The organism is Acinetobacter sp. YH12099 (assembly GCF_013419195.1).
Lineage (GTDB): Bacteria > Pseudomonadota > Gammaproteobacteria > Pseudomonadales > Moraxellaceae > Acinetobacter > Acinetobacter towneri.
Map to the genome: position 1 here is coordinate 57,672 of NZ_VPAP01000001.1, position 57,671 is coordinate 115,342.

The following is a 57,671-nucleotide window of genomic DNA, read 5'->3' on the forward strand; positions in this document are numbered from 1 at the left end:
TTCATCCATATTACGGGCAGAATTAATAAGACCTGTGTTTAACGCAAATAAACCACCCGGCACAGCAAAAGCATTAATTTGTGGATCATTGATAATGAGTAGCCCAATGGGTTGCCCCAATTGAGTTTGGCTGAGTAGATGCGAAAACGTATTGATTAATTGATCTTCCAGCCACGGGTTTTGCGTGACAGGCATTTTACGCTGCACTTCCCGATAGACTTTTTCACCAATACTGCGTTCTTTTTGCTGATCAATTAATCCCACACCACTGCCTATTTCAGGCACATTAAATTGTGGTGTGGTGGTTAAATTGGCACTTTGGGTTGTCGCAATACTGGCAAAACTCAAACCGCAGATCAGTAATAGATGTTTCAATGGATGATCTCAAATACATATTTTGCATAATGATTCACTATAACATTGAAAAATGAACGCATTTGCAATGATGTGTTATCAATTTTTACCAAATCATCTTTAACTTTAAGACGTATAACAAGCAGGATTAACAACATATTGCGGGCGACGTCCTTCCAGCGCATCAACTAAATTTTTATAGGCTAAGTTTGCCATTTGTCGACGAGTTGCTGCAGTTGCTGAACCAATGTGCGGCAAAGTCACGACATTATCTAACTCAAATAATGGTGATTCTTGCAGTGGTTCTTTGTCATAGACATCCAAAGCTGCGGCAAAAATTTTGCCTGCTTGTAAGGTCTGAATAAGTGCCTGCTCATCAATGACCGAACCACGCGAAATATTGACCAAAATTGCATGAGACGGCATTAAATCAAGTTCACGCTGACCAATTAAGGCTTTAGAGTCTGCATTTAAATCGACTGCCAGCACCACAAAATCAGACTGTTGCAGCAATTCATCCAGACTTAAATATTCTGCATTAAATGCCTTCGCCACTTCCATTTTTTCACGACGATTGTGGTACACCACATTCATATTAAAACCATGAAATGCACGCCGTGCGATAGCCGCACCAATATGCCCCAAACCTACAATACCAATGGTTTTACCATAAATATCCTGTCCAAACTGCGCTGCACCCACGGTACGTTTCCATTGCCCTTGTTTAGTCCACCGATCTAAATATGGCACTTGTCGTGCTGCACTCATCAATAAAGTAAAGGCTAAATCTGCTGTGGTTTCAGTCAAGACATGCGGTGTATGGCAAAGACTAATCTTTTGTTGGGTTAAATAATCTACATCATAGTTGTCGTAACCGACACTTACACTCGAAATCACTTTGAGTTTAGTCGCAGTATGTAAGTTACTTTGATTAAGCAAGCGCCCTGCACCAATCATGCCATCGGCATCTTGCACATGCTCAAGCAACTGTTGATTCACGTCACCCAACTTCGGGCTGACCTGCACCACCTGATAATCTTGCTCTAGCTTACTTAAAATTTCTGCATCAATTTGACTAAACACTACCACTTTTTTACGCATGATTATCCCTGTTTCGTGTCTACAATTGCTTGTATATGTAGAGTTTTAAATATCTGAATTGACTTAGGCTTTAGGCTGTAACGATGTGATTTGTATCGCATCCCACAGACTTTTTTTCAACAGCGGTTGATCTAACATCTCTTGCAAGCTGGCTAAATGCAAACATTGTTCAGATTTAAAATGTGGTAATTGACCTAAAATCAGCATGTTTTTATCTGTGCTCAAGACATCAACAAAACCTTGCACATAATTTTCTACCCCGATGCCGTCTTGTAATACTTCTAAAGCAAAAGGCCATTGCAATACGTGATATTCGGCCTGTAGCGCATGTTGAATATTACGCCACAATTGTTGCTGTTCCTGACTCAAGGTAGTGCTTTCTACCAAAATGACACAATGTGGCAACTGCAAAGCTTCAATACTAAATGCTTCAATTTGCAGCATGACACGCGCTTCAGGAACAACTTCTGGCGCGGCCGCTTCAACTGTCGTATGTTGCGGAGATGGTTCTTGCTTAGGCTTTTCGTGAATAATCGGCTGTTGTTGTTTTAATTGTTGAGGTACTGCAGCAGGAACAATAATTTCGCTGTGTATTTCAGGTGCAGCTTGGTCGCGCCAAACCGATGATTGTGGCAAAGTTTGAGACACAGCCGTTCTGGAAACCCAAATATCGATTCCCAAACTGGCTAAAATGTCACGCTGATGCCCCATCATGTTTATCATCACCTATCTAATTTTTCGCTGCACGTATTTATCACAGAACAACATGCAAGATAGCACCTATTCTACCTAGAAAGGCTGCACAATGCTGTGCTTTCTTTCACCCAATCTGACCTATTCGTATTTTTTCAAAATCTGCTTTAAACACACCTAGTCAATCAGTGTCACACAATCATCAAACTGTTTTGTTTTTGCATTTGCTCGACAATTTCTTCGGTTTTAAAACCTAAACGCCAATAGAGCAACTCCAAAACATCCAATTCATCTTGGGTGATAATACGGTCATTCCACAAACAAATTTCAGCAATGCCTAACACCATCAGTCGATCACGCAGCAGCAAACCTGCCATATCATTTAAAATTTCTGATAAATCAATCGGTTCATCTGAAATTTCTTCATAATCAATCAATTCATCTGCAGTTAAAACACGTTCTAAAATACGTTCACGTACATCTAACTGATTAACACTATTAATTTGCTGCACATGCAATAAAGCATCGATTAAACGTACAATTTGCGGTTTAACTTCGTGTAACGCTGCAGGTGTATGTAAAGGCAGCAAGTTCAATTCAAACTTAATACGTTCAAGCAGCAAGGCATCCAACAAACCAATCTCGCCATCTTCCTGAATGATTTTTGCCAATTTGGTTAGAAACTGCCGTGCGATACTCAGCGGCATACCACCAATATTTTTACACGCTTCATGGAAAATCGAGATATGTACTCGCCCATCCAAATGTAATAAAGCATCTACAATTGCACGACTCACTTCTGCTTCAGCAGGAATAAATTCACGATATTGGCGAATCATCAAAATAGCGACAATCACCTCACGCGAACCCGTTGCCGTTTGTAAGGCACGCTGAATTAGCTCTGGACGCGGCATGTTATTGCGAATTTCAGGCTTGAGTGGCTTAATTGCATCATTAATTGCAAAGCTAATCGGCGACAAGCGCAGCAAAGGCAAAGGTTGCGGCGAGCTCCACGGCGCATAATATTCAGCATTCATTTCTTCTAACGAGCGAAATAGGCTAAACAAAGGCTGATTGCGTAAACGCTTCAAATTTTCGAGTTGTAAGTCTTGCACCAAGGTTGGATCAAGCTCAAAAATACGGGCTTCAATACTTGGATGAATATTCATCCAGCTTTGTGGACTGAGCGAGTTAGCAAAGCACATGTGGGAAATCGATTCTGAATATTCACTATGAATTTGCGAACCCGCATGGTGTACATAAATGCGCAGCAAGGTTTGAATATTGGCATTGTTTTGAATCCGGCGTTTGGTTTTTAAATCATTTTTAAAAGTACGCCCACTCAAACTAATGTATTTGATTAGACGAGAAATAAGTACACCTAAACTGCCAATTAGCCAAATACCGCCACCTACGGCCACAAAAAATGTAGCAAGCTTATGTGGCGGTGCATCACGGTGCTGACCAAAACCCAGTTTGGCAATACTGCTGCCCCATTTACTGAATGTGGTTAAACTGCTGTAAAGAATTTTCAGCTTAGTGTTATCAATGGTTTCACCACTTAAAATATGGTTAAACTCATGACTCAATAAGCCATAAAGCTCCTGCTCATCTAAATTTTGTAATGCGCCCCAAGTCAAAACAATTACAATATCTTTATCACTAAAGCCTGCAGTTAAAGCATTTACACCAATCTCATCTGGCAAAACATAAACTGTTGGAATTTGAATTTGAAAAGTATCTGCCAGTTGTTCAGTAATTTTTAATGCCGTGCTTTCTTCAGGTGTACTTTCAAATTGTGTTAAACGACGTGCGCCAAGTTGTTTCGCAAGCGAATGTCCGCCTGAGCGAAAGACATAAAATTCCAAAATAATGGAAAGCGCCATAATTAAGAGCAGCAACGTAATCCAATACGGGCTCAGACTGTGCCAATAGATGGATTGTGTGGAGTCCACATAATAGACCAAAAGCCCTAATACGGTATTTAAGATAAACAACGTCAAAGCCACTGCAACCAGACACAAGATTGCAGACCAAATCATATTTTTATTTTTAATCAAGTAACTACTCACAGCCTTCAATGTAAACATCCTGAATTACATTGTATTTGACCCACCCATCATAAATGAAAAAAGCGGGAATTTCCCGCTTTTCTCTGTGAGGTAATCAGAAAAATGATTAGCTCTCTTTTACACCTGTGAGGTCAACTGATGCAGCATCAATATTGACATCAATGTAGCCATCTTTGCCTTTTTTGGCTAAGTCGTTACGCTTTTGTTCAAGATCGTTTAAATACGCCTCATCAATCCCACCAGCCACATAAACACCATCAAATACCGAGCAATCAAACTCAGTTAAATTTGGGACTTTGTGCGTACGCACCGCTTGTTTTAAATCATCCAAATCTTGGAAGATTAAGCGGTCTGCGCCAATAATTTCACGAATTTGCTCAACATCACGATTTGAAGCAATCAACTCGTCTTTAGCTGGCATATCGATACCGTACACGTTTGGATATTTCACCATAGGTGCTGCAGAAGCAAAGAACACTTTTTTTGCACCTGCATCACGTGCCATTTGAATGATTTCGTTACAGGTCGTGCCGCGTACAATCGAGTCATCCACCAATAGGACATTTTTGCCTTTAAACTCAAGCTCTACAGGGTTAAGTTTTTGACGGACAGATTTTTTACGCAATTGCTGACCCGGCATAATAAAGGTACGTCCGATATAACGGTTTTTCATAAAACCTTCACGGAATTTAATACCTAAGGTATTTGCCAGTTCCAAAGCAGAAGTACGCGATGTATCTGGAATTGGAATAACTACGTCAATGTCGTGCTGTTCGCCCCATTCACGGGTAATTTTATGTGCCAATTTTTCACCCATTTTAAGGCGGGCTTTATACACTGAAATACCATCAATGGTTGCATCTGGACGTGCAAAGTACACATATTCAAAAATACATGGACGATATTCAGGTTTAGCGGCACATTGCTGGGTAAATAATTCACCTGCGTCATTAATAAAGATCGCTTCACCCGGCGCAATATCACGTTCAACTTTAAAGCCAAGTGCAGTAATTGCCACAGATTCTGATGCAATAATATATTCCATGCCCTGTTCAGTTTCACGTGAACCGTAAATCAATGGACGGATACCATTTGGATCACGGAAGCCAACCAATCCTTGACCTGTAATCATAGCAACAACGCCATAAGCACCCTTACAACGCTCATGCACACGGCTGATCACATGAAAAATATCTTCTGAAGTTGGGTTTAATTTGCCACGTTTTTGCAATTCATGTGCAAATACGTTCAATAACACTTCTGAGTCAGAATCGGTGTTCATGTGACGTAAATCTGTTTTAAACAGATCTTCGTGAATTTCTTCGGCATTGGTCAAATTACCATTGTGTGCCAAAGTAATCCCGTACGGCGAGTTCACATAAAATGGCTGCGCTTCGGCACTGCTTGATGAACCTGCAGTTGGATAACGCACGTGCCCAATACCATAATTACCTTGCAACGCACGCATGTGACGTGTATGGAATACATCACGCACCATACCGTTATCTTTACGCAAGAACAAACGCCCATTGTGGCAAGTTACGATCCCAGCTGCATCCTGTCCACGATGTTGTAACATCGTTAATGCATCAAACAACATTTGGTTAACAGGTGATTTACCAGCTATACCAACAACTCCACACATAGCAACCTCGCAGACCAGCTAGGGATTAATAAAAAGGATTATTCGTTGAGCCATCTGCGCCAGAGCGATTTTCTTTTGCGTCAGATGCGATGTCGGAAGATGGCGCGGCATCTTTCGACTTGATGTGCTGTAAAGCCTCATTGGCAGCGTCTTTGGACAGTTCTGTTGCCCACGGTGCATACGGCAATAAAGTTTGTACAAATTTAGACTGTTTCCAATAAGGCGAGCTTTCGACCCAAGGACCAATGCCTTGAATGGTAATAAGGACAATGAGTAAGCCTTTCAAGGTACCAAATGCACCGCCTGCCAAACGATTTAATGGGCCAAGCTTCAAGCTCTTTAAAACACCATTTAGAACAGCGGTTACAATCCAGGTCAGTACCACAATTACCAAGACAATAAATGCAAAGGCTGCAATTTTTTGTACCACAGGATCGCTACTGAGTGCTGTCATCGAAGGTGCTAGGACAACTGCATATTTTGCCGCAACAATTAGGGCAAAAATCCATCCTACCAAGTTCGCAAAGGCTTTAATAAATCCTTGTCGCAAACCGTTCAACCCTCCAATAAGCAAGAGAATCAGAATAACGATATCAATGGTATTCATAAGTTATAAGGCGTTCACACAATCTTGAACCAACTCAGGACCTGCATAGATTAAACCACTATACACCTGAACCAAGCTTGCACCTGCATTTTTTTTGGCAACCGCTTGTTCGCCCGACAAAATGCCACCGACACCAATTAAAGGAATTTCACCTTTCAGTGCTGCTGAAAATGCTGCCAAACATGCAGTACTTTTTTCAAACACAGGCGCGCCCGATAAACCACCAGCTTCATCGCCATGCGGCAAGTTTTCTACGCCTTCACGCGACAAAGTGGTATTGGTCACAATCAGGCCATCAATTTTGAATTGCAATAATTGCTTGGCAATAAACTGAATATCTTCAGGGTCTAAATCTGGAGCAACTTTTAAGACCAACGGCACATAATGTTGATGTTCTTCTGCCAACTCCAACTGACGCTGTTTGAGGGTTTGCAATAATTCAGTCAGCGCATCACCACTTTGCAAACTGCGCAAATTTTTGGTATTGGGTGATGAAATATTTACAGTAATATAAGAGGCATAGTTATAGACTTTTTCTAGACAAATCAGATAATCATCTACCGCATTTTCAACAGGCGTATCGGCATTTTTACCAATATTAATCCCTAAAATACCTTTAAATTTTGCCGCTTTGACGTTTTCAATCAGCTGATCGACCCCATCATTATTAAAACCCATACGGTTAATAATGGCTTTGGCCTGTGGAATACGGAATAAACGTGGATGCGGATTGCCCGCTTGAGGACGTGGCGTAATGGTGCCAATTTCAATAAACCCAAAGCCTAAACCAGCCAAGGCATCAATATATGCACCATTTTTGTCTAGACCTGCTGCCAAACCTACTGGATTAGGGAATTCAATTCCCATACAAGTCACAGGTTTCGCTACAGTCTTTTGACGCATCAAGCCCATTTTATGGCTCGATTTCAATAGTGATAGTGTCAGCTCATGTGCACGCTCTGGTGCTAAAGAAAATAACAACGGGCGGGCTAGAGAATACAACATATCTGCAAAAGTCTACTGCTTTCTAAGTCGCCATATTATAGGCTTAGCCCAGTCAAAACGCTATGCTTGACATGGGTTTATTTTCCGAGTTTCGGACTTTATTTTTAACCTTTACTGGACTGTCGCTGTTAATTTAATCTGCCCTGCTTCAGAAATTAATTCCATTTTTTCGATACTTAAACCCATTTGCGCCAATTGGGTTAAAAAATTTGCCAACACAGCATAATTGGCATGACTCGCCACCAGTAGCATCTTGTCACCACTTTGCTGCGAAGCAACCGATAAACCCTGTTGCTGAGCCACACGCTGAATTTTATCGGCTGCACTGAGTTGTGCATCATTGGCAGGTTTCATGGTGACTGCATGACTTTGCATCACCACCACCAAATCTTTAAGATCATTCACCCGTTTTTGCTGTTTTTCGGCTGCGGCATGCATATACCACAACGCAGAACCCACAGCAGCAACGATCACAAAGATTGTGGTAAATACCACCAAAACACGTTCACGTGTATTTAAACGATCTAGATAATCTTGTATCAGTTCAATACGTTGATCGAACCAAGTTGACATTTTTTCCATGGCTTTCATTATTGTATTTTCACCAATCCTACTGCACCTGACGCGCTCGGCTGAATATTACCCAGCTCGACCTTAAAACCCTGCTGATTCAATTGCTGAGTGAGCGCTTGTAAGGTCGCTGCCGAGTTGGCATTCAATTCCATGTTCAACATATTGGCATCAAAACTCACACGATTGGCCACAATTTGATTTTGCATCAACACAGGGCCAACACGACTGAGCAATTGCAGCGCTTGAGTATCTGCATTTTTACTCATGCGTACCTGACTTTCAAACTGGCTTTGAATATTTTGTTCGGTAATACGACTATTTGCACCAAACCAATATTGATATTGTTCTATGGCTTGAACCGCTGTTTGATCTGCTACTTTTTTAAGTTTGCTCCAACGCAGTGCATCATAGCTAAACTGTACAATTAAAATCCCAAGAAATACTGCTGCACAGGCTTTCCAATAACCTGAAACACCCGTGTCTTGCTTGGATTTTGGCAGCATATTGAATGGATGCTGTTTGGCTTTCACTAATGCAGGTACTACATAATGAAAGCTTTCTAATTGTTCTTGTGTTGCAAATGCTTCAATACTTTGCATTTGTTCTGCACTAAAGTTGGTGATTTTATAGTTTCGTTCTGCAGTTTGATAATCTAGATAAAGCGCCAGATCATCAACTGAATAACCTAAAAATTCACTTTCACGTACCAACAAGCGTCCGCAAATATTTCCAATCACCGTTTGCCCTACATCAGGTTGCGGCAAGATTAAAAAGTCAGGTAACAATGCACTGATTTTAACTGGCAACAAACTTAATACATGCAAATAGGTTTCAATACTATGCTTAGCAACTCCCAACACGGTTATTTGCTCAGGTGGCTGAAAATGATGAACCACCTGCATCGCATCAATTGGCAATACGGTATATTCTTCTAATAAATACTTCACACCATCGGTACCCAATTGTTTATATTGGGCTTTAGGTAAAGTTTGTTGCATAATTTGCACATCACGGCTTGGGAAAAACACCACAGCATCTTTTCCTTGAAAAGATTGCAATGCCTGAATCAAGGCATCAAGATTATCTGCCTGTGTCCAGTGTTCCCCATTTGACCATTGCCAAACCCCATTGGCTTCTGGCATCCATAAATACAGCATTATTATCGTTCTACCGTTGAATTGTATTTAACTTTATACATTTATTTTATGCGTTTGGAATAAAACTTTTGATTTGGGTTGAAAGTCCCGCAGCAATTACTGCCTGCTCATAAATACGTGCTTCTGCCAAATGATAGGGATGGAAAGATTCTGAAGTCAAAATTTCTGCCATGTGTGCCACCACATTCATGTGACACACCACCGCAATTGACTCATACGGCAATTGTGACAACCATTCCACCGCAACTTTTGCATCATCTTCAGGTTTAATGGCATTGCAGACCACCACAGGCACATCTTTAAAATATTGCTGCAAATGTGCCAAGGTTTCTTGTGCACGCAATAAAGGACTGACTACAAACACATCGGGCTGAATGATATTTTTTAAATAATCTGCCGTTTCTTGTGCTTGTATATGACCACGCTCAGTCAATGGACGCTGATGATCATTGCCCATAATCGCAGGAGCGGCTTCACCATGACGAACAAGAGTCAGTTGCATAGAATTTCCTTATAGGATGATACACATTAAGTTGTGTCAATTTAACTCAAATTATGCGCTCAGTATAACCTGAGAATATGACAATTCAGTTCACCAAACTGTCATATTCCACGCAAGTTTTTACCTACTGTGGCGCAGTTTTATGGATGTAAAACTAAACTTGATGATGCGGCAAGACAAATTCCACATCACTGCGATGTCCATTTTTCATTAAAGACAGTGCAATATTCATAGGCGGCGCACCTTCAAAAATCACTTCATAAAGCGCACAAGTGATTGGCATATACACATCTAATTCATTCGAGCGCGCCCGCACTTGTACAATGGTATTAATGCCTTCGGCTGTTTGCCCCAATTCTTCTGTGGCTTGTTCCAAAGTTTTACCTTTACCCAGTGCATAACCCACTTGATAGTTACGACTCAATGGACTGCTACATGTTGCAAACAAGTCACCGACACCAGACAACCCTAAGAAGGTCAATGGATTTGCACCAAGCTTAACCGCAAAACGACTCATTTCTGCCAATGCACGGGTTAAAATCATACTCTTGGTATTTTCACCCACGTTATAAGCGGCTGCCATGCCCATCGCCACAGCATAAATATTTTTTAGCGCACCGCCTAATTCCACACCATTCACATCATCGCTGGCAAAAACACGGAATAACGCACTGTGTAAAGCTTGCTGCACCGCATAACGCACCAATTCAGAATGACTGGCAATAACCGTACCTGCAGGCTGCCCCGCCACAATTTCTTTGGCAAGGTTCGGGCCAGACAATACACCATACGGCACTTCTGGCAATTCTTCACGGATAATATCGCTCATAAAACTAAAGGTTTTGGCTTCAATACCCTTGGTTAAAGACACCACTGCTTGTGCGCTAATAAAAGGTTTAATTTGGCGCAACACATCACGGAAAGAATGACTTGGAATAGCCACTAAAATAATGTCACGGTCACGAACTGCAGTTTCCAAATCTGAAACGGCTCTTAAACCCTGCTCCAACTGAAAATCTGGCAAATAACGTCGATTAATATGCGTTTCATTAATTTCTTTGGCAGTCGCTTCATCACGAATCCAAATCATCGTGTCGCAGCCATTACGCACTGCTGTATTGGCCATTGCTGTACCAAAACTGCCACCACCTAGCACTGTAATGCGTAACGCAGTTTTTCGATCTATTGCAACAGGTTCAACCAAATCGGCAAAATTTAACTCTGACATTATTGTTATATCCTAAAAATAAAGACTTATGCGTTCCAATAACGAACATAAGCTTGCGTATTCAACTCAGCGCGTGCAGGAATGGCTTTAGCCGCTGTTCCCACATAAATAATGCCTGAAATTAAATCATCTGCATTTAAGTTTAAAGCTTGTTTCAGCAAGTTTGACTCAACGACTGCACCACTGCGCCACATACTGGCAAAACCCTGCGCCTGCAAAGACAATAAAAAGTTCTGTACCGCAGCACCTGTACTTAAAGTCTGCTCAAAACATGGCACTTTTGGATGATCCTGAAATTGTGTTAACGCCAACACTAAAAGTGGCGCACGAAATGGATGCTGTTTCACTCGCTCCAACTGAACCGCATCGGTTTCGCCCATGTCTGCCAAGGCTTGAGAAAGTAACTCACCAAATGCTGCACGTTGCTCGGCAGTAATCACCACAAAGCGCGTAGGTTTTAAACGATGATGATCTGGCGCGGTTAAAGCTGCCTGAAAAGCCATTTCTAGCTGCTCAGTATTTGGTGCAGGTTCAACTAACTGCCCCGTAGACTGACGTTGATGAATATTTTGATGAACGATTTCTACCGCTGTATCCGTCATTGACTTATATAACTATTTCAAAAAGCTCGGTTAAGATTAGCATAAACTCAAAAAATTGCGCTATTTCCGTATGCTTATTTGCAAGATTCTGATTAGGGTCTATATGTCTGCACTTTTAAGATGAACCTGCTCAGCACATCTAAACAATGATGCTTTGACGCATTCATCTATAGTTTAAGAGCATGAAAATACATTATGGATTGGGTTTGATGTGTATAAATGAATGACGAATTATCAACACAGCCTATACAGTGTCTACATCTAAAACCATCCATATTATGTTCAACTAGATCAAATTGTTATTTTCAATCTCTACACATTTGAATTGAAATATCATCAACAAACAATACGCGCTACAGCGTTTTAGCCCCGAGGTAGATATGAAAAAAATAGTCGCCTTTTCTAGCCTTGCCGTTTTTGCACTTTTAACCGCATGTGCCACCACGCCAAATAATTCTCTTGCCATTCAAAAAGAAAACAACCTATATGAAGTCACAGGTTTAGGTAAAAGTAATATTATTGCCAAAAATAATGCAATTACAGCTGCCAATAAAACCTGTGGTACTCGTGCCGCTCCAGTCTTGGTTGATGAAAAAACATCTTATAACGGCGCACTCAAAGGTGTAGTCGATGAGCAAACGGGACAAATGATTCAGGCGGCAGCAACTGTTTTAGGTACAATTGCGGGACGTAATACTGATATTGCCCGTGATGATGATTATCAAACTGTGCTGACCTTTAGATGTCAGGCAAAGTAAATTATTACAGCACGACATAAGAAGCAAATACAAAAAAGTCGCTCCACTGAGAGCGACTTTTAAACTAAGAACAGCAGGATTTAAACTAAAAAATAGCTTAAATGAGTAATTAGCAATAACCATCTAAACGTGTTAATGGCAATTTTTGACCAATGGCTTTTTCAATTTCTGGTAAATAGAACGCATCATCTTCCGACAAGAAGCTAATACTCACACCACGTGTACCTGCACGACCTGTACGACCAATACGGTGCACATAATCATCTGACTGTTCAGGCAAAGTGAAATTCACCACATGCGAAACACCATCGACATGAATACCACGCCCTGCAACGTCTGTTGCAATCATGATGTTATGTTTGCCATTTTTAAACTGATCCAGCATTTTTAAGCGTTTGTCTTGGGCAATTTCACCTGACAACATCACCACTTTATAGCCATCACGCTTTAAATGATCATAAAGCTTACGCACCTGATCACGCCGATTGGCAAAAATCATGACTTTTTCAATCGGCTCATCACGTAAAATTTCTTCAAGCAATTTGTATTTATCGGTTTTGGCAACCATATATACCCGTTGCTCAACATCGGCATTGGTTTTCTTTTCAGGTTCAATTTCGACTGTAACAGGTTCAAATAACCACTGTTGAGCCAAGTTCAACACATCATAACTAAAAGTTGCCGAGAACATTAACGTCTGACGCTGTTCCTTACGCGGTGAATAACGCACAATACGTTTTACCGATGGAATAAAGCCCATATCCAGCAAGCGGTCTGCTTCATCAATCACTAAAAACTCAATCTGATCTAGCCAAACTTCTTTTTGTTCTACAAAATCAATCAAGCGCCCTGGTGTCGCAACAATAATATCGACAAAGTTTTTATTGAGTTGTGACTTTTGCTTATCAAAATCTACACCACCCAACAAAGTCACCACATTTAAGTCGGTAAATTTGGTTAAGTCTTTTGCATCACTTTCGATTTGCAAAGCCAATTCACGCGTAGGCGCTAAAACCAATGCACGTGGTTCACCACGATAACGCTGTCCTTGAATTGGGTTATTCAATAAATCGTTGATCACACTAATTAAAAAGGCAGCAGTTTTTCCTGTACCTGTTTGCGCACGACCAATGGCATCATGTCCAGCCAAAGTAAATTTTAAAACCTTTTGCTGAATTGGCGTCATTTCCTTGAAACCCAAAGCATCAATAGCCTGTTTCAATTGCGGATGTAAATTTAAGGTTTCAAAACCAGATGACATAAATATGTGCTCGAACTTATACAGACAAAAAACTGACCTATTATAAACAGAAATACAAATAAAAAACGCCCCAATCAGGATTGGAGCGTTTTTTTAGAATAATCGAGTGATTAGTCTAATGGCTGTACTTCTTCAGCTTGGAAGCCTTTTTGGCCTTTTACTACGCTGAATTCAACACGTTGGCCGTCACGAAGTGAACGGTGGCCGTCACCTTGGATCGCACGGAAGTGAACGAATACATCGTCGCCGCCATTGCGTTGGATAAAGCCAAAGCCTTTAGTGTCGTTGAACCATTTAACTACGCCTTGTTCACGAGCTGTCATAAGTTAATCCTCATTGATTAAAAAGAAGGACCACCCGGTGTTGCAAACAGCAGAGCAAACAAAGTTTAAAAATATTTTTATTTCTAAGCTTGTAATCATTCTGTATAACTATTAACAAAATCCCGGTTACATCCATTTGTAATAGGGCGACAAACAACGATTGTCTATCTAAAATCCTAAATACGCATCGAGCTTAACACGGGTTTATGACAATTAATAGATTTTTTTTGATTTATCTTGTTCAGTTTGAAACGATTTGAACAAATGGAAAATTTTTATTTCTGTTAAGTGACTTAGCACAATTTTGATCTATAAATTTTATTGCAAATATCTCACAAAATAAGCCAATTCTCTTGCCCTTATGCGCAGTAAGCCGCGCAATGAATAGCCCCGATGCTTCAGATGAAATTTATTTGGGATTTGTGAGCGAATTTGCTAGTATGATCATTCTGTTTTTTAAGGCGAATTTTTACTTCAATGCTGTGTGATGCTGAACAACCTATCATAGTGATTGATGCCATGGGACAACCTTGTCCTATGCCTTTATTGATGCTGAAACGTGCCCTTAAACATTCAGATTCTGCACGGTTTTTATTGAAGTCATCTGATCCGCACAGCCAGCAAGATGTGGCGCGTTATTGTCAGTTACATCAATACGGCTGTGAAGCAAGTCAGATTTCGGCAACAGAGTTTCATTATGTGATTGATGTTGCCAAGCCAAAATCATCGCAATAAGTGCATCTATTTGATTGTTCATTTGTTTTAATGACTTAATATTCGCCGCTTATTGCTATAAAGATTTACATATCTACACCAATTTTACTTATTTAAGTAGAATATTGGCATTAAGATAAAGACATCGGTTATTTTACCTACCCAATCCTATAAGGAGATCTCATGAGTGACAGCAGCAATCAGTTGATGCCCCTGTCATTATCTGCACCAGGGGTAAACCTCGGGGCTTATATTAGTACTGTTAACCAAATTCCTATTTTAACGGCTGAACAAGAAAAAGAGTTAGCCGAGCGTTATTATTACGATCAAGATTTAGACGCAGCCAAAATGTTGGTCATGTCGCATTTACGTTTTGTGGTGCATATTGCACGAAGTTATGCGGGCTATGGTTTACCGCAGGGCGATTTAATTCAGGAAGGCAACTTGGGCTTAATGAAAGCCGTGAAACGCTTTGACCCGAATATGGGCGTGCGTTTGGTGTCATTTGCCGTGCATTGGATTAAAGCTGAAATTCACGAATATGTTATTCGTAACTGGCGTATTGTTAAAATTGCCACCACCAAAGCACAGCGTAAATTGTTCTTTAATTTGCGTAGTCTCAAAAAATCTAGCAAAAAACTGACGCTTGAAGAAGCACAATCTATTGCCAATGACTTAAATGTAACTGCAGAACAAGTCTTGGAAATGGAAGGTCGTTTAACCGCTTATGACGCAGCTTTTGAAGCACAGGGCGATGATGACGATGAAGGTTCAACTTATGTTGCACCTGCATTGTATTTGGAAGATAACCGTTACGACCCTGCACGTTTGGTCGAAAACGAAGACTACGAAGAACAAAGCACTTCTGCCCTACATGAAGCCATGGAGCAGTTGGATGATCGTTCACGTAACATTTTGCAGCGTCGCTGGTTAGATGATGATAAATCGACCCTGCATGAATTGGCAGCAGAATATAATGTTTCAGCAGAACGTATTCGTCAGCTCGAAAAAAATGCCATGGAAAAAATTAAAGTGGCAATGTCATCAAACTAAACTGACACTCTCAAGATGAATACAAACACATCGAAAAATAAAATTGGGCAAACTGCCCTTTTTTATTGTCTTGGATTTGTACAACCCACATACGGGCAGGCAATTCTCAGATTTTCCCAAGCTTAAAAATGTGCTAAGGTTAAGCGCAAAATTAAATAGGTCAATTTGCGTATGTGGATTGCAATTTCTGCCTTGAATTTAGCGGTTGCGGTATTACTTGGTGCATTTGGTGCACATGGTTTAAAAGCCCGTGCAACTGAGGTTCAATTGGATTGGTGGCAAACTGCAACAGATTATTTTTTCTATCATGCTCTTGGACTTTTGGCATTAGGCATCTTAGCTAAAGTGATTCCACAACTTCCCATTAAAGCCAGTTTTATTCTAATCCAACTGGGTATTTTATTTTTCTGCGGTTCACTTTATATCATGGCATTGGACATTGTACGCGGCTTGGGCATGATTACCCCAATTGGTGGTGTGCTCATGATTGCGGGCTGGCTGACCTTAGCATGGCAAGCCATGAAATATGCTAAATAAAGCTCAATTGTATTTTGTAATTTTGAAGATGGATTCACGGTCATGCAAATTTATCTGAATGGCGAAACACAACAGACCTCTCACACGACCCTGTTACAACTGATTCAGGCATTAGATTTAGAAGGCAAACGTTTTGCTGTGGAGCAAAACGAAAAAATTATTGCCAAAAGTAAACTTGCCGAAACCCCTATTTGCGATCAAGACCGCATTGAAATTATTCATGCCGTTGGTGGCGGCTAAACTCGGAGCACCCATGCAAGATACCTTTAAAATTGGTTCACGTACCTTTAATTCACGTTTATTGGTGGGTACGGGCAAATATAAAGATTTAACCGAAACAGATTTGGCGATTCAAGCCAGTGGCGCAGAAATTGTCACGGTTGCCATTCGTCGTGTAAACATTGGGCAACATCCAGATCAGCCAAACTTACTTTCCGTAATTCCACCAGAAAAATACACCATTTTGCCAAATACCGCAGGCTGTTTTGATGCCAACAGTGCCGTGCGCACCTGCATGCTGGCGCGTGAATTGCTAGATGGTCACAACCTTGTCAAACTGGAAGTTTTGGGCGATGAAAAAACCCTTTACCCAAATATCACCGAAACTTTAAAAGCTGCACGCACGCTAATTGACGATGGTTTTGAGATCATGGTCTACACTTCCGATGACCCGATTGTGGCGCAAGAATTGGAAAGTATGGGCTGCGTGGCAATTATGCCATTAGGTAGTTTAATTGGTTCAGGCTTAGGTATTCTTAACCCGCATACCATTTCGATTATTAAAGAAAATGCCAAAGTACCTGTATTGGTAGATGCAGGTGTGGGTACTGCCAGTGATGCTGCGATTGCAATGGAATTAGGTTGCGATGGTGTGCTGATGAATACTGCAATTGCAGCAGCACAAAACCCAGTGCTAATGGCATCTGCGATGCGTAAAGCAGTAGAAGCAGGACGTGAAGCTTATTTGGCAGGACGTATGCCACGTAAGCGTATGGCGAATGCCAGCTCACCTGAAACGGGTTATTTCTTTAAATAATCATTAGGGTCTTTTCCAAGTCCGACAACTCAAATAAAAAGACGTTAAGTGTTAACTCAACGTCTTTTTTATTATCTGATTCTGGCAAGTAAAAGCCGATTAAGGAATCAAGCCTTCATCACGCATAGCAATTTGTACCGACTGACGCGCAGCAACTTTATTACGGATTTCAACCACATGGCTATACGGAGTTAAATCATGCTCAATATAGTTTGACCAATTAGTGATAACAAACAAATACGCATCGGCTGGACCAAAGTTATCATCCACCAAATATTCATGGTCTGATGATGCAATCGCTTGATCAATATAAGTCAACAAGCGATCAATTTCTGCATAGGCTTTTTCTTTGGCTTCTGCATCTAAAGGCGCGCCAAAAAATACTGAGTAAGCGTCATGTAATTCAGAGTTTAAATAACCCAACCATTCCAATACTTTAGCACGACCTAAACCAGATGGCGGAATTAAATCCTGTTTAGGGTCTTGCTGCGCTAAAAATGGCAATAGCGCTACGTTTTCCGTCAAAATTAAACCTGGGTTAATTTCTAAAGCAGGTACATAACCTTTAGGGTTAATTTCATAATAATCGGCACCCTTTTCTGTTTTATGGGTTTTTAAATCTACACGCTCAATATCAAAATCGACATTCACTTCATTTAAAATAATATGTGCTGCCAAAGAGCATGCGCCAGGTGAATAATAAAGCTTCATATTTGATCCTTGTTATATAACTATCTCTGTTGTAAATCGCTTGTCACAAACTTGCAAGTGATTGAACCTATAAATTGCAAAAAAGCGTAAATGTCTTAAAAAGCCCTTACGCTTTGACTATCCTGCAAAAGACAGGCTTTTTCAAGTCTGTTTTGCCTGCTTTTTTATCTCTAGATGTTTTAACATACAGCCCTTTAAAGTTTCATGAAATTGAGATTGTGATTAGCCTGAAAAAAGAAGAATGGTTTTCCAATATCCGCACCGATTTTTTGGCAGGTTTAGTGGTGGGTTTGGCATTAATTCCTGAATCAATTGCCTTTTCGGCTATAGCAGGCGTCGATCCGCAAGTCGGCTTATATGCATCGTTCTGTATTGCGGTCACGATTTCTTTTTTTGGTGGGCGTACTGCCATGATTTCTGCCGCGACAGGCGCTATGGCATTACTGATGATTACCCTCGTCAAAGAACATGGTTTGCAATATTTATTGGCTGCAACAGTACTCACAGGGCTGATTCAGGTTGTGGCAGGTTATTTTAAAGTTGCCAAACTGATGCGTTTTGTTTCGCAATCGGTGGTTTATGGCTTTGTAAATGCTTTGGCGATTTTAATTTTTGTGGCGCAACTGCCTGAATTATCGAAAATGGATGGCTTAGGCTATTTATTTGTAGGATTAGGTTTAGCGGTAGTCTATCTGTTTCCATACATTCCTAAAATTGGTAAAAGCATTCCCTCGCCTTTGGTCTGCATTATTGTGCTGAGTGTGGTTGCTTTATTACTTGGTGCAGATATGCGTACCGTAAGCGATTTGGGACAATTTCCCGACACGCTGCCTATTTTTCTAGTGCCTGACATTCCACTGAATTTTGAAACTTTATTTATTATTTTTCCTTATGCCATGACCTTAGCCACAGTCGGTTTACTCGAAACCATGATGACCACTACGATTGTCAATGAAGCCACAGGCACAGAAGCAGATCGGCATCAGGAATGTCGTGGTCAGGGTTATGCCAATATTGTTAGTGGCTTTATGGGCGGTATGGCAGGCTGTGCCATGATTGGGCAATCTATTATCAACGTCAGTTCTGGGGCGCGTACACGGCTATCTACACTTACAGCAGGCGTATTTTTGCTGTGCTTGGTGGTTTTTCTCAAAGATTGGTTGGCATATATTCCTATAGCAGCCTTGGTTGCGATTATGATTATGGTGTCATTCACGACTTTTAACTGGGATTCCATCCGTAATTTTAAAAAGCATCCGAAACAAAGCAATATAGTCATGTTAGCTGTGGTGATTGTGGTGTTAGCTACCCATAACCTTGCTTTGGGTGTTTTTGTTGGCGTACTGCTTTCTGCTTTATTTTTGGTGAATAAACTGGAAAGTGAAGTTAAAGTCAGTTCGTTTTTATTGGGCGAACATACCCGCCAATATGTGATTTCAGGGCAAATTTTCTTTAGCAGTTCAGAAAAGTTTTATCAGTTTTTTGATTTTTCAGAAGATATTAGCAATGTCACCATCGACTTAACGCATGCGCATATTTGGGATATTACCTCTGTAAATATGCTGAATAGCGTGGTGAACAAATTTAAAGCCCAACAAATTAAAGTGCATATTATTGGATTGAATGAGGCCAGTCATACCTTAATTGATCAATACAGTACCCATTCGTAATTATTGTATTAAAATACCGTTGATGATGTTAAATGCTGAATCTTAATGATTCGGCATTTTTTATGCTCAAAAGATGCAGATGTATCGCAATCTTGCACGGCGCTGCGAAAAAGAGCGAAAAAATTTGACTTCAATGGCTCAGGACTTAAAATACCGCATTCGAATTTATTAGATTTGCCAAAATTATGTCGAACGATCAATTAGACCAGCACGTTGTCGAGCTGGACAACCTCAACGAGCATCGTGAAATTGTAACGTTCATGCGCCGTTCTTCACCATTGAATACGTCACAACGTAGCGCCTTGGAACAATACGGCGACTTAATTTTGGAATATCCTGTTGGCGATTTACGTCAACATTTTGAACACCCTGAACGCCCGCTTACAGTAGAAATTGGTTTTGGGATGGGGCGTTCTTTGGTACTTATGGCGCAGGCCAATCCTGAACGTAACTTTGTCGGGATTGAAGTCCATATTCCAGGGATTGCACAGTGCGTTTATGAAGCAGGTACAGCAGGTTTAAGCAACTTACGTGTCTTAGATGCCGATGCAATTCAAGTACTGCGTGAAATGCCAGACAATAGCATTGATACGGTGCAGTTATATTTCCCAGACCCATGGCAGAAAAAACGTCACTTCAAACGCCGTTTTGTTGCTCATGAACGCATGGAATTGGTAGAGCAAAAATTAGTGTTAGGTGGTACGTTCCATGCAGCAACCGACTGGGAACCGTATGCAGAATGGATGCTGGATGTATTGGACAACCGTCCACGTTTAGAAAACTTGGCGGGTAAAGGCAATAGCTACCCTCGTCCTGAATGGCGTCCACAAACTAAGTTTGAACGTCGCGGAATTGAAGCAGGTCATAAGATTAATGATTTTATCTTCAAGAAAATTAACTAATTTCTGCTAGAAAAGAATGCTTCCACTGGGAAGCATTTTTTATGTGAACTCGTTTTATCTCATCAAATGGCTAAGATTGATGCCGCTTTAAAATCTGTTGACTCATCATCGCATAAACTTTGGCAAGTTCATGTTGCTGCCCTACTGCCAATAAGTCCTGATGCATTTTTAAAATATTGTGATCGCCCCGCATGGCAGGCCCTGTTTGCATTTGACGCGGATCATTTTGGGTTGCTTTATGCGCAGTTTCCAAAATAAGAGGATACAGCAAACTAAAATCTACTTGCTGAGCATCGACCACTTGCTTAGCCATGTCATAACAATAATTACTAAAATTACAGGCAAATACCGCAGCCAAATGCAAACTCAAACGCTGTGCTGAAGTATAGGCATAAACCCTTTTGCTTAGGCTATTTGCCAAAGTCATTAAAAGCTGTTGATCTTCAGCAAATGCAGCTTCTATAAATAAAGGCGTTTCTGACCAATCAATTTCACGCTCTAAACTAAAGGTTTGTAAGGGATAAAATACCCCTGAACGCGCATGATGCTGTTGCAATATATCTAGTTTAGTACTGCCAGAGGTATGCACAATCAACACATGATTTAAATCACGATGAACTTCCTGAATCACCTGTGCAATGCCCTGATCACTCACTGCAATAATCACTAAATCTAGATCTGAATGAAATTGTTCTACTTCTGCAATTGCTTCTGCGCCAACCTGTGCAGCCAACTGCTGTGCCTTGTCCAGACTGCGGCTATAAATTTGCACAATTTGATGCTGTGCGTTTAAAACATGAGCCAAATGATGTGCAACGCGCCCTGCACCAATCAAACTAATTCGCATAATATTTTCAGATAAAATAAGATGAAATAATCTGCACACAGCATGCCAATAAAAAAAGGACGAAGCAATTCGTCCTGATGTTTTTTGTTTGATATTGAATAGATTTAGAATTGACGCAAAGTTAAAATCTGCTCACTACGTCCAAATGGCCCTTGGGTATCATGCAAAACTGCACTCGTTAAGCCAATTCCATCTTCACCATATTGTTGTGTTACTTCCAAGCCTAGCCATTCGCCTTGCGGTAAACGGTGTAAATGCATTTGCAAATCTAAATTTGGAAAACCCCAGCCCGCATTCGGGTCTAAGCGTGGCACTACGCCATTGGCGGTATCCACCATCCCCAATAAACGCACAAAACTAGATGTGCTTTGATTTTCAACCATATCCAATTGGTTTCTTAACCAAACGATGCCCTTACCTGCACGACGATCTAAATGCGCACGGGTTTCAATGCTTTGAATATAGCCGCCTGGCCAACAACGCATGCCATCCCAATCGGGCAAATATTCAGGGTTTTCTATCGGTAAATCTTCCAATCCTGCAATTGCGCGTGTATCTGAGGTTTTCATTTTCCATGCACGCGCCACAATACAGGTTTTTCCTTCAGCACACATTTCCGCTTCAATCAGCTCAATGGTTTTACCCGGTCGAATCATACGGGTGGTTATACTAAATTCACCAAAGGCAATTAAGCCAAAAATATCTAAACCGACCCGACCAATTCGCATATCATCACGCGGCATAAATTGCTCAAGTTCTGCACACAAAATACCCGTTGCAGGTGCCATGTGTTGTTCATGCGGATTCCACGCGCCTTGTGCATGAATGTTGCAACGATAGTGCGCAGTACAGCCACCATCGGCATGTTGTTCACGTTTGAGTAAAGTGTAATATGCTGACATTTTGTCTCTTTCCCTGATCTAACTTTTCTTGTGCGGATACTTTTACTACAAAGATTACTGACTAAATAATGTTATTTATCAACTATTTCTCTGCAAAAAAACCATAATAATTCATAAGTTGACAATATGTTTTACACTGACGAAAACCCACTTGAGTAAGCAATGCTGCCTGCGCATCTGCCATAATTAAATGAAAATCATCGGCCAGTCGTGCAAGCATTTTTTCCGCTTGAGTCGTAGTTAAACCACAATCCAAAGCCAAATTCTGCATCCAGCGCAGTTCTATATTTTCAGTCTGCTGCATCAGATCATAGCTTAATAAAATCGCTGTAGGTTTTAATGTTTGGTAAATATCTTGAAAAAATAATGTTTTTTCTGCGACTGGCACAAAATGCGCCACCAAAATCGCCAATGCCGCATCAAACTGCAAATTTTCAACCTGCGCTTGTTGGGCAAATTGGTGGGTATCTGCCTGTATAAAACGTACTCGCTCATGCCCTGCCACAGACTGAATGTTTTTTTCTGCCTGCTGTAACATGCTTAAAGATGGGTCGATGGCCGTAAATTGCCACTGTGGATGTTGCTGCAGTAAATACTGCAACTCATAGCCTGTGCCACACCCCACCACTAAAACTTGTGCTGTTTCGGGCAAATGACTACTTAAAATTGCATTGATGTGTTGATGTACCAATTCATATCCGGGAATGAGTTTCCGAATATGACTGTCATAGCCTGCAACCACAGTTGCACTGTGAAAATCTTTTGCCATATCACATGATTCTTCTTTAATTTACTGACATTAAATATCTGAGTCTTTTTCAAGATCTGCTTAAGCCACAGCCATTGCATCTACCGACAATTCCGAAACGGTTGGCTTGGCACGTTCAGGCACTAAGCCTAATTTTTGGAACAATTGTTTGTCTTTGCCTTCGCCTGCGTTTGGTGTGGTCAAAAGCTTTTCACCTGAGAATAACGAGTTCGCACCTGCCATAAATGCCAACGCCTGATCTGAATCAGATAATGATTCACGCCCTGCAGATAAACGAATATAGCTGTTTGGCATGATAATACGTGCAACTGCAATGGTACGAATCCACTCAATCACATCCAGTTTTTCTACTTCAGCCAATGGTGTACCTTCAATCGGAACTAACATATTGATCGGCACAGATTCAGGATGTAACGGTAAAGTCGCTAATTCATGTAATAAACCAATACGGTCTTGGGTATCTTCACCTAAACCGACAATACCGCCACTACATACTTTCATACCTGTTTGACGCACAATATCCAAAGTGTTTAAGCGATCATCAAAACAGCGGGTACTAATCACATTAGGATAATACTCACGCGATGTGTCTAGGTTATGGTTGTAATAATCTAAGCCTGCATCTTTTAAGCGTTCTGCCTGCGATTGGTTTAACATCCCTAAAGTCATGCAAGTTTCTAAGCCCAGAGCTTTGACTTCACGCACCATTTCCAGAACATAGGGCATATCGCGTTCATGCGGATTACGCCAAGCAGCGCCCATACAAAAACGTGAAGAGCCTGAGGCTAATGCTTCTTTGGCTTCCTGAATGACTTTATCAACTGCAATACGTTTTTCAGCTTCAAGCTGTGAATCATAATGCGCAGATTGCGAGCAATATTTACAGTCTTCAGGGCATTTGCCTGTTTTAATAGACAATAAGGTACTGACTTGTACGGTATTGGCAGCAAAATGTTGGCGATGCACACGCTGTGCTTCAAAGACTAAATCCAGAAAAGGTTGTTCATATAACTGCTGAATTTCTTCTCGAGTCCAATCATTGCGTACGGTCATTATTTTCATCCTTGATTATCACGCATCATGCTTAAACTTGTGCCATCTTTTATTAAGCCGAGCATGCGATATATTTTTAGTGTGATTATTCCTGTATAGAGTATCCCTTTATCTCTGCGTGAGAAATAAAGGGTGTGTGCTGACAAAATTAAAAGGTCGATCTTGCAGCAGTAAATAGCTGAAATAATGTCTTAAGCAATTTCCTTTAAATTTAATTCTTCACGCATAAATTCACGTAATTTAAATTTCTGTGCCTTGCCTGAAGCGGTCATTGGAAATTCACTAAAGAAGCGCACATAACGTGGGACTTTATTGTGTGAAATGTGTTCTGCACAGTATTGGCGAATTGCCTCTTCGGTACATTCATGGTGTTCATGCAAAATAATACAGGCACATAGTTCTTCACCATAACGATGATCTGGCACGCCAATTACTTGCACATCGCAGACCGCATCGTGAGTATATAAGAAATCTTCAATTTCTTTCGGGAACAGGTTTTCACCGCCACGAATCACCACATCTTTAATGCGACCTTTGATTTTTACAAAGCCTTCATCATCCATTTCTGCAATGTCGCCTGTGTGCATCCAACGTGCAACATCAATGACTTCTTGGGTTTTGTCATGTTCATCCCAGTAACCCAGCATGACTGAATAACCACGCACACACAATTCTCCTAACTGTCCGCGCGGCACGACTTTGCCTTCTTCATCGACAATTTTTACTTCCAGATGTGGATGTACACGCCCCACCGTACTGACTCGACGTTCCACCGAATCTTCAGTCGAACTTTGTGCGCTCACAGGTGCTGTTTCGGTCATGCCATAACAAATGGTGATTTGCGCCATGTGCATACGGTCGATGACGCGTTGCATAATTTCTTGCGGACACGGACTGCCTGCCATGATGCCTGTACGCAAGCTAGATAAATCAAATTCATCAAACTGTTCATGCTCTAAAATGGCAATAAACATGGTCGGTACGCCGTAAGCAGCTGTACATTTTTCTTGCTGAATGGCTTTTAAGGTATCGAGCGGGTTAAACACTGCCGATGGATAGACCATGGTTGAACCATGTGTGATACAAGCTAAATTACCCATCACCATACCAAAGCAGTGAAACAGCGGCACGGAAATACAAACACGGTCTTGTGGACTTAAATGAATTGCTTCTCCTACAAAGTAACCATTATTTAAAATGTTGTTGTGGGTCAGCATAGTGCCTTTCGGATTGCCCGTCGTGCCTGAGGTAAATTGAATATTAATGGTTTCATCGAACTGCAACTCACTAGCAATGTGTTGCAGTTTTTTCAGCATGTGTGTGGTTGGAGCTGTCAATAAATCCTGAAAACGATGCATTCCTGTATGTGCTTGATCATCAATTTTAATCACATGCTTTAAATGCGGTAAACGCTTGGCGTTGAGGACTTTATTGTCTGCCTGACACAGCTCTGGGGCAATTTTCGTTAAGATGTCCTGATAGTTGGTACTTTTAAACTGCGATGCAATTACCAAACCTTTACAGGAAACTTTGTTGAGCACAAATTCCAGTTCATTGCTTTTATAGGCTGGGTTTAAATTCACCAAAATCACCCCTGCCTTAAAGGCTGCGAATTGAGTGATCGTCCATTCCACACAATTCGGAGACCAAATGGCAAGGCGGTCACCTTTTTTAAAACCGAGTTTTAACAAACTACAGGCAAAGGCATTGACCTGTTGCTGTAGTTGCTTATAGGTCAGACGCACATTTTGATGCACGCTTACCAAAGCATCCTGATCTGCATATTGCTGGCAAGCCTGATCAAACTTTTCACCAATGGTCATGCCTAACAAAGGCTGATTACTGGTGCCATAGGCATAACTTAACCGTACTTGTGTCATTGAATCGATCTCCTTGATTCTTTGTAATTCTGTTTTCCATTATGACGACGATCACTTTTTGCCTGTTTTGTGCGTTGTTTTTACTACCCTCCCTGCTGTTTTCGCACTGCATTTACACAAAAGTCGGCAATTTGTTTGACAAAGTAATCTTTATAATTTTGATCAAACATCACATTGCGAGACGGGTTTAAAGGTTCAATCACTACAAAGGTCATGGAGCCAACCACACCTAAAGCAGCAGTGTTCAAATCTTCAAAATCAAACTCACCATTGACTTTTCCTTCAGCCAAAATTTCCTTGATGCTCTGTTTGATCAGTTGTTTACTGCGAAAACGCTCATGTTCCATTTCTGGGTCTACAGGCTCGAACATTAACGAATACGCCAATTGAGGGCTGTTCATCGCACGCTTCACAAAAGTGGTGACAGATTTTTGCAATTTTTGTTTTGCACTTAAATCTGACTTCGCAATGTGGTCCAAAATTTCGACCTCACGACGAATCGCATCCGATAAAACTTCAATCAAAATCTGACTTTTATTTTCAAAGTAGCGATACACCAAACCTGTAGATACGCCTGCGCGTTCTGCAATGGCTTGGATAGACGCTTCTTTAAAGCCCCCATGAGCAATAAGTTCACGAGCAGAATCTAAAATCGCCATGCGATTTTGTTCCATACGTTCCTGCATCAATGATGATCTTTTATAACTCATATCTTATTCTCAACCAGATAAAATGAATTGTAAATCATTTTGTGAATTTTAGTTCACTTTTTTAAATTTTCGATGTATGTTAGAACCTAAGCACAACAACAATGCTTGTTTTAGGGACAACAAATATAACCACAGGATGGATGAACACATGATTTTACAAAGCTTAGACTTCGGCTTAGATGAAACCTTAATCGCCCTGCGCGATTCAATCGCTGCTTTTTGTGCAAAGGAAATTGCACCCATTGCTCAACAGGTTGATCGTGATAACGAATTCCCTGCCCAGCTTTGGAAAAAATTTGGCGATATGGGCTTACTTGGCTTAACCGTGAGTGAAGAATACGGCGGCACTAACTTAGGCTATTTAGCTCACATCATTGCCATGCAAGAAATTTCTCGTGCATCAGCATCCATTGGTTTGTCTTACGGTGCTCATTCTAACCTATGTGTGAACCAAATTAAGCGAAATGGGACAGAAGAACAGAAGCAACGCTATTTACCAAAACTGATTTCAGGCGATTACGTCGGCGCTTTGGCAATGTCTGAACCAAATGCAGGCTCAGACGTGGTTAGCATGAAACTGAAAGCTGAAGATAAAGGCGATCATTACTTGCTCAACGGCTCAAAAATGTGGATTACCAATGGCGGTGATGCCGATGTTTTGGTGGTGTATGCCAAAACTGACTTACAGGCAGGCGCCAAAGGTATGACTGCTTTCTTAATTGAAAAAACCATGTCAGGTTTTAGCCACGGCAGCCATTTAGACAAACTCGGGATGCGCGGCTCAAATACCTATCCATTGTTCTTTGACAATGTTGAAGTACCAAAAGAAAACGTCTTGGGCGGTGTGGGCAATGGTACAAAAGTACTAATGAGTGGACTGGACTATGAACGTGCAGTTTTAAGTGCAGGGCCGCTAGGCATTATGGATGCCTGCATGGATACCGTGATTCCTTATATTCATGAGCGTAAACAGTTTGGTCAGGCATTGGGTGAATTCCAGCTTATGCAAGGCAAAATTGCCGATATGTATTCGACTTGGTTGGCATGTAAAGCACTGGTCTATGCCGTTGGCGCAGAATGTGACAAAGCTGAACACAGCCGTAGTTTACGTAAAGATGCAGCCAGTGCCATTTTATACGCTGCCGAAAAAGCCACATGGATGGCAGGTGAAACCATTCAAACCTTGGGCGGTAATGGCTATATCAATGAGTTCTCTGCAGGACGTTTATGGCGTGATGCCAAACTCTATGAAATTGGTGCGGGTACTTCAGAAATTCGCCGTATGTTGATTGGCCGTGAATTGTTTAACGAAACTGCCTAAAAATAAATCACAAGAATAGACAAGGATGTTGGCATGAATCAATTACAGAGCAAAATTAATATTCGCAGCGACGAGTTTAAAAACAACCAAGCTGCGATGCAAAGCCTAGTCGATGACCTCAGAGAAAAAGTCCAAAAAATTGCTTTGGGTGGTGGCGAAACTGCACGCCAAAAACATTTAGACCGTGGCAAATTACTGCCACGTGAACGGATTGACCACCTGATCGATCCGGGTACTGCATTTATTGAAATTGGTCAGTTGGCCGCTTATCAGGTCTATCAGGATGATGTCCCTGCTGCGGGTGTAGTGGCGGGTGTCGGTCAAGTGAATGGCGTGACCTGCATGATCATTGCCAACGATGCCACAGTAAAAGGTGGAACGTACTATCCACTGACTGTGAAAAAGCATTTACGCGCACAGGAAATTGCCGAACAGAATCACCTGACTTGTATTTATTTGGTCGATTCTGGCGGTGCATATTTGCCGCTACAAGATGAAGTCTTTCCAGACCGTGATCATTTCGGACGCATTTTCTATAACCAAGCGCGTATGTCGAGCATGGGCATTGCCCAAATTGCCGTTGTGATGGGAAGTTGTACCGCAGGCGGTGCGTATGTCCCTGCCATGTCAGATGAAACCATCATTGTGCGTAATCAGGGGACAATTTTCTTGGGCGGCCCACCGCTGGTTAAAGCCGCAACAGGTGAAGTGGTTAGCAGCGAAGACTTGGGTGGTGGCGATGTACACACTCGCCTTTCAGGTGTAGCCGATCATTTGGCAGAAAATGATGAACATGCCTTGGCAATTGCCCGCAACATCGTTGCCAATTTAAATAAAAAGCCAAACCCGCAGCCTGAGCAGGTAGAAGCACCGTTATTTGATGCCTCTGAACTGTATGGCATTGTACCGACTGATGCACGTAAACCATTTGATGTACGTGAAGTGATTGCCCGCATCGTCGATGGTTCACGTTTTGATGAATTTAAAGCACGCTTTGGTACTACACTGATCACGGGTTTTGCCAAACTCTATGGTATGCCTGTCGGAATTATCGCCAACAACGGTATTTTATTTTCCGAGTCAGCACAAAAAGGTGCACACTTTATTGAACTGTGTACCCAACGCAACATTCCCCTGCTATTTATTCAAAATATCACAGGTTTTATGGTTGGCCGCCAATACGAAAATGAAGGCATTGCCAAAAATGGCGCCAAACTGGTGATGGCGGTGGCGACAGCCAATGTACCTAAACTGACTTTAGTGATTGGCGGTTCTTTTGGTGCAGGGAACTATGGCATGTGTGGTCGTGCCTACTCGCCACGCTTTATGTGGACATGGCCAAACTCCCGTATTTCGGTAATGGGTGGTGAACAGGCATCGAGTGTTCTTTCAACATTAAAACGCGACCAGATTGAAGCCAAAGGTGGTAGCTGGTCGGCAGAAGAAGAAGACCAATTTAAACAGCCAATTCGTGATCAATACGAGCGTCAGGGTCATCCATATTATGCTTCTGCACGTTTATGGGATGACGGTGTGATTGATCCTGCTCAGTCGCGTGAAGTGTTGGCTTTAAGTTTGGCTGCTGCTCTAAATGCCCCAATCCAACCGACCAAGTTTGGCGTGTTCCGCATGTAAGAGGTGACAAAATGGATTATCAATTTTTACAACTCGAACAGCAAAATCAAGTGGCTACGGTTTGGATTAATCGTGCGGAGCTTCACAATGCCTTCAATACCCAAGTGATTGAAGAATTACATGCCTGCTTTCTACAGTTGAATACGCGTGAGGATGTGCGTGTCGTAATTTTAGCTGGACGCGGCAAAAGCTTCTCTGCAGGCGCAGACCTGAACTGGATGAAACAGGCAGGTCAAGCCTCTGAAGCAGAAAACCAAGCCGATGCCTTAAAACTGGCGAGAATGCTGCAAAGTTTAGCCACTTTAAAGCAGCCGACTATTGCCCGCGTGCATGGCATTGCCTTTGGTGGTGGTATGGGCTTGGCCTCTGCCTGTGATATTTGTGTTGCCAGCACGGATGCCAAATTTGCTACATCCGAAGTACGTTTAGGACTGGCTCCATCCACGATTAGTCCGTATGTAATTCGTGCCATTGGTGCACGTCAGGCATCCCGCTACTTTTTAACGGCAGAACGTATTTCTGCAGAACAGGCTCAGCAGATTGGTTTGGCACATGAAGTGGCAGCACCAGAACAGCTAGACAGCAAAATTGATGACATTGTACAAGCCCTCTTACTGGGTGGCCCAGACGCACAGCATGCCTCTAAACAACTAATTCAGATGGTCAATCAGCAAGTCTTGACCGAAGACTTATTGCAACAAACTGCACAGCATATTGCGCATATTCGCCAAGGAGATGAGGCGAAAAATGGCTTAAATGCATTTTTGAATAAACAAAGCCCGGCTTGGATCAAGACCACGGCATAATAAAAGAAGGATCGCACTATGTTTGAAAAGATTTTAATTGCCAACCGTGGTGAAATTGCCTGCCGTGTGATTCGTACGGCAAAAAAACTCGGTATTGCCACGGTCGCAGTCTACTCAGATGCTGATGCACAATCACAGCATGTCAAACTGGCAGATGAAGCCATTTATATTGGCGAATCCCCTGCGGCACAAAGTTATTTACAAGTTGACCGTATTATTCAGGCGGCTAAAAGTACCGGTGCGCAAGCCATTCATCCGGGTTATGGTTTCTTGTCTGAAAATGACCAGTTTGCCCTTGCCTGTAAAGACAACAATATTGTCTTTATTGGCCCGCCAGTTGAAGCCATTTTGGCGATGGGTCTAAAAGCAACCTCTAAAGCCTTGATGGAAAAAGCAGGTGTGCCACTAACTCCGGGCTACCACGGCAGCAATCAAGATGCGGCATTTTTAAAGCAACAAGCCGACAGCATTGGTTATCCTGTGCTCATTAAAGCCAGTGCAGGCGGTGGCGGTAAAGGCATGCGTTTAGTAGAACGCAGTGAAGACTTTCTCAGCTCACTCGCTTCATGTAAAAGTGAAGCACGTTCTAGCTTTGGTAATGAAGATGTACTAATTGAACGCTATGTGATTCAGCCACGCCATATTGAAGTTCAGGTTTTTGGCGATACTCACGGCAACTATGTGCACTTATTCGAGCGTGATTGCTCGGTGCAACGTCGTCATCAAAAAGTGCTTGAAGAAGCACCTGCGCCTAAAATGCCAGAAGACAAACTCGAAACCATGCGCCAAGCTGCGATTGATGCTGCACGTGCCGTGAATTATGTGGGTGCAGGTACAGTCGAGTTTATTGTCGAGCAAGATGGTACGGCGTATTTCATGGAAATGAATACCCGCCTACAGGTAGAACACCCAGTCACTGAAATGATTACAGGACAGGACTTGGTAGAGTGGCAATTGCGAGTGGCCTTTGGTGAACTATTACCAAAACAGCAGCATGAATTGCAGATACATGGTCATGCCCTTGAAGCACGTGTCTATGCCGAAGAACCAGAAAAAGGCTTTATTCCTGCCATTGGTCAAATCAGCTACTTGCATTATCCAGAGCAAAATGATGCCGTACGTGTCGATAGCGGGATTGTCGAAGGTGATGAAATCAGCACCTACTACGACCCAATGATTGCCAAACTGATTGTCTGGGGCAAAAACCGTGAAGCAGCATTGACGCAAATGCACCATGCTTTGGGTCAGTTCCATGTCGATGGTTTGGGCAACAACATTGCCTTTTTAGATCGCTTAGTACTGTGTGATTCTTTTAAAAATGCCAATTTAGATACTGGCCTGATTCAACGTGAAGAAGCATTTTTACTCAATGCAAAACCTGAAGTGGCTACCGAAACGATTGTTGCTGCTGCGTTAATTGAAGTATTGTCTCGTATTCAAAGCAACAAAGCGGCAAACAATACAGTTTGGCAAAAAGACCACTTCTGGCGCTTAAACCTGCAAAACGCCTACACAGTGCAATTACAGTGCAATGACCAAACACTCAAAATTCAATTAAAACCACAATCATCTGGTTTTGAGGCTCACTACAATGGGCAAACGCTGAGCGTTCAAGGCGAGCTTTTGGATGCACATCGTCTACAGGTTTGTATCAATGGTCAGCAACAAAAAATAGCATTTAACCAACATGCGCAAGGCATCACCCTGTTCCAAAACGGTCAGCGTCATGTGTTTAGCTATGTACAAGCAAACTTTAACAGCGATGATCAACAAGACAATGTTAACAATCTGACTGCACCAATGCCGGGTGTAATCACCCAAGTTTTGGTGGCAGCCAATGCCCGTGTGAAAAAAGATGATGTACTGATGACACTAGAAGCCATGAAAATTGAATATTCAATTCGTGCGCCTTTCGATGGCATTGTGGCAAGTTCGTACTTCCAAGCGGGCGATCAGGTCAAAGCAGGCGATGAACTGGTTGAATTTGAAGCCTTGACGGAGGAAGTTGCATGACTGAATTTGTCAAAATTGTAGAGGTTGGCCCACGAGATGGTCTGCAAAATGAGAAAACGCCACTCACTTTGGCAGACCGTAAAAACCTGATTTTGGATTTAATGCAAACAGGTTTAAGCAGCATTGAGGTCGGTTCTTGCGTATCGGCCAAATGGGTACCGCAAATGGCAGACAGCGATGTGCTGTTTGCCAGCCTGCCACAAAACCCAAACATTCAATTCAGTTTACTGACCCCAAACTCAAAAGGTTTTGAGTCGGCTTTGGCGGTGGGTTGCAAAGAAGTTGCCGTGTTTACCGCCGCTTCTGAAAGCTTTACCCGAAAAAATATCAACTGTTCAATTGAAGAAAGTTTGGAAAAATTTAGCGATGTCATGCGTCAAGCCAAAGCGCACAACATTCGCGTGCGTGGTTATGTATCTTGTATGGTGGACTGTCCTTATGAAGGCGCAATTGACCCGAAACAAGTCGCAAAAGTCACACAGCAATTATTGGACATGGGCTGCTATGAAGTGTCTTTGGGTGAAACCATTGGTACAGCAACCCCTGACCGTGTGCAAAAAGTCTGGGATGCATGTTTGGCAGAGGTCGATGCCAAAGTTTTAGCAGGTCATTTTCACAATACTTACGGCATGGCGATTGCCAATATTTATCAATCGCTCTTACAAGGCATTCGTGTATTTGATTCATCCATTGCTGGTTTGGGTGGCTGTCCGTATGCCAAAGGTGCATCGGGCAATGTGTCTACCGAAGACTTGTACTATTTACTGTCCAAGATGGGTTTTGAAACAGGTGTGCGGTTAGAACCGCTGATGACAGCTAGTCGTAACATCAGCAATGTCTTACAGCGCAATAATCCATCTCACTATGCCAATGCCTACTGGCAAAAGGTTTGTGCTTAAAACCCATTTCATCCTCAATAACTTTGGAACATAAGCGACAAGGATGACAACAACACAACATGGCAAGTGAATGCCGTGCAGAGAATAAATAGAGGTGACAAATGTCCAATAAAGTATATGACAGCGCACAAGCTGCATTAAATGGCGTGGTTCAAGATGGGCATACCTTGGCGGTGGGCGGTTTTGGTTTATGCGGTATTCCTGAAGCCTTGATTGCTGCGTTAAAAGATACAGGCGTCAAACAACTGACTTGTATTTCTAATAACGCTGGCGTCGATGGTTTTGGTTTAGGCTTATTGCTTGAAACCAAACAAATCAAAAAAATGATTTCATCTTATGTCGGCGAAAATAAAGAATTTGAACGCCAGTTTTTAAGCGGTGAATTGGAAGTTGAACTCACCCCGCAAGGCACACTGGCAGAAAAACTACGCGCAGGCGGTGCAGGTATTCCTGCATTTTTCACCCAAACAGGTGTAGGCACTGTCATTGCAGAAGGCAAAGAAGTCCGTGAATTTAACGGCAAAGATTATATTTTAGAAGAATCTTTGACTGCAGATGTCGCTTTGGTCAAAGCCTACAAAGCAGATAAAGCGGGTAATCTTATTTTCCGTAAAACAGCACAAAACTTTAATCCTGTTTGTGCTATGGCAGGCAAAATCACCATTGCCGAAGTTGAACAAATCGTTGAAATTGGCGATTTAGACCCCGACGAAATCCACTTAGCTGGTATTTATGTGAACCGCATTGTCCTCAATGCAAGCCCAGAAAAACGGATTGAACAAATGACTTTAAAGGCGGAGGCTTAAGACATGGCTTGGACGCGTAATCAAATGGCGCAGCGCGCTGCACAAGAATTAGAAGATGGTTTTTATGTCAATTTAGGCATTGGCTTACCCACACTGGTCGCCAATTATATTCCTGAACATATCAATGTCTGGTTACAGTCCGAAAATGGCTTGCTTGGCATTGGTGAGTTCCCAACTGCCGAAACTGTAGATGCCGACCTGATCAATGCAGGTAAACAAACTGTGACAGCGCGTAAAGGTGCGGCTTTTTTCTCTAGCGCAGATTCCTTTGCCATGATTCGTGGCGGGCATGTCAATATCGCTATTTTAGGGGCAATGGAAGTTTCTGAACAAGGCGATCTTGCCAACTGGATGATTCCCGGCAAGAAAGTTAAAGGTATGGGCGGTGCAATGGATTTGGTTGCAGGCGTACAAAAAGTTGTAGTGCTGATGGAACATTGTGCCAAAGATGGTACGCCTAAAATTGTATCGCAGTGCAGTTTGCCACTCACAGGTAAAGCGGTGGTGCATCGTATCATTACCGACTTAGGCGTGCTTGATATTACTCCACAAGGCGTAAAGTTGATTGAACTTGCACCCGATGTCAGTTTTGATGAAATTCAAAAAGTCACAGGTGTTGCCTTACAAAAAGTCGCAGCTTGATGAATTTATCTCGAGTGAATAACCCTCTCCTTTGCAAGTTTTGATGCACTGCTTTAAAACCTAATACAAGGGAGAGGGTTTGTTTTGACTTTCATACTTTCCCACTCAACTTATTCAATCTACTCAACAAATCACTAATTTATAAAACTATTCCTCAAACCAAAGAGCATCCAAAAATTACTTTCAATTTCGATATTTGCACAATACTTCGGGATTGATCCACAATAAAAAAGCCTTCACTTTGCAAAGTGAAGGCTTACAAGAAAATAGACCTATTTTAAGATTGAGGCGCCTTTTGCTCTACCACGCCAGCATCTTCCACACTACGCACCGTGCCTGTATCTACATTCAAGACTTCAAACTCAATACGGCGGTTTTTAAATTGACCTTCTGGCGTTGCATTTGCCGCAATCGGCTGCTCTGAACCAAAACCAATGGCTTGCAATTGACCCGGATTTACACCACGTGATACTAAATAATCGACCACTGCTTGCGCACGTTGTTGTGACAAAGTTTTGTTGGCATTGGCATCACCTACGGCATCGGTATGCCCTTTCACGGTTAATTGCACTTGTGGCGCGCGCTGCATCAATACCGCAGCCTGATCTAAAATAGACTTATTGGCTGCTGGAATTTCAGTCGATGCAGAATCAAAATTAATGATTTGCATATTGAGTGCCGTCGCAATATCCAAAGCTTGAATATTGTCAGGATTAATTGCAGCCAAAGCCTGCTCGGCATTGCTAATACTGCTGGTTACAGCCTGATTCACATCGGTTACTGTAGTTTCTGCAGGTTGCTGAGTCACTACAGTCATGTTTTTAGCCAATGGACGAATTTGACTGGCTAAACGCTCTGCATCGGCAGGGTTCGCGGCTTGAATAGACAGTTGATTACCCACCCAGTTTAAATTGACATTCGGTACACCTTTCAGCATTTTTAAAACGCTTGGAATCACGTCCTGATCAATAAATTCCGAATGATAGTTGGCAAAATTTTCTGCACCACAACCTGTTGGATGATTGAAAATTTGCTTCACTTCATTCTGCAGAATTTCCATATAGCTTGGATTATTCAGCAAAATTTGACAGGTCACCAAATTACCATCACTGCCTGTACTGACTTGCAACATTGCAGCCTGATTCGCTGCCACTTGGGTCTGTGTGGTTGCAGGCGCTTGGTTGCGGTCACTACATGCACGGAATAAAAATGCCAATAAACCAATTAAAATAATTAAAGCTAAAATTGGCAATAACCACGAACGGCGTTCTTCTACGGGCTCAGTCACAATGACTTCAGGTGCTTGATGTACGGTTTGGCCCGCAGCATTATTTACCCCCAAAGCAGCCAATAATGCTGTTGCCCACTGCGGTAAAGCCGCCTGAATTGAATCTAAATTGTTTTGCAGTAAATGCTGAATGGCAACTGGGTCAGATGAACCTGCCTGATTTTCCAAAAAGTTTAAACTTGGTGCAATTGAACGATTCAGGGTGTTTTCAATTTCGGTTTGCGGTGCTGTGCCGCTGACCAAATCTAAAAACTGCTGTTTTAAAGATAGATTTGAACCAAATACATCGCCCACACGTGGATTCAGTTGTCGCAGCAGATTGTCAATCAGTTCAGGTCGTGAATTTAAAATAGACAATAAAATGGGATAAAAACTATTTAATGCCTGATTTTTTTCAAGCAAATGCTGGGTTTCCCCTTCCAATACAATGGATGACACACTTTGTTTGAGCAAGTCTATAAAATCTGTTTGCATATATATGCCCTCTTTTTTGTCTTTGTTTTCAAGTTGTTTTTTAGTGTATATGCTTAAAATTTAAACAAATGTAATAAATTGTGGTGTTTTGATTTTGTTGTGAAATTTGAGTCAACGGAATGTAGAGTCTCTTCTTCGATTTTCTATTTGGGGATTGTTAAAATTCAATAAAAAAGCCAGCCGAAGCTGACTCTTATTTAAACTTGAAAATAAAATATCAATCAGAGCATATTAAGCAGTAAAGACGCGTACTGCTTTGCCTTTTACAACTTGATTAATCAAAGGCGTATTTTTGCCTTGTGACACAATCGTTTCTTTGTTCAGTGTCCATTCCACTTCTGGATCAACCAAGACCCAACCCGCTTCCTGTTCCCAACGACTTTGCATTTTTGCCACACGCGCAGGTGCAAGTGTCACTTTTTCTACCCATTCCAATGGACTGAACAGACCTTCCTGAATCAGTTGAATCCCAAATGGAATATAAGTATCAAATGCAGTAAAACCTGACAAAGTATCTGCAAATGGTGCCATTTTTGCAGAGCTATTTAACGGCTCATGATGAGTACAAATCGCATCAATCACACCATCTTTTACACCTTGACGCAGTAATGCTTTGTCTTGCTCTGAGCGCAGTGGCGGACGTACATGCGCTAACGAGTTAAAACCATCAATAATTTGATCGGTTAAATGCAGTTGATGCATCGCAACATCACAAGTGACAGGTAAACCTTTGGCTTTAGCTTGTTGAATCAATTCAACTGATGCACCACAAGACAATAAGCCAAAATGCGCACGTACACCTGTGGCTTCAATCATCAGCAAATATTTGGCAATCGCTACGGTTTCTGCCAAAGTTGGAATCATAGGCAAGCCCTGACGCGATGCAATAAAACCTTCATGCACACAGCCATCTTTAGCAATTTGCGGTTCTTCGGCATAGAACACCACGGTCATGTCCAAACCTGCAGCATATTCCAGTGTGCGAATCACGACATCATCATCTTCAAAAGGTGCATTGGCATTGGACACTGCACTACAGCCGCCTTTTTTCAGTCCCGCCATATTGGCAGGCTGCTTGCCGTTTAAACCTTGAGTTTGTGCACCAATCACTTCTAAATAAATGCCACCATCCAACATGGCTTTTTCGACCAAACCATGAATGAGTGCACCGTTGTCTTGCACGATTGGTTTAGAATCGGGTGGCGTAAATAAGTGCAGAATTCCGTTTTCACGTGCGGCCTTGCCTTCAGATTTGAGCGTGCCATGTTGTTGCTGACCAGGTTCACGTAAACGTGCGCATAAATCGACCATAGTTGGCATGAGCCATTGACCTTGGGCATCTATGCTTTCGCTAATATCTGCACTTTCTGCAACCAACTTGCCATTTTCAAGATATACCGTTTGTACGCGGTCAATTTGCTGGATTGGGTCAAGCACACGTACATTTTCAATTTTTACAATCGCCATGACTTTTTCCTTATACCGCAATCGCGTCAATCAAACCTTGTTCTTGCAATTGACCTTGCATCGCCAAGGCCAATACCGCCATACGTACCGCAATACCGTTGGTTACTTGATTTAAAATCACCGATTGAGGCCCATCGGCAATGCTTGAATCAATTTCGACACCACGGTTCATTGGACCAGGATGCATCACAATACAGTTTGGTTTTGCAAGCGCCAAACGCTCTTTGTTTAAACCGTACATTTTGTAGAATTCGGCTTGTGAGGCAAGTGCTGGCGAATCAATACGTTCATTTTGAATACGCAGGGTGATAATCACGTCGCAATCTTTAATGCCTTCTTCCATTTTGTTAAATAAACGCACGCCTGCGCCATATTCATCAAAACCGTAGGGCAACAAGGTGTTCGGTGCAATCACGCGAATGTCTTTACAGCCCAGTGTTTGCAAGGCAGCCACATCGGAACGCGCCACGCGTGAATGTTTGATATCACCAATAATCGCAACACTTAATTCTTCATAAGGTCGTTGGGTTTCACGGCGAATGGTCAGCATATCCAACATCGCTTGCGTTGGATGTGCATGACGGCCATCACCCGCATTAATAATGGCAACCTTTGGGCAAACCGTTTTAGCAATAAAATGTGCTGCACCTGAAGATGAATGACGCACCACAAAAATGTCAGCAGCCATCGCCTCTAAGTTCCACAAAGTGTCACGCAAAGTTTCACCTTTAGAGGTACTTGAACGGGCAATATCAATATTGAGTACATTGGCAGAAAGACGCTTGGCTGCGGCTTCAAATGTGGTGCGGGTACGAGTAGAGTTTTCGAAGAACAAATTCATCACCGTGCGCCCTTCGAGCAAATTATTGGTGATCAGTTGGTTTTGTTCATTGAAAAAGGACTGTGCTGTGTCCAGAATTTGGGTGAGGGTTTCTTTGGAAAGACCTTCGATGGTTAAAAAGTGTTTTAAATGCCCATCTTTATTCAATTGAATCTGGCTCGGAGTATGCAATGCCGCCAAATGCATGAGAGATTCCTTATACGTTAAGTTAACGCATTATACAGAAATTGATTTGGCAAAGCAGTGTAACTTGGCATGATTTAGTCAAAAGAAACTTATGATTTTAAAAATTAAGTCATGCAGACTCATCTACACTTTCTTTCATGCTTAATACTCTACAAAGCGATGTGAAAGGATGGCATTTATATTTAACTGCTCTGCTAGCCAATCATCTTGATATGAGCTTGATGAACATCTGGTGGGTCAATCTTCGCCTACAACTGCCTACGCAACCTTCAGGCTATGTAGGCATAGTCTGTACAATTCACCGTTTAACGCAGTGCCCCTATATAATGATGGGACACCTGCGCCCGATAAATTTCTTCAGCTGTAGGTTCAGTCAAGTCATCTATATTTTCTATATTTTCTACTGCATCTAATTGCTGCGCTTCAGTCTGTGGCGACGTTATTTCTGCATCAGCATCCATTAAGTTAGCCAATATACTGTTTAAGCGCAGCGTATAACGGCACAATTCCTCATCGTGTGTAGCGAGCGCCAATTGCAGCACAGCACGTGCATAGTCTGAATTTTCAACCAGATACATGACATCAATCACACGTCCACTGACCCGTCTTAATCGCGTATAAATTAAAGTGGCAACTGAAAAAATCTCGTTATTTGCTGTTAAAGCCTGTGCCGTGTTTAAAGTAGCCGTGGTCATTTAAATATTCCCCTTATCGCTTCATTGTTGTTTTGCAATGTTTGATGCTCATCTGCAAAATGTTCACCATCACAACAATGTATGAGCAAAATACATACCAATCATGTGAATATTCAGGTTTTTATTTTTCCGCAATACAATCACTCAAAATTTTTTAGAGATGTCATTACATCCTCATTGCCTTTTTAGAAAAAAACAGTAAAAAATGCCCTGAAGCTCTTCAAACCTAGACCTTTAAAATTCTGCACGATTCACGCTAAATCACTAAGTTTTCTAGCACAAAATACGGTAAAATAGCCGATTGCTGAATTGCTTTTGGAAATTTTCATGAATTCGAAACCCCGTCTTTCTACATATTGGGTCACCTGTGCAGATGGACTTGAAACCTTATTGCAAGAAGAAATGCAAGGTTTAGGTATTCAAAATATCGAACGTTTACCGGGTCGTTTAATTTTCAAAGGCACACTCGAAAATGCCTATCGTGTCTGCATGTGGTCACGTTTAGCCTCACGTGTCCTTACACCAATTCACACACACGAAATTGAATTTAGTCACGACGCGCGTGATGTAGCCGAAGAGCTTTATGAAGGTGCGCTGAGCTTTGACTGGTCACTGATTTTTGCGCCACAAAGTACTTTTGCAGTGCGTTTGCATATAGAGCGTGACATTAAAGTGAACAGCCAATTTGCGACCTTGCGCGTTAAAGATGGTGTGGTCGATTCATTTATGGATGCAGTGGGCAAACGTCCAAGCATTGACATCAAACAGCCTGAAATTACCTTATACGTGTTGGCAGGTAAAAAAGAACATACATACTGCCTAGATTTATCTGGCGATTCACTGCATAAACGCGGCTATCGTCGTTTTATGACCGATGCCCCAATTAAAGAAAACCTTGCCGCAGCGATTCTGCAAAAAGGTCAATTACAACAAATTCAACCCGACATTATTTTAGACCCAATGTGTGGTTCGGGTACGTTTATTATTGAAGCATTGATGATGCTGACTGACCGTGCACCGGGTTTGGTACGTCGTTTCGGTTTTAACGGTTGGCAAGGTCACGACCATGAATTATGGATGAGCATTAAAGCAGAAGCGGCTGAACGCCATCAAACTGCATTACAACAACCATTGCCAAAATTTTATGCTTTCGATGCCGACTGGGAAGCAGTCAAAGCCACCAAGCAAAATATTATTGCAGCAGGTTTTGAAAGTCTGCTCGATCAGATTCAAATTGAAGAACGTACTTTGGCTGACTGGCCCGACTTTCAAGCCGAAGGTAAAAAGGCCTTTATTGTAACCAACCCACCTTATGGTGAGCGTTTGGGCGATAAAGCCTCGAACCGTGCCTTATATTTGGGTCTGTCTGCCCTCTTGCAAAAGCATTTCCCAAATCAAAAAGCAGCCGTCATTGCAGCCCAAGTTGAACAAGCCGATGTGTTGGCTTTCAATGACCCGCAAATTTTACGTTTGATGAACGGTAAACTGCCAATTTATGTCCGTTTTGGTACGATCAAACCTGCAACATTCGCACGCCCATTCTTAGTAGATTGGCAACCGCAACAGTTTGAACCCATTGAAGGCGCAGAAGATTTCACCAACCGTTTGCAAAAAAACATGCAGAGCCTGAAAAAATGGGCGGTGAAAGAAAATGTGCATTGCCTGCGTTTATACGATGCAGACTTACCTGACTTTAATGTCGCAGTCGATTTATACGGCGACCGTTTGCACGTGCAGGAATATGCGCCGCCGAAAAAAATTGATCCTGAAAAAGCCAAAAAGCGTTTTAACCTTGCCTTACAAGCCATTCGTGCCGTGACAGGTTTAGGGCGTGATGCGGTATTTATTAAAACCCGTGCCCGTCAGGAAGGTAAAAACCAGTACACCAAACAAAGTACCGCCTCGAAGCGTTTTATTGTGCAGGAAGGTCAGGCTAAAATTTTGGTCAACCTCACCGACTACCTAGATACAGGCTTGTTCCTTGACCATCGTCAAATGCGTTTACGTATTGCCAAAGAAGCACGTGGCAAGCACTTCCTGAATTTATACAGTTATACCTCAACTGCAAGTTTACATGCCGCGCTTGGCGGTGCAGCAAGTACCACCAGCGTCGATTTATCCAATACTTATTTGAATTGGTCTAAAGAAAACTTTGTATTGAATGGTTTAACGGTAGACCATGCCGATGAACAACATCAATTCTTTGCCAGTGATTGTTTTGAATGGCTCAAAGAAGGTCATGAACAATATGATCTGATCTTTATTGACCCACCAACTTTCTCAAACTCTAAAAAGTTCTACGGAACATTTGACGTACAACGCGACCACGTTTCTTTAATTAAGCGTGCCATGAACCGCTTAACCACAGGCGGAACGCTGTACTTCTCCAACAACTACCGTGGTTTTGAAATGGATGAAGAAATTGAAGCCATGTTTGATGTGCAAGAAATTAGCCATGAAACTATTGGGCTAGATTTCAAACGCAATACCAAAATCCACCGTGCTTGGAAAATTCAGCACCCGCCTGTTTAAATAAACGATATGGCAATACAACAAAGCCTGTTCATTTGAACAGGCTTTGTTGTATCGTAGATCAGTATCTAGATTATTGACCAGTTAAAAACTTCTTTTCACCATATTGATAATGCATCGACAGTTTAAATTCATCACCATCACGTTGAATTTGCTGATTGCTTTGCATCGCACTGAGCATCTGTTCTAATTCTTGATCAGACATGCTTTTACCCGCAGCATTCATATAATTATTCATAATAGTTTTGACTACTTGTTTGTTAAAACTCACATCGGTTTGCACTTCTAGCAAACTTGGGAACATTTTCGCTAAGCCTTCTACAGTGGTTTGATGCCCTGGCATCACTTTACCAACCAAATCTGCCCGAATACTGCCTGTGCCTAATTTCAACTGATTCTTCTTGGATTCGAACTGAAAGCCCTCATTAATCACAGCCAACAAGGCTTGTTGTACATCTTTCTCAAAGTTTTCCGCTTCTAGGCATGAGTTGTTTTGTTTTTGCACAATATCAAGAAACGTCTGCATTTTACTGCGCTGCAAGTTTTTAACATCCCAATTCACTTGCAGGTCTTGCATGGCAGGCACATTATTTAAACCTAACTCGGCAATTTTAAATTTCGATTGAATATCTACCGTGCGCTCATGCAGTTGAGTATCCATACGCCAACTGAAGTCTTTCATTTTGCCTGAACCCACTGCTTTTGGGTCTTGACGCTGCATTTCTGCAATACTGAATTGGAAATAGCCCGGCTCTAAAGACTGCACATTCAAAGCCTGATTGGTTTTAAACTGCATGCCTTTTACTTGAAGATGTCCAAATTGATCCAGCACCGTCAATTGAGGCACATCAAAACTCATATTTACAATTTTCTGCTGCCCCTGACTTTGTTTCGCCTGAAACTCAATCTGCATAGGAGAAAATTTAGCTTCAAGTCCTGCTTCTTTTTTCTCTATAGCAGGTATGCTCAATTTCGTGGTCGATACACCCAACCAATTCACTTGCGTTGTCACATTTAGAGGCTGCTGAAAGAACTCGGAAAATTGTCCCTGCCCTTGTTCCAGATTCATTTTAGAATCAATTTGGTAACCTTTCCATGTCCGCTGAATTTGATCTTGTCCGTGAAACACCAGTTTTTCTTTAGCATTACATGAGTCTGCAATAATGGTCATTTTCCATTTGGCAGTACCTGTTAAAGTCCCCATGTCGTAGTCCGTATATTGGACGCTCACATTGGGTACAGGATTTAAATTTTGTTGATAATGCTCACGCAGGCTCTTATCTGCATATAAATTTCCTGCAGTGACAGCTCCTGCCAACACTGCAACCCCCATTCCACCCCATACTATTTTTGACATAGATTCTGCTCAGAATTTATCTATTCTTATTGAACAATAAATTATAATTAATCTTCTTTAAAAAAGATAATTGTTTTGCAAATAAATCACTTAAATACAATATTCATCACAAAATATTAAAAATAGCTGTCATTTTTTACCAAAAATTTTACTTATGTGACCTAAATTGTCAGTCATAAAAAACCCAGCCGAAGCTGGGTTTCTTAAAAGTTGCTTACACATAGCCAATTAGCTGAGTTTCATTTTTTCAAACAGCAAATGACCATTTTCAGCTTTAATTAAAATCGTATCACCTGCAACAAAGTCACCTGCGAGGATTTTTTGCGCCAATGTGTTTTCCACTTGTTGCTGAATTGCACGTTTCAATGGACGCGCACCGTAGACTGGGTCAAAACCTGCTTCAATCAATTGATCAAATGCAGTATCGTCTATCGACAAGCTCAAGTCACGTTCGCTTAAACGCGCACGTAAACGATCCAATTGAATATCGGCAATGCCACGAATTTGTGCTTTTTCCAGTGAATGGAACACCACCAACTCATCAATACGGTTAATAAACTCAGGGCGGAAATGTTGTGAAACTGCAGCCATGACCACGGTACGCACTTCTTCACGTGTTGGATTGTCACCCAATTCACGTACTTCGTGTGAACCCAAGTTAGAAGTCATCACAATTACAGTGTTCTTAAAGTCCACCACGCGACCTTGCGAGTCGGTTAGGCGTCCATCATCCAACACTTGCAATAAGATGTTAAATACGTCCGGATGGGCTTTTTCCACCTCATCAAACAACACCACACTGTACGGTTTACGACGCACTGCTTCGGTTAACACACCACCTTCTTCATAACCAACATAGCCCGGAGGTGCACCGACTAAACGGCTAACCGAGTGTTTTTCCATAAATTCAGACATATCAATCCGAATCATGGCATCATCACTGTCAAACAAGAAGTTTGCTAATGCTTTGGTCAATTCTGTTTTACCTACCCCTGTTGGGCCAAGGAACAGGAACGAACCACTTGGGCGGTTAGGATCAGACAAACCTGCGCGTGAGCGACGTACCGCATTCGACACCGCCACCACAGCTTCATCTTGCCCCACCACACGGTTATGCAAGAAATCTTCCATGTGTAGCAGTTTTTCACGCTCACCCTGCAGCATTTTCGATACAGGAATACCCGTTGCAGCACTGACGACTTCAGCAATTTCATTGTCCGTCACTTTGTTACGCAATAATTTCGGCTCTTCTTTCTCTTCAACCAACTCATCTTGCGCCAGTTGTTTTTCCAACTCAGGAATCACACCGTATTGTAAACGTGACATTTCCGCCAAGTCATTTTCACGCTGCGCTTTTTGCAATGCCATACGTGCCTGATCAAGCTGAGTCTGAATTTGCTTAGTGCCTTCAACCAAGGTTTTTTCCGCTTTCCAAACTTCTTCCAAATCATTGTATTCATTTTGAACTTCAATAATTTGTTTTTCCAGATGTGCAACTTCAGCACGGCTGCCTGCATCTTCATCTTTCTTCACGGCTTCAAGTTGCAGTTTTAATTGAATTAAACGGCGCTCTAATTTATCTAAGGCTTCAGGCTTAGAATCTAGCTCCATTTTAATCCGTGACGCTGCCTCATCCACCAAATCAATTGCCTTGTCGGGAAGTTGACGGTCAGTGATATAACGGTGCGACATTTTAGCGGCGGCAATAATCGCCGAATCTAAAATTTTAACCCCGTGGTGCACTTCGTAGCGTTCTTTCAGACCTCGTAAAATTGCAATGGTGTCTTCTACACTTGGCTCATCGACTAATACTTTTTGGAAACGACGCTCTAAAGCCGCATCTTTTTCAATATATTGACGATACTCATCTAAAGTAGTGGCGCCGACGCAGCGCAATTCGCCACGCGCCAATGCAGGTTTCAACATATTGCCTGCATCCATGGCACCATCGCCTTTACCTGCACCCACAAGTGTGTGTAATTCATCAATAAATAAGATGACTTCACCTTCTTGTTTCGCCAAGTCTTTTAAGACCGCTTTTAGGCGTTCTTCAAACTCACCGCGATATTTCGCACCTGCCAACAATGAGCCCAAATCTAAAGATAAAACACGTTTACCTTTTAAACTTTCAGGCACTTCACCATTCACAATACGCTGAGCCAAACCTTCAACAATCGCAGTTTTACCCACACCAGGTTCACCAATGAGTACTGGGTTGTTTTTGGTACGGCGTGACAACACCTGAACGGTACGGCGAATTTCATCATCACGACCAATTACAGGGTCTAGCTTGCCCGCCAACGCACGTTCGGTTAAATCGATGGTATATTTATTGAGTGAGTCACGTTGATCTTCGTGATTATTGCTCATGACTTTTTCATCCCCTCTAATTTTGTCAATCACGCTACGCAAACTATCTGAGGTCACGCCCACACTGTTCAGTAGTGTTTTGGTCGCGCCCACTTCGGTCAAACCCAGCATCAACCAATCGGTTGACAAGAACTCATCACCTGCTTTTTGGGCAAAACTGTCAGCCAAATTCAAGGCTTTAACCGCATCTGGACTTAAGTTGATATCGCCTGTTGGATTGGCCAAAGTCGGTGCATCAGCAATCGCTTGCTGTAATTTGCTTTGCAAATCACGTAGGTTTGCGCCTGCTTGTTGTAATAAACTGACATTGGAAGCTTCTTCGAGCAAAGTCGCCAATAAGTGAATGCCTTCAATGGCAGTATGATCTTTCCCTATCGCGAGAGATTGGGCATCGGATAAAGCTTGCTGTAGGCGGTTGGTAAACTTTTCAAAACGCATTCTTGTTATTCCTCACAACAAATTGTGTACTTGATGGATATATGGGAACGCAGGCGTAAATTTCAATTAAATTTTTATATATTTTTCAAAATCTTAATTAAAATTAACGGTTAGATTTCAATTATAATATTGGACTGATTAAAGTAAATTTCAAGTTTAATCTGGTAATTTTTTTATAGTGAGTTGAATTATTGACATACACTTGTATATCAACAAATTAAAGGCTTCTGATTATTATTCATGCAAATAGAAATATTTAGTTACAATGATTGGCAAATATACCAACCATTGTATGACCTATCAGTCAACGCTTAATCTTGTTCAATAATTTCAAAATCATGGCTAATTTCAACACCACCATCAGATAGCATTTTACTGGCAGAACAGTATTTTTCTGCTGAAAGTTCAACCGCCTTCGCGACCTGCTTTTCCTTAACAGCCTTGCCTTTGACCACAAAATGCAAATGAATTTTGGTGAACACGGCAGGGATGCTATCGGCACGTTCTGCTGTTAACTGACATTCAACATGCGTCACTTCTTGGCGTGATTTTTTTAAAATAGTCACAATATCGAATGAAGCACAACCACCAAGTCCCATTAAGATTAACTCCATAGGACGTGGACCACGGTTTTCACCACCATATTCTGCGGATCCATCCATCACTACAGAATGACCACTTTCTGATTTGGCTTCAAAAGCAACGTTCTCTAACCACTGAACACTTGTTTGCATTGCAACTACCTAAAAAAAACTATAAATTGACACGGGTATTTGTACACTAACATAACTTGAGTTGATAAGGAATTTCATCTCTACTGTGTGACAAGTTCAGACTAGGTCTTGTGCGATCTATTATTTATCCATTTTCGGAACCGTTAGCATGACTTCAAACTTTTCACAGCTGAGCACTGATGCATTGTCCCCTGGACAACTGCCTGACTCAGTCAAAGCATTATTAAAACGTGCATACATCAACCGTTATCCAAAACGGACAACTATTGTTGATGCGGGGACTGAATCTAAATCGTTATATTTGATTTTAAAAGGTTCAGTATCAATTATTCTTCGCGAAGATGATGATCGCGAAATTGTTGTGGCATATTTGAATCCAGGCGACTTTTTTGGGGAAATGGGTCTGTTTGAATCGAATCCACAACGTACTGCAGAAGTTCGTACTCGTGATGTCTGTGAAATTGCAGAAATTACTTATGAAAACTTCCACGAACTCAGCAAACAATATCCTGACTTAAGCTATGCCGTTTTTGCACAGCTGGTACGTCGTTTAAAAAATACTACACGTAAGGTAACTGACCTTGCCTTTATAGATGTGTCTGGTCGTATTGCACGTTGCTTGATTGATCTTTCTGCGCAACCAGAAGCCATGATTTTGCCAAACGGTCGTCAAATTCGTATTACACGCCAAGAAATTGGTCGTATTGTCGGCTGTTCACGTGAAATGGTCGGGCGTGTTCTAAAAACACTTGAAGAACAAGGCATGATTGAAACTGATGGTAAAGCCATTCTGATTTTTGATGCTTCTTTGGAGCAAAATGAATCCACTGATGGCAACTTTGATGACGAGTAAACCATCTATATGCTCATTAAAAAAGCAAATCTTCGGATTTGCTTTTTTATTGCCTGTATATAACTTATAGCCATTTTCAACTATAAAAATATAATTCTTACGACCATTACAAAGCATCAGCAATTTTAACTGCCACAAGCGGCTCAAAATGGTTTAGCCTCTTAGGACATGACTTCATAAAGACAATGTTAAGCGAGATGCTAAGATGCAATTTAGACCTTTGGCAAAAACAGGCATTCTAGTTCCAGAAATCTGTTTAGGCACCATGACATTTGGTGAACAAAATACCCAGCAAGAAGCCTTTCAACAACTCGATTATGCGCTAGAACGAGGCTTATATTTTTGGGATACCGCAGAAATGTATCCCGTACCACCAAAAGTAGAAACTCAAGGTGCAACTGAAACTATTATTGGCAATTGGTTACAACAACGTGGCGGACGTGACAAATTGTTTTTAGCCTCTAAAATTGCAGGCCCTTCGCAAGGCGGCAGTCATATTCGAGATGGCAAAACCCGCTTTAACGCAGAGGATATTCATTCTGCACTGGATGGCAATTTAAAACGCCTGCAAACCGACTATATCGACTTATACCAACTGCACTGGCCACAACGCCCAACCAACTTTTTTGGCAAACTTGGTTATGGCAACCAAGAAGCACAAAATACGCAAGAAATAACCGATCTTGCTGAAACCTTAACCGCATTGCAACAAGAAATTCAAAAAGGACGGATTCGCTATATTGGGCTGTCGAATGAAACCCCGTGGGGCACCATGAAGTTTTTACACTTGGCAGAACAGTTAGGATTAAGCAAATTTGTTAGCGTACAAAATCCGTATAACCTGCTGAATCGTACTTATGAAATTGGTATGTCTGAAATTGCCCATTATGAAGGTGTTGGACTACTCGCCTACTCACCTTTGGCTTTTGGTTATTTAACTGGTAAATTCCGTCATGGCGCACGCCCTGCCAATGCACGTGTCACGCTATATTCACGTTTTAGCCGTTACAGTAATCCACAAAGCGAATGGGCAACCGAGCAATACGCCCAACTTGCAGAACAACACGGCTTGAGTTTGACGCAACTGGCGCTGGCATTTATCAAGCAGCAATTTTTTGTGACAAGTACCATTATTGGCGCGACGAATATGGCGCAACTCAAAGAAAATATTGATGCCTTTGACATCACCTTATCAGATGAAATTTTACAAGGCATTGAAGCCATTCATCGTCAACAACCCAATCCAGCGCCCTAATTTTATTTTAAGCACTGCTTTAAAATGAAATTAAAAATATGAACTCAGCAATAATTCATCATTTTTATGCTGTTTAAAGTCAAAAAGTCTTCATAAAAAAAGATGCGCATAAAACCATGCGCATCTTTTTTGTGTTTTATCTTAACCAGTTGAACTGGCTGAGGTCATCTTAACGACGACTTTGGTTATATAGCGCTTGTGCTGCTGGCAAGTTTTTACGCATTGCTTCAATACGCTGACTGTTCGATGGGTGAGTCGATAAGAAGGACGCACCGCCGCCACCTTCAAGCTTGTTCATTTTTTCCCAAAGGGTAATTGCAGCTTGTGGGTTATAACCTGCACGCGCCATCAGCATTAAACCACCCTGATCGGCACGACTTTCCAAATTACGTGAATATGGCAAGCCAATCCCAATTTGGGTACCCAATTGCGCTGCTGCTGCACCCAATTGACCAACGTTATTGCCTGCCGCACTTAAACCTACGTTCAAGGCAATATTGGTTAAAGCCTGTGCACCAATTTTACTTTTCGCGTGTTCTTCTAAAGCATGCACCATTTCATGCCCCATAATTGCGGCAATTTCAGCATCAGTTAAATTCAGTTTATTCACAATACCAGTGTAGAACACCACTTTACCACCAGGTGCGACAAAAGCATTGACTTGATCAGACTTAAGTACCGCCAATTGCCACTGGAAAGGCTGACCTGTTTGGTTCATTTGATTGGCATGTGGGATCAAACGCTGAAACACAGTATTGATACGTTTATACGTGGTGGAGCTTGTGTCTAACTGATTTTTATTGCGTGCGTCTTGCACCATTTCATTATAGCTTTTGGTAGCAGTTGCATTTAAGGTCGCAGTATCTGCACCCGCCATGTCTGCAACAGTCGTACACCCTGAAACTGTGATTGCGCCTGCGGCACATAAACTTAACATCAGTTTTTTGTTCATTATAATAATCTCCGCCTTGCGAGCTATCTTCATACCAATCAATTATATGAAATCAATTCAAGGCTTTAAATCTATAATCACTTCATAAACATATCATTTATGTAAACAACGCCTAAGCTGTGTACAGATTGTATGTCTGAGCGATCAATCACTACCCTAGTAAAGAAATTGATAACACAACCAAAATACTAAACAGAAAACATTTAAACCCAAGTAAATTTTAGACACTACTTCTACTTTTTCTTCCATTTCTGGATTTTTGCGTTTGTAGAGTAGGTAAGCATTTTGAATCAGAATCAGTGGCACCAAAATACAGGCAAAAATAACGCTTAAACCAATAAATGCCTGATACATAATATTCGGATCATGCTTTTGCGATAAAATCAGCATCATGGCAATGGTCGGTGCGCCGCCCATCGCAAACAATAAAGAATAAAAAATCGTACTGGTAATATTTTTATGCATCCTGCATAACCTTAATTAAATTTAATTTTCTAAAGCCATTGTAACAAGCCACCCTGCTCTGTACAGCGCCAGTCATCTGCAACTTTAGTCTTGAAAAAACAACTCACTCAGCATCATCTATAATGTTTCCAAAAATGAGTCGCTATTGAAACTGAAACAACAGCAATAAAAAGCCCCATCATTTAGACAGGGCTGAATACATCATCAGAGCTTAAATGCTATGCTAAAGCACAACGACTTAAGCATCAAATGGATGACGTAATACGATAGTTTCTGCGCGGTCTGGACCTGTAGAAATAATGTCGATTGGGCATTCAATTAACTGCTCAAGACGTTTGATGTAGTTCACTGCATTTTCAGGCAATTGTTCTACACTGGTCGCGCCCACAGTTGATTCAGACCAACCTGGCATTGTTTCATAAATTGGCTTTAAGTTTTCGTATGCAAGCGCATCAGAAGAACCTACACAACCTGAATCGGTATTTTCATAACCTACGCAGATTTTGATTTCTTCTAAACCGTCCAATACGTCTAACTTGGTCAAGCAGATACCAGACAGTGAGTTTACATCGACTGAACGACGTAAAATTTCGGCATCAAACCAACCACAACGACGTTGACGACCTGTAGAAGCACCGAACTCGTGACCCACAGTACCTAAGTGTTTACCAATCGCATCACCTACGTCATTTGCTGCGTCATACACCAACTCAGTTGGGAATGGGCCTGCACCTACACGTGTGGTATAAGCTTTGGTAATCCCTAAAACGTAGTCTAAATGTAATGGACCTAAGCCTGAACCAGAGCTTACACCGCCCGCAGTTGTATTCGATGAAGTCACATACGGATAAGTACCGTGGTCAACATCAAGTAATGAACCTTGCGCACCTTCAAACATAATGTTGTCACCGTTTTTACGGTAATTATGAATTTCAGTCGTTACATCAACCACTAATGGTGCAATCACTTCACGCCATTGGTCACATAGCGCTAAAACTTCATCTAACTGAACTGCTTCAACACCGTAGTATTGTGTCAATTGGAAGTTGTGATAGTCCAATAATTCAGTCAATTGAGCGCGTAGTGCTTCACCGCCACGAACCAAGTCAGCAACACGAATCGCACGACGTGCAACCTTGTCTTCATAAGCTGGGCCAATACCACGACCTGTTGTACCAATTTTGGCATTACCACGTTTTTTCTCACGTGCTTGGTCAAGTGCAATGTGGTTCGGCAAAATAAGCGGACAGTTTGGTGAAATACGTAAACGCTCTTTCACTGGCACGCCTTCTTGTTCCAAAATACCCATTTCTTTAATGAGTGCTTCAGGAGAAAGTACTACACCATTACCAATTAAGCACAGTACGTTTTCACGTAAAATACCTGATGGAATGAGGTGTAATACAGTTTTCTTACCACCAACCACGAGAGTATGGCCTGCGTTGTGTCCGCCTTGATAACGAACGACTGCCGCCGCCTGATCTGTGAGCAGGTCGACGATCTTACCTTTACCTTCGTCGCCCCATTGGGTACCAAGTACCACAACATTCTTGCCCATAATAGCCTCATTACATCATGCTGTTAAAATTGAAAACCAAGACCTGTAACATGAAACATGCCTTGGCGATTAAATTTTTTCGACTGTCCACTCACCATTTGCAAGAACCAATTGGTGCGTTGCGTATGGAACCGAGTTTAAATCATCATTACCCAACAATTGAATTACACTAAAGCCTTGCGCACGTGTGTTTTGAATAGCAGCAATTAAATCAGGTTGTGAGCCTTTAGGCGCAACAACAACAGACGATGATTCAAAACGACCTGCACTTAATACAAACAAGTCACAAGAGAAACCTGTTGCAGGGCGCGCACGTCCGAAATGCTGACCAATGCCATCATAACGACCGCCTTGTGCCAATGGTGCAGCACGATTTGGCGCATACACTGCATACATTAAACCTGTGTGATAGTGATAAGAACGCAGCTCAACCACATCAATACCAATATGCAAGTTTGGCCAACGTGCCTGAATTTCAGCTTGTGTTGCTTTCACGGCTTCAAACGCTTGCTTAAATTCGGTATTTTCCAACACATCAGCACTTAAATGAGCCTGCAAAGCGGTTAAATCACTGGCATAGCGACCTAAAGCATAAAAATCTGAACCGAAATTTAAATCTTGGGTAAATTCTGCCAATTCAGGCAATGCTTTACGCTGATATAAATCTGACAATTGACGTTCAGTGGCTTTGCTTAATTCTGCTTGTTTAACCAAGCTACGGAACAAGCCGACATGACCCAAGTCTAAATGCACACCTTCTGCCAAACCTGCTTCTTTTAGCAAGCTGAGCATCAGATCAACCATTTCTACATCGGCATCAATGCTGTCTGAACCAAATAACTCTGCACCCAATTGCAATGGTGCACGTGTGGTATTAAAACCTTGTGGTTTGGTATGTAAAACCGTACCTGCATAGCAGTAACGTGCAATGCCATCTACAGGATGTACATGCGCATCAATACGTGCCACTTGTGGTGTCATATCGGCACGAACACCCAGCAAACGACCTGAAAGTTGGTCGATCACTTTAAATGTGGCAAGGTCTAAATCTTGATTCGATTCTGAAAGAGAAGATAGAGATTCAATGTATTCTATGAATGGCGTGTACACCAACTGATAACCTCGAGATGCGAGGAAATCCAGTGACTTACGACGCAAGCTTTCAATCACTTGCGCTTGTTCTGGTAATACATCAGCTACACCATCAGGTAATAACCATGTCTCTGAAATGGGCATGTTGTAAACCTAAATTCTTGTTTGCGCGGAACGAATCCGCATAAAAAAATCGGGAGCACACCCGATTTCTCCTAGTTTAGCATGATACTTTTGCTCATGCACCTGACTTTTTCTGAAATATGCGGTAAAAAAATATGAATACACCACATCTTTCAAAGCCATCATTTAAAAGTCCTGATTTGATTTCACCGCCTTTGCCAATAAACTGACCAACTCAGCATTTTGCATTTCAAGCTGTGCGGTTTTTTGCACGGTTTTATCTAGCGCATCTTGCTGAACTTGCATCTTTTTAGCCAAATCTTGCATAATCTCCAACGTCTTTTTTAGATGCTCTTCTAAATGTAATACTTTTTGCTCGACTTGCTGTTGATGCTGCACGTCGCTGCTGCTGTCTGCCTGATTTTTAAATTGCAACCAAATCAGAAAAATGACAGCAAGTGCCAGCAAAAAAATAAATCCCCACAATAAAATAATCATCATGCCACTACTCTATTCAAATTTTCTATGCAAACTTTGTTATATCAATCAGTGAATTAACCGTGAATACGAAGTGTAAAATCTGTCATCACTATTACACGCTTTTCACACTTTGTATATGTCTTAAAAAGTAGCCGCTTACACCGCCCGCTGACTAAAAGATTCACACAAATCTAGTAAACGGTTGGCATAACCCCACTCGTTGTCATACCACGCAAAAACTTTGGCTTGATGACCCACGACCATGGTTTGACTTAAATCGACAATTAAAGAATAAGGTGAATGGTTAAAGTCGCTCGATACCAAAGGCTCATCGGTCACTTGCATAATTTCGGCATAATCATGCGCTGCCGAAGCACACAACACCTGATTCAATTTGTGCACCGTAATTGGTGACTGAGAAATAAAAGTTAAATCAATAGCTGCAACATTAATGGTCGGTACACGAATCGAGTAACCATCAATCCGATCTGCCATTTTTGGCATGACTTGTTTTAATGCACCCAAGGCAGATGAAGTTGTAGGAATAATATTTTGCCCTGATGCACGCGCACGACGTAAATCACGGTGTGCTTGATCCAATACAGTTTGATCGGCTGTGACTGCATGAATTTCAGTCATTAATGCGGTATCAATTCCGAAAGCATCATCAATGATTTTAACTAATGGTACTAAAGCCTGCGTGGTACAAGATACGCTGGAAATAATTTGGTCGGTACTTTTGACTTCATGATGATTCACACCATAAACAATCGCAGCATCTACAGTATCGAATGGTGCAGCACCAATAATTACACGTTTGGCGCCCGCAGTAATATGCTGCGTTGCCGCCTCGCGGGAACGGAACAACCCTGTACATTCCAATACCACATCAACATTTAAGGCTTGCCACGGTAATTGCGCAGGTTGAGCCTGATTCAACACCTGAACTTTTAATTGCGCCAAACCTGCAGAAATATTCAAAAAAATCTGTTCATTTTCGAGGCTAATTTCCACCTGTCCTTTAAAACGACCATGGGTACTGTCATATTTAAATAAATGAACCAAGGTTTCTACATCGGCAATGTCATTTATGGCGACGATTTCAAAATGAAAGTCTTTGGGATTTTCAAACCAAGCCCGCAGCACATTGCGCCCGATTCTACCAAAGCCATTGATTGCCACTCGTTGCATGACCGATCCTTTCATAATGAAATCAAAATTTAAGCACAGACTATGTTAATAGATTTTGAGGCCTTACTGAAAAAAATCAGATCAATTCTGCGAATTTTCACGCAATTTGTTGTTTAATTCGGCAAATCAAAAATATCAGCTTTGACTTTCTAGCTTACATTTACGTTTTCTTAAATTTTGTATTCTACTTTATGGCAGTTCGGCATACTCCGTGACCTACAGTAAACGCTTATTTTGAATGTAAATGTTCATCATCTTCTATTGCAAAGATTTATTCTGCGTAATCGCAACCAAGTTTGCGTCAGAATTGTCATCTATTCACACTAAAATGATTGGTGATAGTGGCTTTTTCCGTTATAATTTGGCGTTTTTAAAATTTTAAGCCTGCATGACAGCAAAAGAATTATTTTTGTCAGACTGTCTTGCGTTTAGCCCAATCGGAAATTATGGAGTGACTTGGTTGTGAGTACTCGTTTTATGACATCAGCTGAAATTCGTGAAGCATTTTTGCGTTACTTTGAATCGCAAGGGCATACACGTGTCGCATCGAGTTCTCTAGTACCCGCCAATGACCCAACCCTGTTATTTACCAATGCAGGTATGAACCAGTTTAAAGACTGTTTCCTTGGGTTAGAAAAACGTGATTATGTACGTGCTGTATCGTCACAAAAATGTGTGCGTGCAGGCGGTAAACATAACGATTTAGACAATGTGGGTTATACCGCACGTCACCATACTTTCTTTGAAATGTTAGGTAACTTCTCGTTTGGTGATTATTTCAAACGTGATGCAATTAAATTTGCTTGGGAATTTTTAACCAGTGAACAATGGTTAGCGCTACCAAAAGACCGTTTATATGCCACGGTTTACCACACCGATGATGAAGCATTTGACATCTGGAACAAAGAAATTGGTTTAGATGCTTCTCGTATTATCCGTATTGGCGATAACAAAGGCGGCCAATATGCTTCAGACAACTTCTGGGCAATGGGTGATACAGGTCCTTGCGGTCCGTGTTCTGAAATTTTCTATGATCATGGCGATCATATCTGGGGTGGCTTACCAGGCACACTAGAAGAAGATGGCGACCGTTTCATTGAAATCTGGAACAACGTATTCATGCAGTTTAACCGTACTGCAGATGGCGTATTGCACCCACTTCCAGCACCGTCTGTAGATACAGGCATGGGCTTGGAGCGTATTTCTGCAGTATTGCAACATGTGAATTCAAACTACGAAATTGACCTGTTCCAGCACTTACTCAAAAATGCAGCACAGATTATTGGTTTAGACACGACTGCTCTTGAAGTAACTGCACAGCAAACTGGCAAGCCTGTAGACTACCCTGCTTCACTCAAAGTAGTTGCTGACCACGCTCGTTCTTGCTGCTTCCTAATTGCCGATGGCGTGAATCCATCGAATGAAGGTCGTGGTTATGTATTGCGTCGTATTATTCGTCGTGCAGTACGTCACGGCAACAAGCTTGGCGCAACAGGTTCATTCTTCCACAAAATGCTTCAGCCTTTAATTGAGGTGATGGGTCAGGCCTATCCTGAACTTGCAGCACAACAAGCGCGTATTGAAGCGCAACTTCTAAAAGAAGAAGAACAATTTGCCAAAACGCTTGAGCAAGGTTTGAAATTGCTTGAGGGTGAATTGGCACAGCTTAAAGGCTCAGTCATTCCTGGTGAAGTAGTATTTAAACTATATGACACTTATGGCTTCCCAACAGATTTAACAGCAGACATTGCACGTGAGCGCGACTTGACCATTGACGAAGCAGGCTTTGAAGTTGAAATGGCAGCGCAACGTCAACGTGCACGCGATGCAGGTAAATTTGCAGTTGACTACAACTCAATTGTAAAAGTTGAAGGTGAAACTCAATTTGATGGCTATGACTCAACAACTGGTCAGGGTCAAATTGTGGCTATTTATAAAGATGGCGAACAAGTCGATGAAGTGGTTGAAGGCGATGAAGCTTTAATCGTACTTAACCAAACCCCATTCTATGCAGAAAGCGGTGGTCAAATTGGCGATACAGGTCTATTCAAAAACGAAACAGGTATTTTTGAAGTTCAAGACACCAAAAAATCTGGCGGTGCCTTTGTTCATCAAGGTATTGTCACCATGGGCAGTTTAAAAGCTGCGCAAGCGGTGGAAGCGATTGTAAAAGCAGACATCCGCGAAGCTACTGCACGCAACCACTCTGCAACACACTTATTGCACGCTGCCCTACGTCAAGTTTTAGGTGCACACGTACAGCAAAAAGGTTCGTTGGTTGCTTCTGATATTTTACGTTTTGACTTTGCCAATGACCAACCTGTGTCATTTGAACAATTGCAAGAAATTGAGCGTTTGGTAAATGCAGAAGTCATTGCCAATACCGCAGTTTCTACTGAATTACTGGATATTGAAGCAGCCAAAGCCAAAGGCGCAATGATGCTATTTGGTGAAAAGTATGGCGATGAAGTTCGCGTACTTTCTATGGGTTCAATCATTGAAGATAAAAACTTCTCCATTGAACTTTGTGGCG

General features: G+C 41.8%; 53 protein-coding genes (2 of these 53 cut by a window edge). 19 read left to right on the forward strand and 34 right to left on the reverse strand.

Annotated features, from left to right (window positions below):
* From FTU39_RS00315 to FTU39_RS00370, 12 genes are all read right to left on the reverse strand, one after another.
* Positions 1–375, reverse strand: partial view of a M48 family metalloprotease gene (locus tag FTU39_RS00315; protein ID WP_178318511.1) — the start only. The gene continues 1,062 nt to the left of window position 1, outside the view; 375 of the gene's 1,437 nt are visible here — the first part of the coding sequence; the start codon lies at positions 373–375; its stop codon lies beyond the left edge, outside the window.
* A gap of 105 nt (positions 376–480) precedes the next feature.
* Positions 481–1,455 (reverse strand): D-glycerate dehydrogenase, encoded by a 975-nt coding sequence (locus FTU39_RS00320; protein WP_104851813.1) that lies wholly within the window; start codon positions 1,453–1,455, stop codon positions 481–483.
* Positions 1,456–1,518: 63 nt separating this feature from the next.
* The gene (locus FTU39_RS00325) at positions 1,519–2,169 is read right to left on the reverse strand and encodes a hypothetical protein (protein WP_179988426.1); all 651 of its coding nucleotides are present in this window, start codon (positions 2,167–2,169) and stop codon (positions 1,519–1,521) included.
* 170 nt (positions 2,170–2,339) lie between these two features.
* Positions 2,340–4,229, reverse strand: coding sequence for a M48 family metalloprotease (locus FTU39_RS00330; RefSeq protein ID WP_180051639.1), 1,890 nt, complete (start codon positions 4,227–4,229; stop codon positions 2,340–2,342).
* Positions 4,230–4,326: 97 nt separating this feature from the next.
* A complete protein-coding gene (gene purF / locus FTU39_RS00335) occupies positions 4,327–5,865 on the reverse strand; it encodes an amidophosphoribosyltransferase (protein WP_180051581.1) in 1,539 nt (512 codons plus the stop codon).
* A 25-nt stretch (positions 5,866–5,890) separates the two neighbouring features.
* Positions 5,891–6,472, reverse strand: a complete 582-nt coding sequence (locus FTU39_RS00340; RefSeq protein ID WP_004971476.1) for a CvpA family protein — start codon at positions 6,470–6,472, stop codon at positions 5,891–5,893.
* Positions 6,473–6,475: 3 nt separating this feature from the next.
* Positions 6,476–7,477 (reverse strand): quinone-dependent dihydroorotate dehydrogenase, encoded by a 1,002-nt coding sequence (locus FTU39_RS00345; protein ID WP_004971477.1) that lies wholly within the window; start codon positions 7,475–7,477, stop codon positions 6,476–6,478.
* Positions 7,478–7,588: 111 nt separating this feature from the next.
* Positions 7,589–8,068, reverse strand: a complete 480-nt coding sequence (gene gspM / locus FTU39_RS00350) for a type II secretion system protein GspM (protein WP_096902527.1) — start codon at positions 8,066–8,068, stop codon at positions 7,589–7,591.
* A complete protein-coding gene (gene gspL, locus FTU39_RS00355) occupies positions 8,068–9,207 on the reverse strand; it encodes a type II secretion system protein GspL (protein ID WP_180051582.1) in 1,140 nt (379 codons plus the stop codon). Before gspL ends, gspM begins: the two co-directional genes overlap by 1 nt.
* A gap of 46 nt (positions 9,208–9,253) precedes the next feature.
* Positions 9,254–9,709 carry a histidine phosphatase family protein gene (locus tag FTU39_RS00360; RefSeq protein WP_096902529.1) on the reverse strand — a complete coding sequence of 152 codons (456 nt, stop codon included), beginning with the start codon at positions 9,707–9,709 and terminating at the stop codon, positions 9,254–9,256.
* A 154-nt stretch (positions 9,710–9,863) separates the two neighbouring features.
* Positions 9,864–10,937 carry an NAD(P)H-dependent glycerol-3-phosphate dehydrogenase gene (locus FTU39_RS00365; RefSeq protein ID WP_004971486.1) on the reverse strand — a complete coding sequence of 358 codons (1,074 nt, stop codon included), beginning with the start codon at positions 10,935–10,937 and terminating at the stop codon, positions 9,864–9,866.
* Between the two features lie 26 nt (positions 10,938–10,963).
* Entirely contained in the window at positions 10,964–11,539 is a 576-nt protein-coding gene (locus tag FTU39_RS00370) for a nitroreductase (protein WP_004971488.1), read from the reverse strand.
* Positions 11,540–11,919: 380 nt separating this feature from the next.
* Here FTU39_RS00370 and FTU39_RS00375 point away from each other — a divergent pair, with 380 nt between their 5' ends.
* A complete protein-coding gene (locus tag FTU39_RS00375; protein ID WP_004971490.1) occupies positions 11,920–12,297 on the forward strand; it encodes a hypothetical protein in 378 nt (125 codons plus the stop codon).
* Between the two features lie 109 nt (positions 12,298–12,406).
* On the opposite strand, the gene rhlB is transcribed toward FTU39_RS00375, so the two are convergent.
* On the reverse strand, positions 12,407–13,558 hold the full coding sequence (gene rhlB / locus FTU39_RS00380; protein WP_004971493.1) for an ATP-dependent RNA helicase RhlB: 1,152 nt from the start codon (positions 13,556–13,558) through the stop codon (positions 12,407–12,409).
* Between the two features lie 110 nt (positions 13,559–13,668).
* Entirely contained in the window at positions 13,669–13,881 is a 213-nt protein-coding gene (locus FTU39_RS00385) for a cold-shock protein (protein WP_004648643.1), read from the reverse strand.
* A gap of 477 nt (positions 13,882–14,358) precedes the next feature.
* Here FTU39_RS00385 and FTU39_RS00390 point away from each other — a divergent pair, with 477 nt between their 5' ends.
* The 5 genes from FTU39_RS00390 (at position 14,359) to FTU39_RS00410 (ending at position 17,221) form a co-directional block, all read left to right on the forward strand.
* Positions 14,359–14,616 carry a sulfurtransferase TusA family protein gene (locus FTU39_RS00390; protein WP_004971495.1) on the forward strand — a complete coding sequence of 86 codons (258 nt, stop codon included), beginning with the start codon at positions 14,359–14,361 and terminating at the stop codon, positions 14,614–14,616.
* 162 nt (positions 14,617–14,778) lie between these two features.
* Positions 14,779–15,648: an RNA polymerase sigma factor RpoH gene (rpoH, locus tag FTU39_RS00395; protein ID WP_004971496.1), complete on the forward strand. Its 870-nt coding sequence runs from the start codon at positions 14,779–14,781 to the stop codon at positions 15,646–15,648.
* 171 nt (positions 15,649–15,819) lie between these two features.
* Positions 15,820–16,185, forward strand: coding sequence for a DUF423 domain-containing protein (locus FTU39_RS00400; protein WP_178318505.1), 366 nt, complete (start codon positions 15,820–15,822; stop codon positions 16,183–16,185).
* A 42-nt stretch (positions 16,186–16,227) separates the two neighbouring features.
* The gene (thiS, locus tag FTU39_RS00405) at positions 16,228–16,425 is read left to right on the forward strand and encodes a sulfur carrier protein ThiS (protein ID WP_104851805.1); all 198 of its coding nucleotides are present in this window, start codon (positions 16,228–16,230) and stop codon (positions 16,423–16,425) included.
* Between the two features lie 13 nt (positions 16,426–16,438).
* Complete coding sequence (locus tag FTU39_RS00410; RefSeq protein ID WP_004971502.1) at positions 16,439–17,221, forward strand: thiazole synthase; 783 nt, start codon at positions 16,439–16,441, stop codon at positions 17,219–17,221.
* Positions 17,222–17,320: 99 nt separating this feature from the next.
* Here FTU39_RS00410 and FTU39_RS00415 read toward each other — a convergent pair whose 3' ends face one another.
* On the reverse strand, positions 17,321–17,932 hold the full coding sequence (locus FTU39_RS00415; protein WP_131261343.1) for a glutathione binding-like protein: 612 nt from the start codon (positions 17,930–17,932) through the stop codon (positions 17,321–17,323).
* Positions 17,933–18,150: 218 nt separating this feature from the next.
* Here FTU39_RS00415 and FTU39_RS00420 point away from each other — a divergent pair, with 218 nt between their 5' ends.
* Both FTU39_RS00420 and trmB read left to right on the forward strand, forming a co-directional pair.
* Positions 18,151–19,602, forward strand: coding sequence for a SulP family inorganic anion transporter (locus FTU39_RS00420; RefSeq protein ID WP_180051583.1), 1,452 nt, complete (start codon positions 18,151–18,153; stop codon positions 19,600–19,602).
* A gap of 185 nt (positions 19,603–19,787) precedes the next feature.
* Positions 19,788–20,504, forward strand: a complete 717-nt coding sequence (gene trmB, locus FTU39_RS00425) for a tRNA (guanosine(46)-N7)-methyltransferase TrmB (RefSeq protein ID WP_004971514.1) — start codon at positions 19,788–19,790, stop codon at positions 20,502–20,504.
* Between the two features lie 70 nt (positions 20,505–20,574).
* Here trmB and FTU39_RS00430 read toward each other — a convergent pair whose 3' ends face one another.
* From FTU39_RS00430 to FTU39_RS00455, 6 genes are all read right to left on the reverse strand, one after another.
* Positions 20,575–21,351, reverse strand: coding sequence for a Rossmann-like and DUF2520 domain-containing protein (locus FTU39_RS00430; protein WP_180051584.1), 777 nt, complete (start codon positions 21,349–21,351; stop codon positions 20,575–20,577).
* 104 nt (positions 21,352–21,455) lie between these two features.
* A complete protein-coding gene (locus FTU39_RS00435; RefSeq protein ID WP_104851802.1) occupies positions 21,456–22,253 on the reverse strand; it encodes a thioesterase family protein in 798 nt (265 codons plus the stop codon).
* An 82-nt stretch (positions 22,254–22,335) separates the two neighbouring features.
* On the reverse strand, positions 22,336–23,022 hold the full coding sequence (locus FTU39_RS00440; RefSeq protein ID WP_004971520.1) for a class I SAM-dependent methyltransferase: 687 nt from the start codon (positions 23,020–23,022) through the stop codon (positions 22,336–22,338).
* 60 nt (positions 23,023–23,082) lie between these two features.
* Positions 23,083–24,075, reverse strand: a complete 993-nt coding sequence (gene bioB, locus FTU39_RS00445; protein WP_004971522.1) for a biotin synthase BioB — start codon at positions 24,073–24,075, stop codon at positions 23,083–23,085.
* Between the two features lie 191 nt (positions 24,076–24,266).
* Positions 24,267–25,955, reverse strand: a complete 1,689-nt coding sequence (locus FTU39_RS00450; RefSeq protein WP_096901051.1) for an AMP-binding protein — start codon at positions 25,953–25,955, stop codon at positions 24,267–24,269.
* A gap of 83 nt (positions 25,956–26,038) precedes the next feature.
* Positions 26,039–26,665 (reverse strand): TetR/AcrR family transcriptional regulator, encoded by a 627-nt coding sequence (locus FTU39_RS00455; protein WP_004971526.1) that lies wholly within the window; start codon positions 26,663–26,665, stop codon positions 26,039–26,041.
* Positions 26,666–26,813: 148 nt separating this feature from the next.
* Here FTU39_RS00455 and FTU39_RS00460 point away from each other — a divergent pair, with 148 nt between their 5' ends.
* The 7 genes from FTU39_RS00460 (at position 26,814) to FTU39_RS00490 (ending at position 34,787) form a co-directional block, all read left to right on the forward strand.
* Positions 26,814–27,986 (forward strand): isovaleryl-CoA dehydrogenase, encoded by a 1,173-nt coding sequence (locus tag FTU39_RS00460; protein WP_004971528.1) that lies wholly within the window; start codon positions 26,814–26,816, stop codon positions 27,984–27,986.
* A 33-nt stretch (positions 27,987–28,019) separates the two neighbouring features.
* Positions 28,020–29,621 carry a carboxyl transferase domain-containing protein gene (locus FTU39_RS00465; RefSeq protein WP_180051585.1) on the forward strand — a complete coding sequence of 534 codons (1,602 nt, stop codon included), beginning with the start codon at positions 28,020–28,022 and terminating at the stop codon, positions 29,619–29,621.
* Positions 29,622–29,632: 11 nt separating this feature from the next.
* A complete protein-coding gene (locus FTU39_RS00470) occupies positions 29,633–30,427 on the forward strand; it encodes an enoyl-CoA hydratase/isomerase family protein (RefSeq protein ID WP_104487408.1) in 795 nt (264 codons plus the stop codon).
* Between the two features lie 18 nt (positions 30,428–30,445).
* Positions 30,446–32,440 carry an acetyl/propionyl/methylcrotonyl-CoA carboxylase subunit alpha gene (locus FTU39_RS00475; protein WP_180051586.1) on the forward strand — a complete coding sequence of 665 codons (1,995 nt, stop codon included), beginning with the start codon at positions 30,446–30,448 and terminating at the stop codon, positions 32,438–32,440.
* Positions 32,437–33,339 (forward strand): hydroxymethylglutaryl-CoA lyase, encoded by a 903-nt coding sequence (locus FTU39_RS00480; protein WP_178318497.1) that lies wholly within the window; start codon positions 32,437–32,439, stop codon positions 33,337–33,339. The genes FTU39_RS00475 and FTU39_RS00480 overlap by 4 nt, the downstream gene beginning before the upstream one ends.
* 101 nt (positions 33,340–33,440) lie before the next feature.
* On the forward strand, positions 33,441–34,145 hold the full coding sequence (locus tag FTU39_RS00485; protein ID WP_179991195.1) for a CoA transferase subunit A: 705 nt from the start codon (positions 33,441–33,443) through the stop codon (positions 34,143–34,145).
* A gap of 3 nt (positions 34,146–34,148) precedes the next feature.
* Positions 34,149–34,787, forward strand: a complete 639-nt coding sequence (locus tag FTU39_RS00490) for a CoA transferase subunit B (RefSeq protein ID WP_004971544.1) — start codon at positions 34,149–34,151, stop codon at positions 34,785–34,787.
* A gap of 277 nt (positions 34,788–35,064) precedes the next feature.
* Here the strand turns inward: FTU39_RS00490 and FTU39_RS00495 are convergent, their stop codons facing one another.
* The 4 genes from FTU39_RS00495 to FTU39_RS00510 all read right to left on the reverse strand — a co-directional run bounded on the left by FTU39_RS00495 (position 35,065) and on the right by FTU39_RS00510 (position 39,738).
* Positions 35,065–36,549 carry an OmpA family protein gene (locus tag FTU39_RS00495; protein WP_178318494.1) on the reverse strand — a complete coding sequence of 495 codons (1,485 nt, stop codon included), beginning with the start codon at positions 36,547–36,549 and terminating at the stop codon, positions 35,065–35,067.
* A gap of 231 nt (positions 36,550–36,780) precedes the next feature.
* Complete coding sequence (locus FTU39_RS00500; protein ID WP_004971548.1) at positions 36,781–38,016, reverse strand: dihydroorotase; 1,236 nt, start codon at positions 38,014–38,016, stop codon at positions 36,781–36,783.
* A gap of 10 nt (positions 38,017–38,026) precedes the next feature.
* Positions 38,027–39,043 carry an aspartate carbamoyltransferase catalytic subunit gene (locus FTU39_RS00505; protein ID WP_004971550.1) on the reverse strand — a complete coding sequence of 339 codons (1,017 nt, stop codon included), beginning with the start codon at positions 39,041–39,043 and terminating at the stop codon, positions 38,027–38,029.
* A gap of 305 nt (positions 39,044–39,348) precedes the next feature.
* On the reverse strand, positions 39,349–39,738 hold the full coding sequence (locus tag FTU39_RS00510) for a hypothetical protein (protein ID WP_180051587.1): 390 nt from the start codon (positions 39,736–39,738) through the stop codon (positions 39,349–39,351).
* 327 nt (positions 39,739–40,065) lie between these two features.
* Between FTU39_RS00510 and rlmKL the strand changes: the two genes are divergently transcribed.
* Positions 40,066–42,270 (forward strand): bifunctional 23S rRNA (guanine(2069)-N(7))-methyltransferase RlmK/23S rRNA (guanine(2445)-N(2))-methyltransferase RlmL, encoded by a 2,205-nt coding sequence (gene rlmKL, locus FTU39_RS00515; protein WP_180051588.1) that lies wholly within the window; start codon positions 40,066–40,068, stop codon positions 42,268–42,270.
* A gap of 73 nt (positions 42,271–42,343) precedes the next feature.
* Here rlmKL and FTU39_RS00520 read toward each other — a convergent pair whose 3' ends face one another.
* The 3 genes from FTU39_RS00520 to FTU39_RS00530 form a co-directional block, all read right to left on the reverse strand.
* Complete coding sequence (locus tag FTU39_RS00520) at positions 42,344–43,627, reverse strand: DUF945 family protein (RefSeq protein ID WP_180051589.1); 1,284 nt, start codon at positions 43,625–43,627, stop codon at positions 42,344–42,346.
* Positions 43,628–43,855: 228 nt separating this feature from the next.
* Entirely contained in the window at positions 43,856–46,435 is a 2,580-nt protein-coding gene (gene clpB / locus FTU39_RS00525) for an ATP-dependent chaperone ClpB (protein WP_004971561.1), read from the reverse strand.
* A 311-nt stretch (positions 46,436–46,746) separates the two neighbouring features.
* Positions 46,747–47,169, reverse strand: a complete 423-nt coding sequence (locus FTU39_RS00530) for an OsmC family protein (protein WP_070156041.1) — start codon at positions 47,167–47,169, stop codon at positions 46,747–46,749.
* Positions 47,170–47,317: 148 nt separating this feature from the next.
* Here FTU39_RS00530 and crp point away from each other — a divergent pair, with 148 nt between their 5' ends.
* Positions 47,318–48,022, forward strand: a complete 705-nt coding sequence (crp, locus tag FTU39_RS00535; protein WP_004971566.1) for a cAMP-activated global transcriptional regulator CRP — start codon at positions 47,318–47,320, stop codon at positions 48,020–48,022.
* 205 nt (positions 48,023–48,227) lie between these two features.
* Positions 48,228–49,277, forward strand: coding sequence for an NADP(H)-dependent aldo-keto reductase (locus tag FTU39_RS00540; RefSeq protein ID WP_180051590.1), 1,050 nt, complete (start codon positions 48,228–48,230; stop codon positions 49,275–49,277).
* Positions 49,278–49,446: 169 nt separating this feature from the next.
* On the opposite strand, the gene FTU39_RS00545 is transcribed toward FTU39_RS00540, so the two are convergent.
* The 6 genes from FTU39_RS00545 to FTU39_RS00570 form a co-directional block, all read right to left on the reverse strand.
* Positions 49,447–50,229 carry a M48 family metallopeptidase gene (locus FTU39_RS00545; protein WP_004971571.1) on the reverse strand — a complete coding sequence of 261 codons (783 nt, stop codon included), beginning with the start codon at positions 50,227–50,229 and terminating at the stop codon, positions 49,447–49,449.
* Between the two features lie 156 nt (positions 50,230–50,385).
* A complete protein-coding gene (locus tag FTU39_RS00550) occupies positions 50,386–50,694 on the reverse strand; it encodes a hypothetical protein (protein WP_004971573.1) in 309 nt (102 codons plus the stop codon).
* A gap of 238 nt (positions 50,695–50,932) precedes the next feature.
* Positions 50,933–52,252, reverse strand: a complete 1,320-nt coding sequence (locus tag FTU39_RS00555; protein ID WP_004971574.1) for an adenylosuccinate synthase — start codon at positions 52,250–52,252, stop codon at positions 50,933–50,935.
* A 69-nt stretch (positions 52,253–52,321) separates the two neighbouring features.
* Entirely contained in the window at positions 52,322–53,488 is a 1,167-nt protein-coding gene (locus FTU39_RS00560; RefSeq protein ID WP_096901061.1) for an ATP phosphoribosyltransferase regulatory subunit, read from the reverse strand.
* A 165-nt stretch (positions 53,489–53,653) separates the two neighbouring features.
* Positions 53,654–53,968, reverse strand: coding sequence for a hypothetical protein (locus FTU39_RS00565; RefSeq protein WP_004971580.1), 315 nt, complete (start codon positions 53,966–53,968; stop codon positions 53,654–53,656).
* A 135-nt stretch (positions 53,969–54,103) separates the two neighbouring features.
* Complete coding sequence (locus FTU39_RS00570; protein ID WP_096901062.1) at positions 54,104–55,138, reverse strand: type I glyceraldehyde-3-phosphate dehydrogenase; 1,035 nt, start codon at positions 55,136–55,138, stop codon at positions 54,104–54,106.
* Between the two features lie 462 nt (positions 55,139–55,600).
* Here FTU39_RS00570 and alaS point away from each other — a divergent pair, with 462 nt between their 5' ends.
* Positions 55,601–57,671: the 5' portion of an alanine--tRNA ligase gene (alaS, locus tag FTU39_RS00575; RefSeq protein WP_180051591.1), read on the forward strand. The gene runs 623 nt beyond the window's last position; only the first 2,071 of its 2,694 coding nucleotides appear in the window; the start codon lies at positions 55,601–55,603; the stop codon falls past the right edge of the window.

Excerpts from the sequence above, each read along its gene's own strand:
- FTU39_RS00570 (WP_096901062.1), bottom strand. The coding sequence starts at position 55,138 with ATGCAACGAGTGGCAATCAATGGCTTTGGTAGAATCGGGCGCAATGTG.
- FTU39_RS00510 (WP_180051587.1), bottom strand. The coding sequence starts at position 39,738 with ATGACCACGGCTACTTTAAACACGGCACAGGCTTTAACAGCAAATAAC.
- FTU39_RS00320 (WP_104851813.1), bottom strand. The coding sequence starts at position 1,455 with ATGCGTAAAAAAGTGGTAGTGTTTAGTCAAATTGATGCAGAAATTTTA.
- FTU39_RS00435 (WP_104851802.1), bottom strand. The coding sequence starts at position 22,253 with ATGTCAGCATATTACACTTTACTCAAACGTGAACAACATGCCGATGGT.
- FTU39_RS00455 (WP_004971526.1), bottom strand. The coding sequence starts at position 26,665 with ATGAGTTATAAAAGATCATCATTGATGCAGGAACGTATGGAACAAAAT.
- FTU39_RS00560 (WP_096901061.1), bottom strand. The coding sequence starts at position 53,488 with ATGCCCATTTCAGAGACATGGTTATTACCTGATGGTGTAGCTGATGTA.
- FTU39_RS00440 (WP_004971520.1), bottom strand. The coding sequence starts at position 23,022 with ATGGCAAAAGATTTTCACAGTGCAACTGTGGTTGCAGGCTATGACAGT.
- FTU39_RS00485 (WP_179991195.1), top strand. The coding sequence starts at position 33,441 with ATGTCCAATAAAGTATATGACAGCGCACAAGCTGCATTAAATGGCGTG.
- FTU39_RS00475 (WP_180051586.1), top strand. The coding sequence starts at position 30,446 with ATGTTTGAAAAGATTTTAATTGCCAACCGTGGTGAAATTGCCTGCCGT.
- FTU39_RS00450 (WP_096901051.1), bottom strand. The coding sequence starts at position 25,955 with ATGACACAAGTACGGTTAAGTTATGCCTATGGCACCAGTAATCAGCCT.
- FTU39_RS00465 (WP_180051585.1), top strand. The coding sequence starts at position 28,020 with ATGAATCAATTACAGAGCAAAATTAATATTCGCAGCGACGAGTTTAAA.
- FTU39_RS00495 (WP_178318494.1), bottom strand. The coding sequence starts at position 36,549 with ATGCAAACAGATTTTATAGACTTGCTCAAACAAAGTGTGTCATCCATT.
- FTU39_RS00520 (WP_180051589.1), bottom strand. The coding sequence starts at position 43,627 with ATGTCAAAAATAGTATGGGGTGGAATGGGGGTTGCAGTGTTGGCAGGA.
- FTU39_RS00545 (WP_004971571.1), bottom strand. The coding sequence starts at position 50,229 with ATGAACAAAAAACTGATGTTAAGTTTATGTGCCGCAGGCGCAATCACA.
- FTU39_RS00390 (WP_004971495.1), top strand. The coding sequence starts at position 14,359 with ATGCTGTGTGATGCTGAACAACCTATCATAGTGATTGATGCCATGGGA.
- FTU39_RS00340 (WP_004971476.1), bottom strand. The coding sequence starts at position 6,472 with ATGAATACCATTGATATCGTTATTCTGATTCTCTTGCTTATTGGAGGG.
- clpB (WP_004971561.1), bottom strand. The coding sequence starts at position 46,435 with ATGCGTTTTGAAAAGTTTACCAACCGCCTACAGCAAGCTTTATCCGAT.
- FTU39_RS00555 (WP_004971574.1), bottom strand. The coding sequence starts at position 52,252 with ATGGGCAAGAATGTTGTGGTACTTGGTACCCAATGGGGCGACGAAGGT.
- FTU39_RS00415 (WP_131261343.1), bottom strand. The coding sequence starts at position 17,932 with ATGAAGCTTTATTATTCACCTGGCGCATGCTCTTTGGCAGCACATATT.
- FTU39_RS00565 (WP_004971580.1), bottom strand. The coding sequence starts at position 53,968 with ATGATGATTATTTTATTGTGGGGATTTATTTTTTTGCTGGCACTTGCT.
- bioB (WP_004971522.1), bottom strand. The coding sequence starts at position 24,075 with ATGACCGTACGCAATGATTGGACTCGAGAAGAAATTCAGCAGTTATAT.
- FTU39_RS00345 (WP_004971477.1), bottom strand. The coding sequence starts at position 7,477 with ATGTTGTATTCTCTAGCCCGCCCGTTGTTATTTTCTTTAGCACCAGAG.
- rlmKL (WP_180051588.1), top strand. The coding sequence starts at position 40,066 with ATGAATTCGAAACCCCGTCTTTCTACATATTGGGTCACCTGTGCAGAT.
- gspM (WP_096902527.1), bottom strand. The coding sequence starts at position 8,068 with ATGAAAGCCATGGAAAAAATGTCAACTTGGTTCGATCAACGTATTGAA.
- FTU39_RS00360 (WP_096902529.1), bottom strand. The coding sequence starts at position 9,709 with ATGCAACTGACTCTTGTTCGTCATGGTGAAGCCGCTCCTGCGATTATG.
- crp (WP_004971566.1), top strand. The coding sequence starts at position 47,318 with ATGACTTCAAACTTTTCACAGCTGAGCACTGATGCATTGTCCCCTGGA.
- rhlB (WP_004971493.1), bottom strand. The coding sequence starts at position 13,558 with ATGTCATCTGGTTTTGAAACCTTAAATTTACATCCGCAATTGAAACAG.
- FTU39_RS00370 (WP_004971488.1), bottom strand. The coding sequence starts at position 11,539 with ATGACGGATACAGCGGTAGAAATCGTTCATCAAAATATTCATCAACGT.
- trmB (WP_004971514.1), top strand. The coding sequence starts at position 19,788 with ATGTCGAACGATCAATTAGACCAGCACGTTGTCGAGCTGGACAACCTC.
- rpoH (WP_004971496.1), top strand. The coding sequence starts at position 14,779 with ATGAGTGACAGCAGCAATCAGTTGATGCCCCTGTCATTATCTGCACCA.
- gspL (WP_180051582.1), bottom strand. The coding sequence starts at position 9,207 with ATGCTGTATTTATGGATGCCAGAAGCCAATGGGGTTTGGCAATGGTCA.
- FTU39_RS00365 (WP_004971486.1), bottom strand. The coding sequence starts at position 10,937 with ATGTCAGAGTTAAATTTTGCCGATTTGGTTGAACCTGTTGCAATAGAT.
- FTU39_RS00460 (WP_004971528.1), top strand. The coding sequence starts at position 26,814 with ATGATTTTACAAAGCTTAGACTTCGGCTTAGATGAAACCTTAATCGCC.
- FTU39_RS00325 (WP_179988426.1), bottom strand. The coding sequence starts at position 2,169 with ATGATGGGGCATCAGCGTGACATTTTAGCCAGTTTGGGAATCGATATT.
- FTU39_RS00550 (WP_004971573.1), bottom strand. The coding sequence starts at position 50,694 with ATGCATAAAAATATTACCAGTACGATTTTTTATTCTTTATTGTTTGCG.
- FTU39_RS00430 (WP_180051584.1), bottom strand. The coding sequence starts at position 21,351 with ATGCGAATTAGTTTGATTGGTGCAGGGCGCGTTGCACATCATTTGGCT.
- FTU39_RS00500 (WP_004971548.1), bottom strand. The coding sequence starts at position 38,016 with ATGGCGATTGTAAAAATTGAAAATGTACGTGTGCTTGACCCAATCCAG.
- thiS (WP_104851805.1), top strand. The coding sequence starts at position 16,228 with ATGCAAATTTATCTGAATGGCGAAACACAACAGACCTCTCACACGACC.
- FTU39_RS00530 (WP_070156041.1), bottom strand. The coding sequence starts at position 47,169 with ATGCAAACAAGTGTTCAGTGGTTAGAGAACGTTGCTTTTGAAGCCAAA.
- FTU39_RS00375 (WP_004971490.1), top strand. The coding sequence starts at position 11,920 with ATGAAAAAAATAGTCGCCTTTTCTAGCCTTGCCGTTTTTGCACTTTTA.
- FTU39_RS00540 (WP_180051590.1), top strand. The coding sequence starts at position 48,228 with ATGCAATTTAGACCTTTGGCAAAAACAGGCATTCTAGTTCCAGAAATC.
- FTU39_RS00480 (WP_178318497.1), top strand. The coding sequence starts at position 32,437 with ATGACTGAATTTGTCAAAATTGTAGAGGTTGGCCCACGAGATGGTCTG.
- FTU39_RS00410 (WP_004971502.1), top strand. The coding sequence starts at position 16,439 with ATGCAAGATACCTTTAAAATTGGTTCACGTACCTTTAATTCACGTTTA.
- FTU39_RS00505 (WP_004971550.1), bottom strand. The coding sequence starts at position 39,043 with ATGCATTTGGCGGCATTGCATACTCCGAGCCAGATTCAATTGAATAAA.
- FTU39_RS00385 (WP_004648643.1), bottom strand. The coding sequence starts at position 13,881 with ATGACAGCTCGTGAACAAGGCGTAGTTAAATGGTTCAACGACACTAAA.
- FTU39_RS00400 (WP_178318505.1), top strand. The coding sequence starts at position 15,820 with ATGTGGATTGCAATTTCTGCCTTGAATTTAGCGGTTGCGGTATTACTT.
- FTU39_RS00490 (WP_004971544.1), top strand. The coding sequence starts at position 34,149 with ATGGCTTGGACGCGTAATCAAATGGCGCAGCGCGCTGCACAAGAATTA.
- purF (WP_180051581.1), bottom strand. The coding sequence starts at position 5,865 with ATGTGTGGAGTTGTTGGTATAGCTGGTAAATCACCTGTTAACCAAATG.
- FTU39_RS00470 (WP_104487408.1), top strand. The coding sequence starts at position 29,633 with ATGGATTATCAATTTTTACAACTCGAACAGCAAAATCAAGTGGCTACG.